Here is a 47,873-nt window from a genome sequence, read left to right on the forward strand (position 1 = left end):
CCGGCCTAACCAAATCCATGCAGCCCCGTTCTCTCCCACCCCCGGAACCGCCCCCGGACCCACCCACCCTCCCGAAAGCCCACCCCCACACCCCAGCCCCGCGCAGCGGACCCCCCACCCCCCTACCCCGCCGGCGGCGAAGCCCCTCCCGCCACCGCCACCGCCACCAACCCCCTCATCGCACAAGCCACCTGCCCCAACGGCAACGTCGCATCATCCGCGAACAGCTCCACCAACCACCCACCCGCCGGATTCTGACCCCCCGCCGCAACCATCCCCCGGTACCCGGAGACCACGAGCATCGCCTCCTCCGCCGGATCGTTCCCCGCCGCCCCCGCCCGCAGCGCGAACGCGCCACCCCGCACCGCCCGCCTGGTCATCGGGTAGTGACGGAGGTCGAAAACGGCATCCGGCGCCTCGATCTGCGCCCGCTGGGTCTCGGCCCGGGTGCTGCTGGGCCCGCTGGTCATCCGGTAGACCGCGTGCCGCGCGGTCCGCATCAGCTGCGAGCCGGGCGGCACGTACGACACCCACCAGCCGACCGCGTCGAGCAGCCGGGCGGAGGTCTCGGCGACGACCGCGAGCTTGCCGAGGGTGTCGGCCGGGTGGACGGCCCGGGCGGCCGCGGCGTGGTCGAGGGCGGAGAGGACGGCGGTGAGCAGCTGCCCGGGGTCGGCGCTGTGGGCGGCTCCGCGGAACCGGCGCCGGTCGGCGGTGCCGGTCCGGCCGCCGGGCCCGCGGCGTCCGTCGGCGCGGTGGTGGGGGTCGGCGGCGTCGGCGAGCAGCACGGTGGGGTCGGGCGAGAAGCCGGGGCCGTGGCTGCGTCCGGCGACGACGGGGTGGGCGGCGCGGGCGGCCTTGGCGCGGTACTGGGCGGCGTCGGCGAGCCGGAAGAGCCGGTCGGGCGTGGTGACCGGCCCGATGGAGTCCCCGGTGGAGGCAACGCCGCAGGCGACTCCCTCGCCCTCGGACAGCGCGAGGGCCCGGGCGCACAGTTCTTCGGCGACGGCGACCACCTCGTCGGCCTTCTGCCCTTCGGCGAGCAGGCAGAACTCGTCCCCGCCGAGCCGGGCGGCGAGGCTGCCGGGCAGTTTGGCGGCGGCCAGGGAGAGCTGGTGGGCGAAGCGTTCCAGCAGCCGGTCGCCCATCTCGTGGCCGAGCTGGTCGTTGACCCGCTTCAGTCCGTTGACGTCGCAGACCACCAGCGAGACCACGGTGTTGTCCCGGTTGTGGGCCTCCAGCGCGCTCTCCAGCCGGGCGTCGACGGCACGCCGGTTGGCGAGGCCGGTGAGCGGGTCGGAGAAGGCGAGTCGGCGCAGGTCGGCGAGGCGCTCGGTCTGGGCGAGGCCGGCCGAGATCTGGGCGGCGAGCAGGGTCGCGTAGTCGGCGTCGGCCTGGGTGAAGGTCGGCTGGCCGACGGCCCGGGCGAGGTAGAGCTCGCCCCAGGCCTGCCCGTGCAGCACGATCGGCGCGACCACGCAGCAGCCCCGGCCGCGCCGGCGCAGCGCGGCGGCGCGTTCCTGGCAGTACGCGCCGGCGGTCGGGTGGGTGTGCCCGGCGTGCGGCTCGACGTTCTCGGCGGTCTGCAGCCAGGCGCGCGGCAGCCGACCGGTGGTCCAGCGCTCCTCCAGGTAGGTGACGATCTCCGGGAAGTCCGCGACCGGGTACGACTCGTCCTCCGGGAGTTCCTCCTCGCCGGGCGCGAGTGCGCCGTGGTTGACCAGCACCCGCAGCCGGCCGGATTCGCGGTCCCAGACCGACACGGCGGCCATGGTCGCGCCGAGCGCCTCGGTGGCCCGGGCGGCGGCGGCCCGGACGGCCTCCAGCGGGGTGAGCGCCCCGGCCATGTCCTGGGCGAGTTCGACCACCGATTGCAGCCGCAGGTCGGGCAGCGGGTCGGCGCGGTGCGGACTCTCGCAGCCGCGGTCCGTCGTGATCGCCTCACTGCTCACCGGCTCGCCTCGCTCCCTGTGCCAGGTCCTGCCGGACCCCCACCGGTCGGCCGTACCCGTCGGCCGCTTGCACCAAGACTATGGCGATTTCGTTCGGTTTTGCCCCGTTTGCCCGGAGAGACCCACAACCGACCGTACGACCTTCAACCATTCGGGAGCGCTACCCGCGAACGGTCGGGCTACTCCGCCTTCATCCGCCGCGTCAGCAGCCACGGCTCCACCAGCCCCAGCCCCCGCACCGGCCGCCGCCACATCGGCTGGAGGTGGAACCGCGCCCCCGCGTCCGGCCCCGGCACCGGCAGCCCGGAGGCGGGCATCCCGGCCGCCACCGACAGTGCCTCCGCCAGGCCGGGCCCTTCCGAGTCGGCGGGGGCGACGCTGCCGTTCAGCTCCAGGGCGGCGGCGAACTCCCCGTCGATCAGCACCGCGTCCTTGGGCGCGATCGAGGTGAGTCGGCTGGCCAGGTTCACGGTGGTGCCGAACACGTCGCCCATCCGCTGGGTGACGGTGCCGAAGGCCATGCCGACCCGCAGCGCCGGGATGGTCTCGTCCTCGGCGAGGGCGTCGATCAGGCTGAGCGCGATCTCGGCGGCGGTGGCCGGGTCCTCGGAGACGTAGAGGATCTCGTCGCCGAGGGTCTTGATCACCCGGCCGCCCTGCCCGGCGATCAGGTCGGAGCAGGTGTTCTCGAAGGTCTCGACCAGTTCGCCGAGCTCCTCCTCCTCCAGCCGCCGGGACAGCCGGGTGAAGCCGACCAGGTCCGCGAAGCCGACCGCGAGCCGTCCGCTGGTCATCTCGTGGTCCTCGGCGGCCTGCACGACCCGGCCGGTGACGGCGGCCAGCTGGCGCCGCCAGACGTACACCAGGAACTGCTCCAGCTCCGGCAGCAGCAGCTCGACCAGCGGGTACGCGACGTCGGCGCGGGTCAGTCCGGGCTCGACGGCCTGGGTGAGGTTCTCCAGGAAGGTGTCCATCTGCCAGCCGGCCAGCCGGGCCGTGGTCTGGCCGGTGGAGCGGGCCACCTGGATCGCCATCGACTCGCTGAGCAGTCCGGACTCGACCAGGCCGGCCAGCCGCCGCAGCGCGATCACGTCGCCGTCGGTGAGTGCCCGGGACTGGCCGATGTCGGGGAAGCCCATGGCCCGCCAGAAGCGGGTGGCCAGCTCCATCGGGACGTCGGCGGCGCGCGCGGCCTGGTACGGGGTGTAGCGGCGTGGTGCGTCCAGGATCAGGCGTTCCAGTTCGAGCGCGACCGTGGGGTCGTGGCTGCCCGCCGTCCCGCTGTTGCCGTCCTCTGCCACCGGTCCGTCCCCGTGCGGTTGCCGCACTTGCCTCGTTTCCTACCTGTCCCGGCACCCCGCCCGCCACCCGTGCGGACAGTGGCGCGCCTCACACCGCTGCCAGGTGGAATGTTCGCACGGAATCACGTGATCCGGAGCATCCGCCCGGGTCAAGGAGAGGTGAAGACTGCCGTTCAGCGCGGTTCGGGGCGCGGTTCGGGGCGGACGTGGACCACGTCCCCCGCGCCGACCGCCCGGCGTGCGCCGTCGGCGGTGCGGACCACCAGACGGCCGTCCCCGTCGATCGCCACCGCCTCGCCGACCAGCTCGCGGTCGCCCGGCAGGTGCACCTTCACCTGGCGGCCCAGGGTGCTGCAGCGGTCCGCGTACGCACGCAGCAGGTCGCTGGCGTGCGGATCCCCGGCGGCCGCCGTCCACTCCCGGTAGAGCCCGGCGAACTCGCGCAGCAGGGCGCGCAGCAGGACCGAGCGGTCGGTGGTGGCGGCGCCGGCCAGCGCGAGCGAGGCGGCAGTGGGGACGGGCAGTTCCGCGGTGCGCAGCGAGACGTTGAGGCCCATCCCGACCACCACCGCGCCGCCGCTCAGCTCGGTGAGGATGCCGCCGAGCTTGCGCTCCGCGCCGTCGATCCCGGTCTGCAGGTCGTTGGGCCACTTCAGCCCGACCTCGATCCCGGCCACCCGGTCGAGGGTGCTGGCGGCGGCCACGCCGACCAGGATCGGCAGCCAGCCGTACCGCTCGACCGGCACCTCCTCGGGGCGCAGCAGGAAGGACAGGAACAGTCCGGAGCGCGCCGGGGCGGTCCACTGCCGGTCGAGTCGGCCGCGCGCGGCACTCTGCGCCTCGGCGACCAGCACCGCGCCCTGCGGGGCGCCGGAGCGGGCCAGCGCGGCGAGGTCGCTGTTGGTCGAACCGGTCTCGGCGACGACGTCCAGCGAGGTCCAGAGCCCGCCCGGGACGACCAGGTCGCGGCGCAGCGCCTCCTGGTCCAGCGGCGGCCGGTCCAGGTCGGTCCAGGGGGACGGTCCGGTGCGGCCGAAGCCGCGCAGTCCGCTGCGGCGGGGGGTCTCGGGTGCGGTCATGAGCAGCACACTAGAGGCACTACGCCGCCCCATCGTCCCGCAGAACGCTCGTTAACACACTGTGTCGATGGCCATAACGCCAGGACATGCCGCATCGCCCTGCGCGCTGGTTACGCTACGCAGCGGTAGTTCGCAGCGCCGCCCTGCCCTCGTGCGCGAGCCCCCGATCCCGGCCCGCGCGATCGAACAGGTCGCGGCCCATGATCAGGGAGAGCCACCGGATGACCGAGGCGCCGTACGACCCCCACACCACCGCCGGGAAGCTGGCCGACCTGCGGCGCAGGCTGGACGAGGCGGTGCACTCCGGCTCGTCCAAGGCCGTGGAGAAGCAGCACGCCAAGGGCAAGCAGACGGCCCGTGAGCGGGTCCTGGAGCTGCTGGACGAGGACTCCTTCGTCGAGTTCGACGAGTTCGCCCGGCACCGCTCGACCAACTTCGGCCAGGAGAAGAACCGGCCGTACGGCGACGGCGTGGTGACCGGCTACGGCACCGTCGACGGCCGCCAGGTCGCCGTCTTCGCCCAGGACTTCACCGTCTTCGGCGGTTCGCTCGGCGAGGTCTTCGGCGAGAAGATCGTCAAGGTGATGGACTTCGCACTGAAGACCGGCTGCCCGGTCATCGGCATCAACGACTCCGGCGGCGCCCGGATCCAGGAGGGCGTGGTCTCGCTCGGCCTGTACGGCGAGATCTTCCGCCGCAACGTGCACGCCTCGGGCGTCATCCCGCAGATCTCGCTGATCATGGGCCCCTGCGCGGGCGGCGCGGTCTACTCCCCCGCGATCACCGACTTCGTGGTGATGGCCGACCAGACCTCGCACATGTTCATCACCGGCCCGGACGTGATCAAGACGGTGACCGGCGAGGACGTCGGCATGGAGGAGCTGGGCGGCGCCCGCACCCACAACACCAAGTCCGGCAACGCCCACTACCTGGCCACGGACGAGAAGGAGGCGATCGAGTACGTCAAGAGCCTGCTGTCGTACCTGCCCTCCAACAACCTGAGCGACCCGCCGTCCTACCCGGAGCAGGCGGACCTCTCGGTCACCGACGAGGACCTCGAACTCGACGCCATCGTGCCGGACTCGGCGAACCAGCCGTACGACATGCGCAAGGTGATCGAGCACATCGTCGACGACGCCGAGTTCCTGGAGACCCAGCCGCTGTACGCGGGCAACATCATCACCGGCTTCGGCCGGGTCGAGGGCCACCCGGTCGGCATCGTCGGCAACCAGCCGATGGACCTGGCCGGCTGCCTGGACATCAACGCCAGCGAGAAGGCCGCGCGGTTCATCCGCACCTGCGACTCCTTCAACATCCCGGTGCTGACCTTCGTGGACGTGCCCGGCTTCCTGCCCGGCACCGAGCAGGAGTGGGACGGCATCATCCGCCGCGGCGCCAAGCTGATCTACGCCTACGCCGAGGCGACCGTCCCGCTGATCACCGTGATCACCCGCAAGGCCTTCGGCGGCGCGTACGACGTGATGGGCTCCAAGCACCTGGGCGCCGACCTCAACCTGGCCTGGCCGACCGCGCAGATCGCGGTGATGGGCGCCCAGGGCGCGGTCAACATCCTGCACCGCCGGGAGATCGCCGAGGCCGAGGCGACCGGCACCGTCGAGGAGAAGCGGGCCGAGCTGATCGCCTCCTACGAGGACACCCTGCTGAACCCGTACCTGGCCGCCGAGCGCGGCTACGTCGACGCGGTGATCGCCCCCAGCGAGACCCGCCGGCACATCGTCCGGGGCCTGCGGGCGCTGCGCGGCAAGCGCGAGGTGCTGCCGCCCAAGAAGCACGGCAACATCCCCCTGTAGGCACCACCCCACTCGGGAGAGAACCAGCCATGTCCCCGATCCACGTGCTGCACGGGCAGCCGACCCCCGAGGAGCTCGCCACCGTCCTGGCGGTGGTCCAGGCCCGGGCCGCCGCCGCGCAGGCCGCCGCCGAGGCGGCGCGCCTGGCCGGTGTCGGCCCGGCCTCCCCCTGGAACGACCGCTCCCGGATGCTCCGCCCCGCCGTCCGCCCGGGCGCCAACGCCTGGCGGACCTCGGGCTGGGCGCACTGAGTTGACCGCCCGGAGCAGGAAGTCGGCCCGCCCGACTTCCTGCTCCGTAACTCGCCCGCTCGCCTCCGGGGCGGGGGTCGCCCGCTTTGCCCGAAACCTGAGTACGGATACTCAGGCGCCCGCCCCCACCCGCACCGCACTCTGGACGGGTGCTCTGGTCAGACCCCGAGGACGGGCCCTCGCCCGAGGCCCGTCGCATGCAGCAGCGGATGCAGCGGTCCGGCAAGGTGCTCGCCGCGATCGTGCTGGTGGGCGCCGTCCTGATCATGGTCAGCCGGTACTTCACCTGACCCGTTCACCCGAACGGCTGAACCCCGCACCCCCTACTCTGGTGGGCATGACCGACCAGCGCGCCCTCGTCCTCGCTTCCGCCTCCCCCGCCCGCCTCGGGCTGCTGCGCCAGGCGGGGCTCGACCCGCGCGTGGTGGTCAGCGGCGTCGACGAGGACGCGATCAGCGCCGCCACCCCCGGCGAGCTCGCCCTCGTCCTGGCCGAGGCCAAGGCGAAGGCCGTCGCCGCCGAACTGACCGGCGGCGAGCTGGTGATCGGCTGCGACTCCGTCCTGGAGCTGGACGGCCTGGCCCTCGGCAAGCCCGCCGACGCCACCGAGGCGCTGGCCCGCTGGCAGTCCATGCGCGGTCGCGACGGGGTGCTCCGCACCGGCCACTGCGTGATCGACACCGCGACCGGCCGGCAGTCCTCGGCGACCGCCTCCACCACCGTCCGCTTCGGCACCCCGGACGACGCCGAGGTGGCCGCCTACGTCGCCTCCGGCGAACCCCTGTACGTGGCCGGGGCGTTCACCCTGGACGGCCGCTCGGCGCCGTTCATCGACGGCATCGACGGCGACCCGGGCAACGTCATCGGCCTGTCCCTGCCGCTGCTGCGCCGGCTGCTCGCCGACCTGGACGTCCGCATCACCGATCTGTGGGCCAACTGACGTTGCTCAACTGACTCCGTGGACCAACTGACCTGCCGCATCCGCCCGGTGCCCGTCTAAGCTGACCGGCGTTCGAACGGGGAGGGAACGCGGCGATGACCGACAACGTGCTCAACGTGGTGCTCGGCCTGGTGGCCAGTGCCATCAGCGCCGGGCTCGGCTGGCTGGCCCAGGCCCTGCGGCGGCGCCGGAAGGTCGAGCGGGTCCGGGAGTTCTTCGGGCTGCCGGCCGGCAGCGAGTGCCTGATCGTGGTGCCCCGCAGCGTCGGGACGGGCTCGCACGCCAACACCGTGACCCGCCGGGACGCCTACGCCCTGATGTGGCTGGCCGGGCTGGTCGAGGAGTGCGGCGCCCGGCCCGAACTGGTCGCCCACGACGCCGCGAACCGCGGCCTGGGCGCCAAGACCGAGCTGTGCCTGGGCGGTCCGGTCAGCAACGAGCGGATGGCCGCCCACCTGGCCTGGGGCCTGCCGGGCGTGCTGATCACCTCCGGCCCGGGCCCGGGCAGCAACGTGATCGTGGTGGGCGGCCGGGAGTTCACCGCCGAGCCCGACCGGACCCACGTCCTGCTGGCCCGGATCGCCACCCCGGACGGCGGCCGCCCGGTGTTCCTGATCTCCGGCCAGACCGGCACGGCCAACCAGGCCGGCGTCCGCTACCTGGTCGCGCACCACCGCCAACTGGCCCGCGAGCACGGCCGCAACGGCACCTTCGCGCTGCTCCTGCGGGTGGTCAACCCGGAGGCGTACGGGCCGGACATGGTCGAGCCGGTCGCCGACGTGACGGCCGAGGCGCTCCGACGCCCCGCGGCCCCGGCGCCGGCCGGCACCGGCGCGGGGTGAGAGCGGGCCGGGGAAGGTGTGTTCCATCCCACCGACCCGCCACGCCGCCCCCCGGTCACCCACCGTCGACCCCGCCCGCCCGACCGCACCGGGCGCGACCTGCGAACTCGCCCACGGCCCGGCCGCGGAGGCCGGAATTCCCATCACCGAGCGTGTGGGATAGTTCACAACCCGGGGCTACTCGCCGGTACTGCCCAGGAATCCATAAACTCATCGAGGTTCAAGAAGGGAGCCACAGTGCGCAAGGTGCTCATCGCCAACCGCGGGGAAATCGCCGTCCGCGTCGCCAGGGCCTGCTCGGACGCCGGTATCGCCAGCGTCGCCGTCTACGCCGAGCCGGACCGGGATGCGCTGCACGTCCGCGCGGCCGACGAGGCTTACGCGCTGGGCGGTGACACCCCCGGCACCAGTTACCTGGACATCGCCAAGGTGCTCAAGGCCGCCGAGGACTCCGGGGCCGACGCCGTCCACCCCGGCTACGGGTTCCTGTCGGAGAACGCCGACTTCGCCCAGGCCGTCCTCGACGCGGGCCTGACCTGGATCGGCCCGCCGCCGCAGGCCATCCGCGACCTCGGTGACAAGGTCACCGCCCGTCACGTCGCCCAGCGCGCCGGCGCCCCGCTGGTGGCCGGCACGCCGGACCCGGTCTCGGGCGCCGACGAGGTCGTCGCGTTCGCCCGGGAGCACGGCCTGCCGGTCGCCATCAAGGCGGCGTTCGGCGGCGGCGGTCGCGGCCTCAAGGTCGCCCGCAACCTGGAGGAGATCCCGGAGCTGTACGAGTCCGCGGTGCGCGAGGCGGTCGCCGCCTTCGGTCGCGGCGAGTGCTTCGTGGAGCGCTACCTGGACAACCCGCGGCACGTGGAGACCCAGTGCCTCGCGGACAAGCACGGCAACGTGGTGGTCGTCTCCACCCGTGACTGCTCGCTGCAGCGCCGGCACCAGAAGCTGGTCGAGGAGGCGCCCGCGCCGTTCCTGACCGAGGCGCAGAACGCCGAGCTGTACCGCGCCTCCAAGGCCATCCTCAAGGAGGCCGGCTACGAGGGCGCCGGGACCTGCGAGTTCCTGGTCGCGCTGGACGGCACGATCTCCTTCCTGGAGGTCAACACCCGTCTGCAGGTGGAGCACCCGGTCACCGAGGAGGTCACCGGGATCGACCTGGTCCGCGAGATGTTCCGGATCGCCGACGGCGAGGAGCTCGGCTACGGCGACCCCGAGGTGCGCGGCCACTCCTTCGAGTTCCGCATCAACGGCGAGGACCCGGGCCGCAACTTCCTGCCCGCGCCCGGCACCGTGACGCTGTTCTCCCCGCCGTCCGGCCCGGGCGTACGCCTGGACTCCGGCGTGGAGTCCGGCTCGGTCATCGGCCCCGCCTGGGACTCGCTGCTGGCCAAGCTGATCGTCTCCGGCCGCGACCGCAAGCAGGCCCTGGAGCGGGCCAAGCGCGCGCTGAGCGAGTTCAAGGTCGAGGGCATGGCCACCGCCATCCCGTTCCACCAGGCGGTCGTCACCGACCCGGCGTTCGCGCCGGAGGTGCACGGCGGCGACGGGCCGTTCACGATCTACACCCGCTGGATCGAGACCGAGTTCGACAACACCATCCCGGCGTTCACCGGCGGCGCCGGCGAGGCCGAGGAGACGGAGACCCGGGAGACCGTGGTCGTCGAGGTCGGCGGCAAGCGGATCGAGGTCTCGCTGCCGTCCTCGCTGGGCGTCGCGGCGGCCCCAGCCGCCGGGGCGACGGGTGCCGCCAAGGCCAAGCGCCGGGTGGGCGCCAAGAAGGCCGGTTCGGCCGTCAGCGGTGACACCCTGGCCTCGCCGATGCAGGGCACCATCGTCAAGGTCGCCGTCGAGGAGGGCCAGGTCGTCGCCGAGGGCGAGCTGATCGTGGTCCTGGAGGCGATGAAGATGGAGCAGCCGCTGAACGCCCACAAGGCGGGCACCGTCGTCGGCCTCAAGGCCGAGGTGGGCGCGAGCGTCAGCAGCGGCGCCGCGCTGTGCGAGATCAAGGACTGACGCAGCACTCGTCAATCCTCCGACCGGTCCGTACTCCCTTCGGGGGGTGCGGACCGGTCGCTTTTACCCTGTGACTCGCCCGCTCGCCTCCGGGCGCTCCTGACCCGGCGCCGACGGTCGGCGCTCCGGCGCTCGTGCCTCGCTTGTCGCTTCTCTCTTTCGGCACCGGCGCGCCCCTTCGGCTCGGGGCGGGTAGGCGCGCCGCGGCACGGCCTGCCTCAGCGCCCGCGCGGCAGGCCCATCTCGGCCAGCCGGACCGGCAGGCCGCCGGGGCCGACCGGGCCGCCGTGCGCCCCGGGGCGGCGCTGGCCGGGCAGCGGGGCGCCGCCGGGCGGCGGGACGGGCCGGCGGCCCAGCGGGCCGGGCTGGGTCTGGTGCACCGGGCCGCTGCCGGTGCCGTGCACGGGGGCGTCGGCGCCCGGCCCGGCCCCGAACGGCGCCAGGTCGATCTGCACCCCGCAGTCGGCGAGCGCGTCCAGCTCGCGGGCGGTGGCGTCGTCGGCGGTGGCCTGCTCGTCGGTGACCAGCCGGGTGATGGTCTCGGTGGCGACGGTCTGGAACATGCCGGCCGCGCCGAGCTTGGTGTGGTCGGCGAGGACGATGACCTCGGCGGCCGCCAGCACCATGGCCCGGTCCACGCTCGCGGACAGCATGTTCGCGGTCGACAGCCCCCGCTCGGCGGTCAGCCCGCTGCCGGAGATGAAGGCCTTGGTGACCCGCAGCCCCTGCAGCGACTGCTCGGCGCCACTGCCCACCAGGGCGTAGTTGGAGCCGCGCAGGGTGCCGCCGGTCATCACCACCTCGACCCGGTTGGCGTGTGCCAGCGCCTGGGCGACCAGCAGCGAGTTGGTGACCACCGTCAGCCCGGGCACCCGGGCCAGCCGGCGGGCCAGCTCCTGGGTGGTGGTGCCGGCGCCGACCACCACCGCGTCGCCCTCCTCCACCAGCCCGGCGGCGAGGTCCGCGATGGCGCTCTTCTCCGCCGCGGACAGGTGGGTCTTCTGCGGGTAGCCGGGTTCGCGGCTGAAGCCGCCGGGGAGCACCGCGCCGCCGTGCCGGCGGTCGAGGAGCCCTTCTGCCTCCAGCGCCCGCACGTCACGGCGCACGGTCACTTCGGAGGTCTGGACGACGCGGGCCAACTCCCGGAGCGAGACAGCTCCGTTGGCGCGCACCATTTCGAGGATCAACTGGCGACGTTCTGCTGCAAACACAGAACCGACGGTAACCCGCGTGACCGTCTGCTTTCAGGCGTTTGCAGCTGGTAGCGGGAATTGCTCACGCAAGAGCGGCGCGTGACCGTACAATACGCGCCGTCAACAACCCGGAACTGCGCCCGCCGTCCGGGTGACGATCATGCCTGCGCGAAGGGCGGCCGCCGATCGGCAGCCGCCCTCAACTGTGCGCCTTGAGCTCAGGATTCGCCGTCGGCCCGCTTGCGGACGTGCAGCTGCCGGGCGGCCTCGGCGGTCGAGCCGGAGACGGACGGGTAGACGGTGAAGGCGCTGGCCACCTGTTCGACCGTCAGATTGGCGTCCACCGCCAGCGCGATCGGGTGGATCAGCTCGCTGGCCCGCGGGGCGACGACCACGCCGCCGACCACGATGCCGGTGCCCGGGCGGCAGAACAGCTTCACGAAGCCGTCCCGGATGCCCTGCATCTTCGCCCGCGGGTTGCCGCGCAACGGCAGCTTCACCTCGACGGCGTCCATCTTGCCGCACTGCACGTCGGCGGCGGTGTAGCCGACGGTGGCGATCTCCGGGTCGGTGAAGACGTTGGAGGCCACGGTCTTGAGGTTCAGCGGCTGCACCGCGTCGCCCAGCGCGTGGTACATCGCGATCCGGCCCTGCATGGCCGCCACCGAGGCGAGCATGAAGACGCCGGTGCAGTCGCCGGCCGCGTACACGCCCGGGGCGCTGGTGCGGGAGACCCGGTCGACCTGGATCTGGCCCCAGTCGTTGAGCTTGACCCCGGCCTCCTCCAGGCCCATCTCGGCGGTGTTGGGGATCGAGCCGACCGCCATCAGGCAGTGGGTGCCCTCGATCACCTTGCCGTCGGAGAGGGTCACCTCGACCCGGTCGCCGATCCGCTTGGCGCTCTCGGCGCGCGAACGGCTCATCACGTTCATGCCGCGGCGGCGGAAGACCTCCTCCAGCACCTCGGCGGCGTCCGGGTCCTCGCCCGGCAGCACCCGGTCGCGGCTGGAGACCAGGGTCACCTTGGAGCCGAGCGCCTGGTACGCGCCGGCGAACTCGGCGCCGGTCACACCGGAACCGACCACGATCAGCTCGCGGGGCAGCTCCTCCAGGTCGTAGACCTGGGTCCAGGTGAGGATCCGCTCGCCGTCCGGCTTGGCGTCCGGCACCTCGCGCGGGTGGGCGCCGGTGGCGATCAGCACCGCGTCGGCGCGCACCGACTGCACGCTGCCGTCGGGGCCGTCCACCAGCACCTCGCGGGAGCCGTCCACGGCCTGCCCGCCGGCGCCGAGCCGGCCGCGGCCGCGCAGCACGGTGACCCCGGCGCGGGTGACGGACTGGGTGATGTCGTGGGACTGGGCGATCGCCAGCCGCTTCACACGGCGGTTGACCTTGCCCAGGTCCACGCCGATGACCTTGGTCTCCCGGTCGGCGGCCGCGCCCTGGTCGACCGTGATGCCCAGCTCCTCGTACGAGCTGTCGAAGGTGGTCATCACCTCCGCGGTCGCGATCAGGGTCTTCGACGGCACGCAGTCCGTGAGCACCGCCGATCCGCCCAGACCGTCGCGGTCGACGACGGTCACCTCCGCGCCGAGCTGAGAGGCCACCAGGGCCGCCTCGTAGCCGCCGGGTCCGCCACCGATGATCACGATCCGAGTCACGTACCCCATTGTCCCGCACGCCGGGAGCGGCGCCACAACGGGGTCCGCGCTCGGTACCTTCATCCACTGGCCCCGTCCCGTGCACCGGCCGGGCTACGCTGCACCCATGCCCCTTTACGCCGCGTATGCCACCAACCTCGATGCCCGGCAGATGACCCGCCGAGCCCCGCACTCCCCGCTCCGCGGCACGGGGTGGCTGGACGGCTGGCGGCTCACCTTCGGCGGCGAGCAGCTCGGCTGGGAGGGCTCGCTGGCGACCGTCGTGGAGGACGAGAAGGACCAGGTCTTCGTCTCCCTCTACGACATCGCGCCGATGGACGAGGAGGGCCTGGACCGCTGGGAGGGCGTCCAGCTCGGCATCTACCGCAAGATCAAGCTGCGGGCGCAGACCCTGGACGGCGACATCCCGGTCTGGACGTACGTGCTGAACGACTACGAGGGCGGCCTGCCCGCGGCCCGCTACCTCGGCCTGATCGCCGACGCCGCGGAGAGCGCGGGGGCCCCGCACGACTACGTGATGGAGCTGCGCCGGCGGCCGTGCTGATCGCCGGTCTTCTTTCCGTACGAATCGACGAACCCGGTCACCCGAAAGCGCCACCGAGCTGTGTTTTCGGGCCAACCGGGTAACGATCCGGCAAGCCGCGGCGGAATTTCTACGCGCGTAGTCGAAAGCCGTCTATCCTCGGACCCGTGAACGCTTCTCCTCAGTCGGTCGTCTCCGCCGACCCCTACGCCGCCGCCCAGGCCGCCGCCGAGCGCCTGCGCGAGCTGACCGGTGCCGAGCGGCACGACGTCGCCCTGGTGATGGGCTCCGGCTGGGTGCCGGCCGCCGACGCCCTGGGCGAGACCGTGGCCGAGTTCCCGGTCACCGACCTCCCGGGCTTCCCCGCCCCCGCCGTCGCCGGCCACGCCGGCAAGATCCGCTCGGTGAAGATCGGCGACAAGCGCGCCCTGATCTTCCTCGGCCGCAACCACTACTACGAGGGCCACGGCGTGGCCACCGTCGTCCACGGCGTGCGCACCGCCGCCGCGGCCGGCTGCGGCATCATCGTCCTGACCAACGGCTGCGGCGGTCTGCGCGACGGCTGGACCCCGGGCCAGCCGGTCCTGATCAGCGACCACATCAACCTGACCGCGGACTCCCCGATCGTCGGCGCCAACTTCGTCGACCTCACCGACCTGTACTCCAAGCGCCTGCGCGCGCTGTGCCGCGAGGTCGACCCGAGCCTGGACGAGGCCGTCTACGTCCAGTTCCGCGGCCCGCACTACGAGACCCCGGCCGAGGTCAACATGGCCCGGGTGATCGGCGGCGAGCTGGTCGGCATGTCCACCACCCTGGAGGCCATCGCCGCCCGCGAGGCCGGCTCCGAGGTGCTCGGCATCTCCCTGGTCACCAACCTGGCCGCCGGCATCACCGGCGAGCCGCTCAACCACGAAGAGGTCCTGGAGGCCGGCAAGGCCTCGGCCGAGCGCATGGGCGAGCTGCTGGCGAAGGTCCTGGAGCGGATCTGACGCCTGCCGGGCGCAGAATCATGAACGACGGGGCCCACGGGCGGCGTGATCCGCTGATCACGCCATCCCGGGGGCCCCGTCCGCATGTGCACACCTCCTCTTCCCCTTGCGTGGAACCCTCCGGTCGACACCCGACGCACTTCCCGATGGAGCAGGCAAGAACATGACGCAGGCACCTACCACCGACCTCCTCGCCCGGGCCCGCACCTGGCTGACCGAGGACCCCGACCCGCAGACCCGCGAGGAGCTCGCCGCCCTGCTGGCCCGCGCCGAGGGCCCGGAAGCCCAGGAGGAGTGCACGCTCGCCTGGGCCGAGCTCGCCGAGCGCTTCTCCGACCGCCTCCAGTTCGGCACCGCCGGCCTGCGCGGCGAGCTCGGCGCCGGCCCGATGCGGATGAACCGCGCCGTGGTGATCCGGGCCGCCGCCGGCCTGGTCGGGTACGTGAAGAAGCAGGGCCTCGGCGACCTCGTGGTGATCGGCTACGACGCCCGCCACAAGTCGTACGACTTCGCCCGGGACACCGCCGCCGTGGTGGTCGGGGCCGGTCTGCGCGCCGCGCTGCTGCCGCGCCCGCTGCCGACCCCGGTGCTCGCCTTCGCCGTCCGCCACCTGGGCGCGGCCGCCGGCGTGACCGTCACCGCCAGCCACAACCCGCCGCAGGACAACGGCTACAAGGTCTACCTGGGCGACGGCTCGCAGATCGTCCCGCCGGCCGACGCCGGGATCGCCGCCGAGATCGACGCGATCGGCTCGCTGGACGACGTCCCGCGCGCCGAGCAGGGCTGGGAGGTGCTCGGCGAGGACGTCGTCGAGGCCTACCTGACCCGGGCCGTCTCGATCGTCGACGAGCACAGCCCGCGCGAGCTGGACGTGGTCTACACCCCGATGCACGGCGTCGGCCGCGACACCCTGGTCGCCGCCTTCCGCCGGGCCGGCTTCCCCGAGCCGACCGTGGTCGCCGAGCAGGCCGAGCCCGACCCGGACTTCCCGACCGTGGCCTTCCCCAACCCGGAGGAGCCGGGGGCGATGGACCTCGCCTTCCGCACCGCCGCGGCGGCCGGCCCGGACATCGTGATCGCCAACGACCCGGACGCCGACCGCTGCGCGGTGGCCGTCCCGGTCCACGCCAACGCGGTGGGCAGCGGCAACGGCACCTCCGGCTGGCGGATGCTGCGCGGCGACGAGGTCGGCGCGCTGCTGGGCTCCGCGCTGGTCGCGAAGAAGGCCGAGGGCACCTTCGCCACCACCATCGTCTCCGCCACCCTGCTCGGCCGGATCGCCGAGGCCGCGGGCCTGGGCTACGCCGAGACGCTGACCGGCTTCAAGTGGATCTCCCGCGCCGAGGGCCTGCGCTACGGCTACGAGGAGGCGCTCGGCTACTGCGTCGACCCCGAGGGCGTCCGGGACAAGGACGGCATCACCGCCGCCCTGCTGGTCGCCGAGCTGGCCGCGACGCTCAAGAAGTCCGGCCGCACCCTGACCGACCTGCTGGACGACCTGGCGCTGGAGCACGGCCTGCACGCCACCGACCAGCTGTCCGTCCGGGTCCAGGACCTCTCGCTGATCGCCGACGCCATGCGCCGGCTGCGCGAGCAGCCGCCGACCGTCCTGGCCGGGCTGAGCGTCACCCGCGCCGACGACCTCTCGGCCGGCTCCGCCGAGCTGCCGCCCACCGACGGCCTGCGCTACTACCTGGCCGGCGAGGCCGTGCGCTCGGCCCGGATCGTGGTCCGCCCCTCCGGCACCGAGCCCAAGCTCAAGTGCTACCTGGAGGTCGTCCTCCCGGTCGCGAGCGCCGCCGACCTGGCCGCCGCCCGGGAGCGCGCCGCCGGGCTGCTCGCCGACATCAAGCGCGACCTCGGCGCCGCCGCGGGCATCTGACCCGCCGCAGCACGTGGAAGGGCCCGCCGGTCGGTGACCGGCGGGCCCTTCCTACGCATGGGGACTCAGACCGCGATCACCGTGATCAGGGCGGCCAGGCCGAGCAGCGCCGGGGCGATCAGCCACCAGCACCAGCGGACGACCACCGGGCCGGCCGCGTCGGGGTCGCGGCCGTTGCGCTCGGCCATCTCCTGGAGGACGTCGGTCACCTGGTCGGACCAGGCACGGGAGGGGTCCGGGGAGCCCTGGACGACCGGGTTGGTCTGCCGACCGAAGACCATCCCCATCCGGGAGGCGTGCTCGGCGGCGTCCTGGGTCCGGACCCGGTTGGCCCGCTTGCGCTGGCGCAGCGACACCGGGACGGCCCACACCTGGTACTTCTTCCCGTCGGACAGCAGCTCGACCGAGTACCCGGCGCGCAGCGCGTCGACCGAGGCCCAGGGGACGGTGATGGTGCGCCACGGGTTGCGGACGACCAGGCGCCTGCGGTCGGCGAACACCGCCGGGCGCAGCGTGTAGGCGATCACCGGGAGGGCGAACACCGGCAGCGCCGCGAGCGCGACGTACGGGGTCTTCCCGGTGCCGGTCACCGCCGCGTCGCCGATCAGCCAGGCGGCGACGGCGAGCAGGAACACGCCGGAGATCACGCCGGGGACGGAGCGGTACACGCGGTCCGCGTACTCGGGTTCCCCGCCGGGGGCGGCCGGGCCCTGGTGGGGCTTGCCGTCGGAATCGGTCATGGCGTCGATTCTGCCCCATGCACCCCTCACCAGCGGGTCTCGGTCCGGCCACGAATGACGGCCCGTGAACGGCGTCCAGCCCCGGCCGGACGGTCCCGCGCGGCCGAGGTCTCGGTCCGGCCACGAAAGACCGCCGATTAGTGGCCGCCCTAGCGGTCGGCTACGCGCGTAGATATGCTGGTCTGGTGACTATGTCCACTGTTGCAGCCAATGCCCCCGGCGTTGCGGGCAGCGGCCTCGCGGACGTTGCGGCGTCCGAGGCCTCGCTCCGTCGCTTCCTGCACGGCCTGCCCGGCGTCGACCAGGTCGGCCTCGAAGCCCGCGCCGCGTCCCTCGGGACCCGCTCGATCAAGACCACGGCGAAGGCCTACGCCATCGACCTGGCGATCTCCATGATCGACCTGACCACGCTGGAGGGCGCGGACACGGTCGGCAAGGTGCGCGCACTGTGCGCCAAGGGCAGGACCCCCGACCCGACCGACCCGACCACCCCGCGCGTCGCCGCGATCTGTGTCTACCCGGACATGGTCGCCACCGCGAAGGACGCCCTGCGGGGCACCGACATCCAGGTCGCCTCGGTGGCCACGGCCTTCCCGGCCGGCCGCGCCGCCCTCCCGGTCAAGCTCGCCGACACCGCCGACGCGGTGGCCGCGGGCGCCGACGAGATCGACATGGTGATCGACCGGGGCGCCTTCCTCTCCGGCCGCTACTTCGACGTCTTCAACGAGATCGTCGCCGTCAAGGAGGCGTGCAAGCGCGCCGACGGCAGCTACGCCCACCTCAAGGTGATCTTCGAGACCGGCGAGCTGCAGACCTACGACAACGTCCGCCGGGTCTCCTGGCTGGCGATGCTGGCCGGCGCCGACTTCATCAAGACCTCCACCGGCAAGGTCGCCGTCAACGCGACCCCGCCGGTCACCCTGCTGATGCTGGAGGCGGTCCGCGACTTCCGCGCCGCCACCGGCGTCCAGGTCGGCGTGAAGCCGGCCGGTGGCATCAAGACCACCAAGGACGCCATGAAGTACCTGGTGATGGTCAACGAGACCCTCGGCGACGACTGGCTGAGCCCGCACTGGTTCCGCTTCGGCGCCTCCAGCCTGCTCAACGACCTGCTGATGCAGCGCCAGAAGCTCGCCACCGGCCGCTACTCCGGCCCCGACTACGTGACGGTGGACTGATCACCATGGCCAAGAAGAAGAACATCGAGGAGCCCGCGGCCAAGCCGGCCGGAGGCCTCTTCAGCTACGCCCCGGCCCCGGAGTCCCCCGCCGCCGCGGGCGACATCGCCACCTCGTACGGCCACTTCATCGGCGGCGAGTTCGTCGACTCCTCCGGCAGCGAGGCCCTCAAGACGGTCAACCCGGCCACCGAGCAGGTGCTCGCCGAGTTCGCCCAGGGCACCGACGAGGACGTGGACCGCGCCGTCGCCGCCGCCCGCAAGGCCTTCGCCGACTGGTCGGCGCTGCCGGGCAGCGAGCGCGCCAAGTACCTGTTCCGGATCGCCCGGATCATCCAGGAGCGCGGCCGCGAGCTGGCCGTCCTGGAGTCGATGGACAACGGCAAGCCGATCCGCGAGACCCGCGACTTCGACATCCCGACCGTCGCCGCGTGGTTCTTCTACTACGCGGGCTGGGCGGACAAGCTGGACTACGCCGGCTACGGCGCCAACCCGCGCCCGCTGGGCGTGGCCGGCCAGGTCATCCCGTGGAACTTCCCGCTGATGATGCTGGCGTGGAAGATCGCGCCCGCGCTGGCGACCGGCAACACGGTCGTCCTCAAGCCGGCCGAGACCACCCCGCTGACCGCGCTGCGCTTCGCCGAGATCTGCCGCCAGGCCGGTCTGCCGAAGGGCGTCGTCAACATCGTCACCGGCGACGGCCGCACCGGTGCCGCGCTCACCGCGCACCCGGACGTCAACAAGGTCGCCTTCACCGGCTCCACCCCGGTCGGCCGGGCGATCGCCAAGCAGCTGGCCGGCAGCCGCAAGAAGCTGTCGCTGGAGCTGGGCGGTAAGGCCGCCAACATCGTCTTCGACGACGCGCCGATCGACCAGGCGGTCGAGGGCATCGTCAACGGCATCTTCTTCAACCAGGGCCACGTCTGCTGCGCCGGCTCCCGCCTGCTGGTCCAGGAGTCGGTCCAGGACGAGCTGCTGGACGCCCTCAAGCGCCGGATGGGCACCCTGCGGGTCGGCGACCCGCTGGACAAGAACACCGACATCGGCGCGATCAACTCGGCCGCCCAGCTGGCCCGGATCACCGAGCTGACCGACGCCGGCGAGGCCGAGGGCGCGGACCGCTGGTCCCCCGAGTGCGAACTCCCGGGCACCGGCTTCTGGTTCAAGCCGACCCTGTTCACCGGCGTCAGCCAGGCCCACCGGATCGCCCAGGAGGAGATCTTCGGCCCGGTGCTGTCGGTGCTGACCTTCCGCACCCCCGAGGAGGCGGTGCAGAAGGCCAACAACACCCCGTACGGCCTCTCCGCCGGCATCTGGACGGAGAAGGGCTCGCGCATCCTCTGGACGGCCAACCGGCTCAAGGCCGGCGTGGTCTGGGCCAACACCTTCAACAAGTTCGACCCGACCTCGCCGTTCGGCGGTTTCAAGGAGTCGGGTTACGGCCGCGAGGGTGGCCGCCACGGTCTGGAGGCCTACCTCGATGTCTGACACGACCTTCGCGCGTCTTGACGTCCTCAAGACCTACAAGCTGTACGTCGGCGGGAAGTTCCCGCGCTCCGAGAGCGGGCGGGTGTACGAGGTGACCGACGCAAAGGGCGAGTGGCTCGCCAACGCCCCGCTGGGTACCCGCAAGGACACCCGCGACGCCGTCCTGGCCGCCCGCGCGGCGGTCAAGGGCTGGGCCGGCACCACCGCGTACAACCGCGGCCAGGTGCTCTACCGGGTGGCCGAGATGCTGCAGGGCCGGCGCGAGCAGTTCGCCGCCGAGGTGTCCCTCTCCGAGGGCATCGGCCCGAAGAAGGCCGCCGCGCTGGTGGACGCCGCGATCGACCGCTGGGTCTGGTACGCGGGCTGGACGGACAAGGTCGCCCAGATCGCGGGCGGCGCCAACCCGGTGGCCGGGCCGTACTTCAACCTCTCCACCCCGGAGCCGACCGGCGTGGTCGGGATCGTCGCCCCGCAGGCCGGGTACGGGCACTCGCTGCTCGGCCTGGTCTCGGTGATCGCCCCGGCGATCGCCACCGGCAACACGGTCGTGGTCGCGGCCGCCGCGGACGCCCCGCTGCCCGCGCTGTCGCTGGGCGAGGTGCTGGCCACCTCGGACCTCCCGGGCGGCGTGGTCAACATCATCTCGGGCCGGACCGCGGACATCGCCCCGACCCTGGCCTCGCACCAGGACGTCAACGCGCTGGACCTCACCGGCGCCATCGCCGCCGACGGCCCCGGCGCGCCGACCGCCCTGGAAGCCGCCGCCGCGGATACCCTGAAGCGGGTGGTCCGTCCGGAGCTGGACCCGTTCGCCCAGGACTGGACGGATGCGCCCGGTACCGACCGGCTACTCTCCTTCCTGGAGACGAAGACGGTCTGGCACCCGATGGGGATCTGACCCCCCGTCGCCACTGAGTAACAACTCCACAGACTGGCCGTCCCCAGTGCCCTCTCCCCCCCAGGGCCCGGACGGTCATTGGACGGACCCGCACCTCTCCCCCCCTGGTGCGGGTCCGTCGATTTTCCGAGGTCGATTCTCCGAGGTCGATTTTTCCGAAGGTGTGAGCAGGACGGTTTCGGCAACGGGCCGGGATGCGTCAGACTGGTGTCCCGTGAGTGACTCCCCCATGAACCCCGCGCCGACGGCCCACGCCCGGGTGATCCTGCTCTCCGGGCCCTCCGGATCCGGGAAGTCCTCGCTGGCCGAACGCAGCGGCCTGCCGGTCCTCCAGCTGGACGACTTCTACAAGGACGGGGACGACCCCACCCTCCCCCGGCTGCCGGACGGCGCCGTGGACTGGGACTCCCCGCTCGCCTGGCACCGCGACCAGGCCGTCGCCGCCATCCGCGCGCTGTACGAGCACGGGCGCACCGAGGTGCCGGTCTACTCGATCCCGGACAACGGCCGGATCTCCACCCGCGCCCTGGACCTGGACGGCGCCACCGCGTTCATCGCCGAGGGCATCTTCGCCGCCGAGATCGTCGCCGAGTGCGCGGCCGAGGGCCTGCTCGGCGACGCCCTGTGCCTGCGCAACGGCGCGCTCACCACGGCCTGGCGCCGGCTGCGCCGGGACGTCCGCGAGGGCCGCAAGTCGCTCCCGGTGCTGCTGCGCCGGGGCTTCCGGCTGATGCGGGCCGAGCGGGCCATCGTCGGACGGCAGGTCGAGCTCGGCTCCCACCCCTGCGCCGGGGCGGAGGCCGAGCGGCGGGTCCGCGCGGCGGCCGGGCCGCGGGAGCTGTCCGCGGTCTGAGCCGATCGACTCCCCACGCGTACGAACACGACGACGGGCCCGGTGCGTCTCCCCCGCACCGGGCCCGTCGCCTGCCGAACGGCTTCGGCTCCCCACGAGCACCGCTCCCCCGAGCCGGCGCCCCCGAACCGCAACCGTCCGCTACCCGTCCCCCGACGGGAGTCCTGTTCCCCTGTTCCCCTGCTCCCGCGCTCCCCCGGCCCTACGCGACCAGCTCGCCGAACGCCCGGACGGTGTCGCCCGACTTGTTCAGGTGCTCGTCGTCGCGCAGCCGGCGCAGCGCGCGCCAGATGCTGCTCTTGACCGTACCGACGCTGATCCCCAGCACGTCGGCGATCTCCGGGTCGGTCTTGCCCTCGTAGTACCGCAGCACCAGCATGGTCCGCTGGTTCTCCGGCAGCTTCGCCAGCGCCTGCCAGAGCACGGTGCGCAGCTCGGTGCCGCCCATCGCGTCGGTGTCGCCGGCCGTCTCCGGCAGCTCCTCGGTCGGGTACTCGTTGACCTTGCGGCGCCGCCAGGCGGAGATGTGCAGGTTGGTCATGGTGCGGCGGAGGTAGCCCCCGACCGCGGCCTTGTCGGTGATCCGGCCCCAGGCCCGGTAGGTGCTGAAGAGCGCGCTCTGCAGCAGGTCCTCGGCCTCGTAGCGGTCACCGGTGAGGTGGTACGCCGTGGCGTACAGGGAGGCGCGGCGCTCGCGCACGTACGCGGTGAACTCCGTGATGTGGTCCTCCGCGACGGCCGGGTGCTCCCCCTGCGCGTCTCCCTGTCCCGCCTCGGTGGTGCGGGCCGGTGCGGGGTTCAGCCGCAGCAGCGTCGCACCGGCGGCCTCGCGGCCGGCCGGCTCCCCCGAGCCGACCGTCCGCAGACCGTTCTTCCTCTGGTCGCCCCCCCGGGCGTCCGTGCCCTCGACGCGGACGGGGAGGATCCCCCGCAGCGTGAGGGTGTTGGCGGAGTCGACCGCACTCCCCAGTCGGCCGATCCCGTACAGCTCCCCCGTCCTGCCGCCGCCGCTCACCCGGCGGGCGACAGGGTTTCCACCGGTGCTGTGCGCGCACCCCCGTACGGTCACGGCACCGGAGTTCTCGTCGGTCCTGATCTCGTACCGGGTCCGGTGGGTGGTCGCTGACGAACGCGCGGTGCGGACAGCCGGGTTGGTCCGGGTCTGAAGCATGGCGTTCATCGTGCGCCCCCTTGGATCGGTACGAGCGGTTCCTGTTGCCGCCCTCCAGCCGGCCCTTGCGGCCCGCTGTCCTGCGGCGACATGGAAAATCCTGCCCGCCGGTTGTGATGGCGCTGTCCGCCGACTGTCACAGGGGTGTCACAGGGGTGGGCCTATCGTCCCGTTCCTTCTCCCTCCGTTCCGGACGCCGGGCGCCGTCCTTCCGGTTCCCGTACGGGAGGTGACCGGTCCGGGGGGTGATTCGGCGCTCCCGGTGGGCCAAAATGGGGCCGTGCCTTTCCTCCTACTGATCGAGGACGACGACGCCATCCGGACCGGCCTCGAACTCGCCCTCACCCGCCAGGGCCACCGTGTGGCCACCGCCGCCTCCGGCGAGGACGGTCTGAGGCTCTTCAAGGAGCAGCGGCCCGACCTGATCGTGCTGGACGTCATGCTGCCCGGAATCGACGGCTTCGAGGTCTGCCGCCGGATCCGGCGCACCGACCAGCTGCCGATCATCCTGCTCACCGCCCGCTCCGACGACATCGACGTGGTCGTGGGTCTGGAGTCCGGCGCGGACGACTACGTCGTGAAACCGGTCCAGCCGCGCGTGCTGGACGCCCGGATCCGTGCCGTGCTGCGGCGCGGCGAGCGGGAGAGCTCCGACTCCTCCGCGTACGGCACCGTGGTGATCGACCGGGCCGCGATGACCGTCACCAAGGACGGGCAGGACCTCCAGCTCACCCCGACCGAGCTGCGGCTGCTCCTGGAGCTCAGCCGCCGCCCCGGGCAGGCGCTCTCCCGCCAGCAGCTGCTGCGGCTGGTCTGGGAGCACGACTACCTCGGCGACTCCCGCCTGGTGGACGCCTGCGTCCAGCGGCTGCGGGCCAAGGTCGAGGACGTGCCGTCCGCGCCGACCCTGATCCGCACCGTGCGCGGGGTGGGCTACCGGCTGGACCCGCCTGCCTGAGACCCTCGCCCCCTTCCTGAACTCCCGTACGACGACAGGCTCTTGTGACTGACCATCAGCAGACTGCCCGACGGTTCTCGTCCGGCCCGTGGCGACGGCTGCGCTCCCTGCGGGTGCGGCTGATCGCGGTGTTCGCGGCCGTCGCGCTGCTCGCCGCCGTCTCGGCGTCCGGCATCGCGTACTGGCTGAACCGCGACGCGGTGCTCAAGCGCGCCCAGGACACCGCGCTGAACGACTTCCGGGTCTCGCTCAGCCGCAACGTCTCCGACCTGCCGCTGAACGCCAGTTGCCCGGACCTCGCCACGCTGGCCTCCAACGTGGCGAGCTCCGGCCTGTCCTACGACGTGGTCGTGGTCGACCCGGCACACCCCGAGTGCCCGGCGGCCTCCTCCGCCCCGACGAAGTTCACCCTGGCCGACGTCCCGGCGGCGCTGCAGTCCACCGTCGCCAAGCCGCGCGAGGTCACCGAGAGCAACCCGTACCCGTACCACCTGTACTGGCAGCGGCAGAACCTGGACGGCCGCCCGTTCGTGATCGGCGGCACCAAGGTGCTGCCGAACGGCCCGACGGCGTACATGTTCAAGTCGCTGGAGAACGAACGGGCCGACCTCAACACCCTGGGCTGGTCGCTGGCCATCGCGACCCTGCTCGCGCTGATCGGCTCGGCGCTGCTCGCCCAGGCCGCCTCCTCGACCGTGCTGCGGCCGGTCAAGCGCCTCGGGGAGGCCGCCAAGCGGCTCGGCGAGGGCCACCTGGACACCCGGCTGGAGGTCGAGGGCTCCGACGAACTCGCCGACCTGGCGCGGACCTTCAACCGGGCCGCGGAGTCCCTGCACGAGCAGGTCGAGGAGCTGAGCGCGCGCGAGGCGCAGAGCCGGCGGTTCGTCGCCGACATGTCGCACGAGCTGCGCACCCCGCTGACCGCGATGACCGCGGTGACCGACATCCTGGAGGACGAGGCCGAGTCGCTGGACCCGATGATCGAGCCCGCCGTCCGGCTCGTGGTGAGCGAGACCCGGCGGCTGTCCGACCTGGTCGAGAACCTGATGGAGGTCACCCGCTTCGACGCGGGCACCGCCAAGCTGGTCGCCGACGAGGTGGACATCGCCGACCTGATCATGTCCTGCATCGACGGGCGGGCCTGGTACGACGCGGTCGAACTGGACGCCCCGCGCGGCATCCTGGCCGTGGTCGACCCGCGCCGGCTCGACGTGGTCTTCGCCAACCTGATCGGCAACGCGCTCAAGCACGGCGGCTCGCCGGTGCGGGTCAAGGTCCGGCAGTCCGCGGACTCGGTCGTGGTCGAGGTCTCCGACAGCGGCCCCGGCATCCCCGAGGACGTGCTGCCGCACGTCTTCGACCGCTTCTACAAGGCCGACCGCGGCCGGGCCCGCTCCGAGGGCAGCGGCCTGGGGCTGTCCATCGCGATGGCCAACGCCCAGATCCACGGGGGGACGATCACGGCGGCGAACGGGGAGGTCGGCGCGGTGTTCACCCTGACGCTGCCGCTGACCCCACCACCGCCGCCGTCCGCGGGCGGGACCGATCTCGGCCCCGCCGGCGACGCCGAGCACAAGGACGCCACGTGACCTCCCCCAGCCGCACCACCCTGCGCCGCACCGCCGGCGTCCTGCTCCTGCTCGCGCTGGCCTCCGGCTGCGGCATCCGGCCGACCGCCGTACCGGTCGACGCCGGCGCGCCCGCCAGCCGGACGGCCTGCCCGAGCACCCCGCACATACCGACCGCGCTGGCCACCCCCACCGGACCGGCCCCCGCCGTCACCCCGGCCCGCGGCGCGGCCAAGGCGAGCGCCAGTCCCAGCCCCTCGCCCACCCCGGTGGCACCGGGCTCGCCGCCGCCCGACAACGTGTTCAGCGCGGTGCCCACGGCCGCGCCCTGCCGGTAACCGGGCGCGCCCGTCCGACCCCCGGTGGGGGGAAACGGGGGCGCGTCCCGGATTGTTCACGCCGAGGGTGGAACCGCCGCGCCACCGGCTCACGTCCTTCCCCCCGTGCAGCGAGATGGCACCAGGACACGCGACCAGCGTTCCGGCGCACGGACCGAGAACAGGCCGGCGGCGGGCGTCAACCGTCCCCTCCGGCTCGCCGGACTGGCGGGCCTGGCCCTCCACCTGACCCTGGTGCTCTGGCTGGTGCTCAGACCCCTGCCGGTGGCCTGGGTGTACGACGCCAACCTGACGCCGCTGGCCTCGCTCCGCTCCTCCACCACCTGGCAGGTGGTCGGCGAGTTCCTGCTGCTCGCCCCGCTCGGCGTCCTGCTGCCGCTGGCCGGCGGCCGGGTCCGGGCCCCCTGGCTGCCGTCCTTCCTGCGCACCACCGGCGTGTCCGCCCTGCTGGCGACCGGCCTGGAGTTCCTCTCCTCCTGGACGCCCGGGCACGTGCTCAACGTGGACCACATACTGTTCGCCGTGCTCGGCGTGATGATCGCCCACCTCGCCCTCGTCCCCGGCCTGCGCCGCCTGCTGCGCGACCACCGGACCGCGGCGCGGGCCCGGCGGGTCGCCGTCCTGGCCGTCCCGCCGGTGGCCGCCGCCGTCACCCCGGCGGTGACCGTCGCACCCGCGGCCCGCCCCCGGGCCTACGCCGGACCCACCCCGCCGGCCGGCTGACCCGCCTCCCGCAGCACGCGGCCGCCGACCTCCACCAGCCCGCCCGGACGCGGGCCGGCCAGCAGCTGCGAACCCCGGCCCTGGGTGACGGTCAACGCCCGCCCGAGCCGGGCCGCCAGCAGGAGGGCCGCCGCGCCGGTCGCCTCGTCCTCGTCGATCCCGTCGCCCCGGCCCGGGAAGGCCCGCGCCCGGACCGTACCGGCCGACTCGTCCTGCCAGGCCCAGGCGTACACCCACTCCCCCGGCGGCGGCACCTCCAGCGCCTCCACCTCGGCCGCCGAGCCGTACTGCCGCAGGGTGCGCCCCGGGGCCCACTCCGGCCGGGCCTCGATCCGGGTCAGCCCGCCCTCGCGGCGCACCGCCACCACCCCGGCGGCGGTCACCAGCCGGTCCACGCCGAGCAGCCAGGCGGCGCCCACGCACGGGTGGCCGGCGAAGGGCAGCCGCACGCTCGGGGTGTAGATGTCGATCTCCCCGCGCTCCGGGTCGTCGACGAACACCGTCTCGCTGAAACCCAGTTCACGGGCGAAGGCCTGCCGCGCCGCCCGGTCCGGCACGGCGGCGCCGTCGCGCACCACGCCGAGTTCGTTGCCGTGCCGCCCGTCCGGCCCGCAAAAGACCCGCAGCACCTCATAGACAGTCATTTCCCACCTCGTCAATTACCGTTCCGGTGCGGCTCCGACCGAGCGCAACGACACCGTGATGAAAAGGCGACGACGGATGTCGGTCGCCTCCAGTACTGTGCGCTCTCGTCCCCGGACGGTTCCCGTCGTTTTTCTCCTCCCACAGGAAACCCCTTGAACAATCTCGACTTCAGCGCCAACCCGCTCCTTTCCTGGTACATCGTCCTGCTCGCGCTCAGCGGTGCGATCATGCTGGTCCTCGGAGTCGTAGGCGGCGGGCAGAAGGCCGGCCTGCGGATCCTCAGCGTCCTGTTCGGCGTCGGATTCCTCGGATACGCCTACTACCTCGCATTCGTCTTCGAGGGCGGCGAGGTCATCATCTTCTTCAAGGTGTTCATCCTCCCGGTCGGAATGATCGTCGCCTCGGTGAAGGCCATCGTCGAGCGCAGCAACGCCAAGAACGCGCCGACCCCGCCGGTCGGGGCGTACAACCCCAACGCGCCGTACAACCCGAACGCGCCGTACAACCCGAACGCCGCCGCCCCGCAGGCCGCGTTCAACCCGAACGCCCCGCAGGCCCCGCAGGCCCCGCAGGCCGGTCAGCCGGTGCCGCCGCAGGGCGCGGCGCCGTACCAGCCGGGCACGCCGGCCCAGCCGGTGGCGGACAACCCGTACGCCCAGCCGCAGCCGCCGCAGCAGCCGGCCGGCTGAGTTCCGGAACGCCGGAAGGCCCGTCCGTCCCCGCTCGAAGGCGGGGACGGACGGGCCTCGTGCTGTCCGGGGTCAGTTCCCGGCGCCCTGGGCGCCCTTGCGGCGGCGGGCCACGACCAGGGTCCCGATGCCGAGGGCGATCGCGGTCGCGCCGGTGATCGCCATCGGGGCGGCCGAGGAGCCGCCGCCGGTGGAGGCCAGCCGGGTCTCCGTGACGACGGCCGGAGCCGGGGCGACGGCGGCCGCCTGCACGGGCCCGGCCGCAGGGCTCGGGGCGCCGGTGGTGACCTGCGCGGCCGGGACGGCGGCGTCCGTGGTCGGGTCGGTGGCGGCCGGGGTGGTGCCCGGCGAGGTGGGGGCCGGGGTGCCGGTGGGGACCGCGGCGGGCACGATCCTGAAGGCCACCGCAGGGCTGGAGGTCCCACGCTCGGTCCCGCCCGGGCCGGCCAGGCTGTAGCCGTTGGCGAACACCGATTCGGCCGCCGGCGGGGCGTCCTTGGTCCAGGCGAGCCGCAGGTTGACCGTTCGGGTCTCACCGTTCGGCAGCGCGATGACGTCGGCGTCCTTGTTGCCGCTGCGCAGTTCCACGTACTGCTGGGTGCCGGGAAGGTCGTGCCACTCCGGGCTGCCGACGATCCACTCGCCCGTCTGGGTCTGGAATTCGAGCTTGACCATGTCCGGGCTGAGCATGCCCTCGCCCTGGAACACGATCGCCGGGACGATGCGGAGGTCCTTGCCGGTGTGGTTGCTGTAGACCGCCTTGAAGGGCTTCGCCTCACCGCCGGCGGTGAAGGATGCGGGGACACCCTCGACCTTCACGTCCGGGAGTCCGACCGGGGCCGGGGTGGTCGGGCCACCCACCGGAACGACGGTGAAGTTCGGAGTACCGCCCGAGGCCACCATGGGGCGCTGTTCCGGGCCAGGCAGGGTCGGGTCCATGGCCACCGCGGTGAGGGCGGCGGAGGCCGGGCCCGGGGCGGCGTCGGCGGTGAAGGTCAGCCGCAGCCGGTAGGTGAAGTCGGCGCCGGCCGCCAGGTGCAGCTCGGTGGCGAACTGGTCCAGCATCCAGAATCCGCCGGCGTCGTTGCCCTGCGCCTTGGCGTCATGCCATTGGGTGTCGCCGGGGCGCTGGTACTCCAGCTTGAGCTGGCTCTGCCGGGGGCCGCTGCCGCGGACCGTCGCGACGACGAATTCGGTCTGCACGTCCATCTGGTGGTCGGCGGTGTTCTTGAGGGTCGAGGTGAACTCGACCGAGGTGCCCGCCTCGACCGTGGTCGGGAACGCGCTCGTGGTGACCACGATGGGCGAGGCCAGGCCTTGCGGCGCTGAGGCGGGAGCCGTCGGGCCGGCAGTCGGGGCCGCGACGGCGGCCGGGGCCGAGGCCAGGGCGGCGCCGGAGACCAGGGCGGCGGTGGCGGCCACGGCGAGGATTCTGCGGGACTGATTGCGCAAGGGGACCTCACGGGATAATTCGGGCGCAACCCGATAAAAGTGCGAAATCGCAGGCGTGAGGGGCCTCTTGGCCGTGAAGGCGCCGCCGGAATTCCCCCCACCATCAGCGACCGCGGAATCATATCCCTCCGGTCCGACTGCTCCGCGAACGGGTTTTCCGCATCCCACTCTCGGGGGCATCCCTGAGCGGACCCCGATCCGGGTCTACGCCTTCCCGGTGACCCGTCGGGGTCGAGGATCGCCTGGTGGGTGGACGTTTCCGGGCCCGCGGCGGCGGAGCATGGAAGTACGCCCGCCGGACCGCCCGGCACCGGCGGCCAGCCAAGGAGTCCCGCATGAGTGAGCGGAGCGAACGAATCATCGAGAGGCGCGTGTGGGCGAATGCCCCCGCCGAGCGCAGCGAGGTGGACGCATGAGCGCCCGTCTCGCCCGTCCCCGCCACAACCGCGTCATCGCCGGCGTCTGCGCCGGGATCGCCGAGCGCTTCGGCCTCACCCCGTGGACCGTCCGGCTGATCTTCCTGCTGTCCTGTCTGCTGCCCGGCCCGCAGTTCCTGGTCTACCTCGCGCTCTGGGTGCTGCTCCCCCAGGAGCCGTGAGGCCGTACCGGCGGGCACGGCGACGGGCCGCCCGCTCCCGGAGGGATCCGGGGGCGGGCGGCCCGTCGTCGTACGGTGCGGGCCGGATCAGCCGCCCAGGCCGCCCAGCGCGCCGGCCACCCCGCCGATCGGGGTCTTGTCCAGGCCGGGGACGTTCGGCAGGCCGCCGACGCGCTGCTGGGTGACACCGGCGACCGGGGCGGCGTCGGCGGCGGGCGCGGCAGCCGGGGCGGCCGGCTGGCCGGCGGTCGGGGTCAGGGTGCCGAGCGTGCCGGCGACCTTGTCGCCGCCGGGCAGCTTCGCCGCGGTGTCGGTGACCGCACCGGTCACCGCGGGGTTCGTCACCGCGCCGGTGGGCAGCCCGAGGCCGCCGGCCGCCTGGCCGGCCGCCGCGGAGGCGGTGCCGGCGCCGACCGCCGCGATGGCGATGCCGAGCGCCGCGGTACCGGCGGCCTTGAGAGCCTGCTTCATGGTTCGTCCCCTTGGGTCCTCGTCGGTGGCCGACATCGCGCGGGGCGGCGGACGGGCGAGTGCCGCCACGGCCTGTCAGCAATGACTGGCACACCGTAGTGACAGGGTCGCGCGAGAACCAAAGGGCGTTCACTCACCAGAGTGAGTAGTCGGATGAACGCCAACTTCCGCACCCGGAAGCCGCGTTCATCCGACCGCGGGGGCCGTCGGCTCAGTTGCCGCCGGTACCCGCGCTGAACAGCCACTCCGCCTTGAGCTCGGCGTAGCCCGGCTTGATCACGTCGTTGATCATCGCCAGCCGCTCGTCGAAGGGCAGGAACGCGGACTTCATCGCGTTCACCGTGAACCACTCCATGTCGCCCAGGGTGTACCCGAAGGCCTCCACCAGGTGGCCGAACTCCGCACTCATGCTGGTGCCGCTCATCAGCCGGTTGTCGGTGTTCACGGTGACCCGGAACTTCAGCCGGCTGAGCAGCCCGATCGGGTGCTCGGCGTACGAAGTGGCCGCCGCCGTCTGGAGGTTGGAGGTGGGGCACATCTCCAGCGGGATGCGCTTGTCGCGCACGTACGCGGCCAGCCGGCCCAGCTCGACGCTGCCGTCCTCGTTCACCGTGATGTCGTCGACGATCCGCACGCCGTGGCCGAGCCGGTCGGCGCCGCAGCACTGCAGGGCCTCCCAGATCGACGGCAGGCCGAAGGCCTCGCCCGCGTGGATGGTGAAGTGGTTGTTCTCGCCCTTGAGGTAGTCGAAGGCGGCCTGGTGGCGGGTGGGGGGGTAGCCCGCCTCCGCGCCGGCGATGTCGAAGCCGACGACGCCCGAGTCCCGGTGGCGGTTGGCCAGTTCGGCGATCTCCTGCGAGCGGGCGGCGTGCCGCATCGCGGTGATCAGGGTGCCGACGCGGATCCGGTGGCCGGCCGCGCGGGCGTTGGCCTCACCGAGGCGGAAGCCCTCCTGGACGGCCTCGACGACCTCGTCCAGGCTCAGGCCGCCCTCCAGGTGCTGCTCGGGGGCGTAGCGCACCTCGGCGTACACGACGCCGTCGGCGGCCAGGTCCTCGGCGCAGTCGGCGGCGACCTTGATCAGGGCCTCGCGGGTCTGCATGACGGCGCAGGTGTGCGCGAAGGTCTCCAGGTAGCGGACCAGCGAGCCGGAGTCGGCGGCCTCGCGGAACCACTCGCCGAGTTCCTTGGCGTCGGTGGTCGGGAGGCCCTCGTAGCCGGTCGCGGCGGCGAGCTCGACGACGGTCTCCGGGCGCAGCCCACCGTCGAGGTGGTCGTGCAGCAGGACCTTCGGCGCGCGGCGGATCTGCTCGGGGGTGGGAATGCGCGGGCCCGTGCCCGCGGTGGTGACGGGGATCTGCTTCTCCATTGCGGAAATATAGCCCCTACGCGCGTAGACCCACCACCGGGAATACCACCGGATGGTCCAAAGTGCACCGGGAATTCCTCCTCCCGGTCCATACGATCCACCAAAAGGCCGCACCCCCCTCCGCACCCCCTCCGCACCCACCGCCGGGCCCCCTCCGGGACTCCGCCGCGGCGCTTCAGTCGTGGTGCAGCAGCCGCCCCCGCCGGGACAGCACGAAGTCCCGGAACGCCGCCACCGGCGGCGTCAGCGGCCGCCCCGCCGCCCAGGCCAGGCCGATCGCCCGCCGGGTCCGCGGCGCCGTCACCTCCAGCTCCACCACCCCGGGCCGCGGCACCAGCGCCGGCGGCAGCAGCGCCACCCCCAGCCCGGCCGCCACCAGCCCCCGCAGGGTCTCGGTCTCCTCCCCCTCGAAGGCCAGCCGGGGCACGAAGCCGGCCTGTTCGCAGAAGCCGTCCGTGATCATGCGCAGCCCGTACCCCTGCTCCAACCCGACGAACGTCTCCTCGGCCACCTCCGCCAGCCGGATCCGCCGCCGCCCCGCCAGCCGGTGGTCCGCCGGGACGACCAGGTGCAGCCGCTGCTCGTCCAGCAGGCGGGCCGTGAAGGCCGGGTCGTCCGGCAGCGGCGCGACCAGGCACAGGTCCAACTCGCCCGCCCGCAGCCGCTCCAGCATCGCCATCCCGTAGTCCTGCACCAGCTGGAACCGCACCTGCGGGTGCGCCGCCCGGAAGCCCCGCAGCAGGGCCGGGACGGCGTCCGGGCCCATCGTGTGCAGGAAGCCGAAGGTCACCCGCCCCACCGCCGGATCCGCCTCCGCCCGGGCCGCCTCCGCGCCGCGCTCCAGCTCCGCCAGCGCCCGCTCCACCGAGGCCAGCAGCAGCCGGCCCGCCCCGGTCAGCCGGACCGTCCGGCCCTGGCGGGCCAGCAGGTCCACCCCCAGCTCCGCCTCCAGCCGGGCCACCGCTCGCGACAGCGTCGGCTGCGGCACCCCGAGCAGTGCCGCCGCCTGGGTCACGTGCTCCAGCCGGGCCACCGCGGCGAACTGCGCCAGCCTGGGCGCCAGCAGCACGGCCGGCTCCTCCGGCCCCAACTCGGCCGCCCGGTACGGCTGATCCGTCCCGTCCGACACATCCGCCACGGCCATCCCCGTCCCACCTCGACCCATACGCCAGCGCATCGATCATCCACTCTTCATGCATTGGACGCATCAAGCGCGCCGGGCCTACCGTCGATGCCATGCAGCCCGCCGATACCAGGGCATCCGCGGCCACCCCGGATGCCTCCACCGCCCGCACCCCCGACACACCCGACACACCCGACCGGGACGACCGGCACCGCCCGGGCGGGCGCGGCTTCCGCCGCGCCAACCTCGCCCTGTTCGCCGCCGGGATCGCGACCTTCGTCCTGCTCTACTCCACCCAGGGCCTGCTGCCGGTCCTCTCCGCCGACCTCGACCTCACCCCCGGCCAGGCCAGCTGGACGGCCTCCGCCGCCACCCTCGGTCTCGCCCTCGGGCTGCTCCCGGCCAGCGCACTCTCCGACAAGTACGGCCGCACCGCGGTGATGACGGCCTCCGTCCTCACCGCCTCCGCCCTCGCCGTCGCCCTGCCCTTCGCGCCCGACCTCACCACCCTCGTCGTGCTGCGCGTCCTCCAGGGCGCCGCCCTCGCCGGGCTCCCCGCCACCGCCATGGCCTACCTCGCCGAGGAGGTCCACCCCAGCGCGCTGGCCACCGCGATGGGCCTGTACGTGGCCGGCAACAGCATCGGCGGCATGGGAGGCCGACTGGTCTCCGGCTGGACCGCCGCCGCCCTCGGCTGGCGCTGGGGCCTCGCCGCCTCCGCCGCCCTCGCCCTGCTCGCCGCGCTCGCCTTCCGGCTGCTGATCCCCGCCGCCCGGCACTTCACCCCGGCCCCGGTGGACCCCCGCGCCCTCGCCCGCACCGTCGGCCGGCACCTGCGCAACCCGCTGCTGGTGCGGCTGTACGCGCTCGGCCTGCTGTTCATGGCGGTGTTCGGCGCGGTCTACAACACCGTCGGCTACCGGCTGATCGCCGCGCCCTTCCACCTGCCGGAGTCGGTCGCCGCCTCGATCTTCGTGGTCTACCTGGTCGGCACCGGCACCTCCGCCGCGGCCGGCCGCCTCTCCGGCCGCCTCGGCCGCCGCGGCGCCCTGTACGTCGCCATCGGCGTCACCGCCGCCGGCCTGCTGCTCTCGCTCGCCGACTCGCTGGTCTGCGCGCTGCTCGGCCTGGTGCTGATCACCGCCGGCTTCTTCGCCGGCCACGCCACCGCCTCCTCCGCCGTCGGCCGCACCGCCACCGAGGGCCGCGCCCAGGCCTCCGCCCTCTACCTGATCGCCTACTACCTCGGCAACAGCCTCGGCGGCACCCTCGGCGCCGACGCCTACCACTCCACCGGCTGGCCCGGCGCCGCCACCGTCGGCCTCACCGCCATGACCCTCGCCGCCGCCGTCACCCTCTACGCCACCCGCCAGGCCCACACGGCCCGGCGGATGACGTCGGTACGCTCGGGGACATGAGCATCAGTCAGGCCGAGTACTCCCGGCTGCGTACGGCCGTCGAGACTCTGACGAAGAGCCCCGGAGTCGGGACTGTTGAGATCGCGGACGGACAGATCATCCTGGCCCTGCCACCGCTCCGACGACACGAGCACGCTTCGCAACAGATCGCCGGACAGATCGACGCCCAGCTCCTCCGAACCCACCCCGGGTACAGGGCCCATCACGGCGCCGAGCTGGCGTCCATCGGTCTGGGCAGACTGCTCAGGCCCGACCTGATCGTCTCCCCCGAGAACCTCTGCAGGGATGTACCTCCCCATGAGGCGCTGCTGGTCGTAGAGGTGGTCTCCAAGTCCAACCCTCGGCGTGACTACCGCGACAAGGTCCACGACTACTCGGCCATGGGCATCCCGATCTATCTACTCGTCGATCCCCGGACGGGCACCGGCATCGTGCACTCCGAACCGGGCTACGAGTGCCGCGAGAAGTTCGTCTTCGGCGACACGATCACCGTCGGCCCGTGGACCCTCGACACCAGCGGCCTGCTCACGTACGCCTGAGCACACGGAAGGAGCCCGCACCCCGGGCCGGGGTACGGGCTCGTCGACGGTGTTCAGGCAGCCAGCGCCTGGAAACGGACGGTGGCTTCGGTGTCGGGCGTGACGTGGATGTCGAGCTCCGCCTCCAGCGCCCCCGCCAGCCGCTGCAGCAACGGGAGCGTGGGCACGGTGCCGGCCTCCTCGATGCACTCGATCTCGTCAACCGTCATCCCCGCCCGTCGAGCGACCTCGGCGTGGGAGAGGCCGAGGGCCGTGCGGCGGTCGTAGAGAGCCTGCCCGAACGCCAGCGAATACCGGATCTCCAACCGATATGCCGCCATCTCGGGACTGTCCTCCACCTGCTCGCCCAGCAGCTCGCGCGTGCGGCGGGTCTTCCACTGTGTGTGGTTCACCACTGCTCTCCTTACCTGACGATCCGGCTGAACTCTTCGTGTGCCGGAGGATGTTCCGACTCGCAGATCTTTTGCGCCCACAACGCTCGGGTGACTTCAGCAGTCTCCCTCATCCGTCTCTTGGCGAACACCGTCAGCAGGATGACCCGCTGACCAGACGCGAGCCAGTAGGTGATTCGCGTGGCCGCGCCGTCGAGACGGAACCGGAGCTCCCTCAGCGGTCCGTCCAGGTGCCGCGAATGGGGCTCGTCGAGCGTGGTCGGGTACTCGGCCAGGTGGTCGACGCGCTCCTCGACCAAGGCATAGTGCCGTGCCGGAAGCGCAATGAGCCAGTCGCGGACTTCCGGTTCGATCTCGACCGTGAAGCGGTCAACTCCCATGTGCGGCAGCGTAAACCACGCTGCCGCACATGGAGTAATCGTATGACTACGCGATGCGGTCGAGGACGATCGGGTTCGGGGTGAACGCCGTACCCGCCGGGGAGACCCCGATGCCGCCGGCCAGCGCCTCGATGGCGTACTCGTAGCGCTCCGGGGTGTCGGTGTGCAGGGTCAGCAGGGGCTGGCCGGCCACCACGGTGTCACCGGGCTTGGCGTGCATCTCGACGCCGGCGCCGGCCTGCACCGGGTCCTCCTTGCGGGCGCGGCCGGCGCCCAGGCGCCAGGCGCAGACGCCGATCGCGTAGGCGTCCAGCTCGGTGAGCACGCCGGAGGCGGGCGCGGGGATGACGTGCTGCTCGCGGGCGACCGGGAGCGGGGCGTCGACGTCGCCGCCCTGGGCGGAGATCATGCGGCGCCAGTGGTCCATCGCCGAGCCGTCGCGCAGCGCGTCGGCCGGGTCCTTGCCGTGCACGCCGGCCGCGGCGAGCATCTCGCGGGCCAGGGCGAGGGTCAGCTCGACGACGTCGGCGGGGCCGCCGCCGGCCAGCACCTCGACGGACTCGCGGACCTCCAGCGCGTTGCCCGCGGTGAGGCCGAGCGGGGTGGACATGTCGGTGAGCAGGGCGACGGTGTTGACCCCGGCGGTGGTGCCCAGGCCGACCATGGTGCGGGCGAGCTCGCGGGCGTCGTCCAGGTTCTTCATGAAGGCGCCGGAGCCGACCTTGACGTCCAGGACGAGCGCGCCGGTGCCCTCGGCGATCTTCTTCGACATGATCGAGGAGGCGATCAGCGGGATGGCCTCGACGGTGCCGGTGACGTCGCGCAGCGCGTACAGCTTCTTGTCGGCGGGCGCGAGGCCGTCGCCGGCCGCGCAGATGACCGCGCCCGCGTCGCGCAGGACGTCCATCATCTCGTCGTTGGAGAGCAGGGCGCGCCAGCCGGGGATGGACTCCAGCTTGTCCAGGGTGCCGCCGGTGTGGCCGAGGCCGCGGCCGGACAGCTGCGGGACGGCGGCACCGCAGGCGGCGACCAGCGGGGCGAGCGGGAGGGTGATCTTGTCGCCGACGCCGCCGGTGGAGTGCTTGTCGCTGGTGGGCAGCGGCAGCGAGGAGAAGTCCATCCGGACGCCGGAACGGATCATGGCCTCGGTCCAGCGGCTGATCTCGTGCGGCTTCATGCCGTTCAGCAGGATCGCCATGGCCAGCGCGGACATCTGCTCGTCGGCGACCTCGCCACGGGTGTAGGCGTCGATGACCCAGTCGATCTGAGCGTCGCTCAGCTCTCCGCGGTCGCGCTTGGTCCTGATGACGGAGATGGCGTCCATGCGTGCTCCAAGAGGGGTTTCAGATGCGTCGTACACGTGCGTCGTACAAATGCGTCGAGAAGATGCGTGGAAAGCGAAGAGTGCCGCGAGATGACCGGGTTCCGGCCCACTCGCGACACTCTACGCGCGTAACAAATACAGAGGCTAGAGCCGCTCCGGACCGAACGCGTCGGGCAGGACCTCGCTCATCGGCTTCACGCCGGAGGCCAGGTCGACCAGCAGCTCGGGCCCGCCGTGCTCGTACAGCAGCTGGCGGCAGCGCCCGCACGGCATCAGCAGTTCGCCCGCGCCGTCGACGCAGGTGAAGGCGACCAGCCGGCCGCCGCCGGAGGCGTGCAGCGCGGACACCAGCCCGCACTCGGCGCACAGCCCGAGCCCGTACGAGGCGTTCTCCACGTTGCAGCCGCTGACCAGCCGACCGTCGTCGACCAGCGCCGCCGCACCGACCGGGAACTTGCTGTACGGGGCGTACGCGTGGCCCATCGCCTCGCGCGCCGCCTCGCGCAGCCGCTCCCAGTCGACCACGGGGGCCGTCACTTGCCCTGGCCCTTGCGGTAGATCTGACCGTCCGCCTTGGGCATCCGCAGGCGCTGCGAGGCCAGCGAGAGCACCACCAGGGTGATCAGGTACGGCGTGGCGACGATCAGCGGACGCTGGACCTCGTCGGTCAGCGCGTACCAGGCACCCAGGCCGCCGGCCACCACGAAGGCCACCACGGTCGCGGTGTACTTGCGGCGGTACAGCTGCCAGAGGGCGAACAGTGCCATCGCGATCGAGACGACCAGGATCAGCACGTGCACCGACTCCGGGTCGCGCAGCTGGAGGCTGTCGGTGAAGCCGAACAGGCCGGCGCCCATGGCGAGACCGCCGGGCATCCAGTTGCCGAAGATCATCGCCGCGAGGCCGATGAAGCCGCGGCCCAGGGTCTGGCCGTCCTTGTAGAAATGCGCGGCGACCAGGGAGAGGTACGCACCGCCGAGGCCCGCGAAGGCGCCCGAGGCGATGACCGCCAGGTACTTGTACTTGTAGACGTTGACGCCCAGCGACTCGGCGGCGGTCGGGTTCTCACCGCAGGAGCGCAGCCGCAGGCCGAACACCGTGCGCCAGAGCAGGAAGTAGCTCGCCACGATCAGCACGCCGGCCAGCACCACGACCACCGACAGGTTGGTGACCAGACCGCCCAGCACACCGGCGACGTCGGAGACCAGGAACCAGTGGTGGTTCTCGATGCTCTTCAGGCCCGAGGACAGCCCCGGAACGGTGATGTACGGCAGCGGATCGGCCGGCGGGGACTGGTTCGCCCCGGCACCGGCCGAGATGTAGTCCTTGTAGTAGATCCGGTTGACGTACGCGCAGATGCCCGGGATCAGCAGGTTGATGCCGACGCCGGAGACGATGTGGTCGACGCCGAAGGTGACGGTGATGACCGCGTGCAGCAGACCGCCGAGCGCGCCGCCGAGCATGCCGGCCAGCAGACCGACCCACGGGTTGACCAGGTAGCCCGCCCAGGCACCGCAGAAGGTGCCGGCGACCATCATGCCTTCGAGGCCGATGTTGACCACACCGGCCCGCTCGGACCAGAGACCGCCCAGACCGGCCAGGCCGATCGGCACGGCCGAGCCGAGCGCCGCGGTGATCTGACCGGAGGAGGTCAGCGAGTGGTTGCCGGTGGCCATGCCCACGGCCGAGAACAGCAGCAGGGCGCCCGCGATCAGGAGCAGGACGACCGGCCAGGACAGCTTGCGCTTCTTCGCGGGTGCGCCCGGCGCCTTGGGACGGGCAGCAGTAGCGGTGCTCACGCGGACACCTCCTTCTTCTCAGTGGCCGCGGCCTGGGCGGCGAGCTGGGCGCCGACCTTCTGCTGCTGACGCTTCAGGCCGTAGCGGCGCACCAGCTCGTACGCGACGACGACACAGATGACGATGGTGCCCTGCATGACCGTGACGATCTCGGACGGGAAGCCGCCCTGGAGCGGCAGCTGGGCACCGGTGGCGTCCAGGAAGGCGAACAGCACGGCCGCGAAGGCCATGCCGATCGGGCTGTTCCGGCCGAGCAGGGCGATCGAGATCCCGAGGAAGCCGAGGCCGGGCTGGAAGCTCTGGCCGTAGTAGTACGAGTTCTGCAGCAGCTCGGGCAGGCCGATCAGACCGGCGATGGCGCCTGAGGCCGCCATCGAGATGATCACCATGCGCTTGACGTTCACGCCGGACGCGGTCGCGGCGGACTCCGAGCGGCCGGTGGCGCGCAGGTCGAAGCCGAAGCGGGTGCGGGTCAGCAGGAGCTGGAAGGCCAGGCCGACCAGGACGGCGATGAAGATGAAGCCCCAGAGCGGGCCGCCGGCCGTGTCCAGGCTGAAGAAGTGGCTGGACTGGGAGACCGGGTCGGTCTGGATCGAGTTGCTGGTGGAGCTGGCCTTCGGGGCGAAGATGCCGGGGACGAGCAGCAGACCGACGATCGCGACCGCGATCGAGTTCAGCATGATGGTCGAGATGACCTCGCTGACGCCGCGGTAGACCTTCAGCAGACCGGCGATGCTCGCGTACAGACCGCCGACCAGCATGGCGGTGACCAGCAGCAGCGGGATCTGGATGAACGACGGCAGGTCGACCTGGGCGCCGACGTAGGCCGCGAACAGCGCGGCGACCTTGTACTGGCCCTCGACGCCGATGTTGAACAGGTTCATCCGGAACCCGAACGCGGCGGCAGCGGCGGCCAGGTAGTAGGTGGTGCTCCGGTTGAGGATGCTCACCTGACCGTCCGACTTGGTGGCGAACGTGATCATCACGTTCCACGCGTCGAACGGGTTCTTGCCCGAGGTCGCCAGCAGGACGGAGCAGATCGCCACGGACAGCACGACCGCGAGCACCGGCGCGGCCAGTGCGAACACGATCCGCTCACCGCTGATCCGCTGCGCCAGGCTGCGCTTGGCGGCGGGGTTGGGACTGGTCATGGGTTACTCCCCCGCCTGCGGGTCGTCGGCGGTGTCGGTGTGCGGGTGCTCGACCGCGGCCTCGGTGCCCTCGGCGGCGAGGGCCTGCGCCTCGGCGACGGCCTCCGGCTCGGACTCCAGGTGGCCGGCGGCGGCACCGGTCATCGCGGTGCCGAGGTCCTCGGCGGTGACGGTGGCCGGGTCGGCGTCGGCGACCAGGCGGCCGCGGTAGATGACCCGGATGGTGTCGGAGAGGCCGATCAGCTCGTCCAGGTCGGCCGAGATCAGCAGGACGGCGAGGCCCTCCCGCTGGGCGACCCGGATGTGCTCCCAGATCTGCGCCTGCGCGCCGACGTCCACGCCGCGGGTGGGGTGCGCGGCGATCAGCAGCTTGGGCTGGTGGCTCATCTCGCGGCCGATGATCAGCTTCTGCTGGTTGCCACCGGAGAGCGAGGCCGCGGTGACCTCGATGCCGGGGGTGCGGACGTCGTACTCCTGGACGATCCGCTGGGTGTCCTCGCGGGCGGCGGTCGGCTTGAGCAGCACACCGCTGGAGTTGGGCGCCTCGGTCACGTGGCCGAGGATGCGGTTCTCCCAGAGCGGGGCCTCCAGCAGCAGGCCGTGCTTGTGGCGGTCCTCGGGGATGTAGCCGATGCCGGCCTCGCGGCGGGCCCGGGTGAGGGTGCCGGAGAGGTCCTTGCCGTCCAGGGTGACGGTGCCGCCGTCCAGCGGCAGCATGCCCATGATGGCCTCGACCAGTTCGGCCTGGCCGTTGCCCTCGACACCGGCGATGCCGAGGATCTCACCCTTGTGGATGCGCAGCGAGATGTCGTCCAGGACGACGCGCTCGATGCCCTCGGCGTCGGTCTTGGCGATCCGCAGGCCCTTGACGTCGAGCATCTCGGTGGTGGTGACGGTCGACTCGCGGCTCTCCGGGGAGGGCAGCTCGGCGCCGACCATCAGCTCGGCCAGCTGGCGGGCCGTGACGGCCTTCGGGTCGGCGTCGCCGACCGTGGTGCCGCGCCGGATGACGCTGATCGCGTCGGCCACCGCGAGCACCTCGTGCAGCTTGTGCGAGATGAAGATGACGGTGACGCCCTCGGCCTTGAGCTCGCGCAGGTTGTCGAACAGCGCGTCGACCTCCTGCGGGACGAGCACGGCCGTCGGCTCGTCGAGGATCAGGATCTTGGCGCCGCGGTACAGCACCTTGAGGATCTCGACGCGCTGGCGGTCGGCGACGCCGAGGTCCTCGACCAGGGCGTCCGGGCGCACGCCCAGGCCGTACTGGTCGGAGATCTCCTTGATCTTCGCCTTCGCCTTGGCGCCGATGCCGTGGAGCTTCTCGCCGCCGAGGACGACGTTCTCCAGCACCGTGAGGTTGTCGGCCAGCATGAAGTGCTGGTGCACCATGCCGATGCCGCGCGCGATGGCGTCGCCGGGGGTGTGGAACTCGCACTGCTCGCCGTTGATCGCGATGGTGCCCTCGTCCGGCTTCTGCATGCCGTAGAGGATCTTCATCAGCGTCGACTTGCCGGCGCCGTTCTCACCCATGAGGGCGTGCACGGTGCCGGTGCGGACGGTGAGGTTGATGTCGTGGTTGGCCACGACACCGGGGAAGCGCTTGGTGATGCCGCGCAGTTCGACGGCCGGGGTCGCCGTCCCCGCGCTGGGGGTTCCGTCCTTGCGCAGGGGGACGGGGTCTGATGCGGTGATGGCGGTCTCCTGGTGGTCTGGAGGCGCGTCGTTGCGCTCGGAGGGCCAAGGGGGGGACTGGGGGGAAACGTGGAGACGGAACGGGGCCCGGGGGTGCGCGTCGAGCGCACCCTGCCGGGCCCCTCCCGTTCGATCGTGTCGATCATCGCGCTGCCGGGCAGGCGGCAGCGTCAGGTCGCGTCCGGGACGCGCTGACCTCAGGAGGTCGGCGCGGTCGGGATGGTGGTGGCGCCGCTGGTGATGGCGTCCGAGGCGGCCTTCAGCTTGTCCTGGATGTCGTCGATCTTGCCGCCCGTGGTGGCGAGCGAGACACCGCCGGCCTTCAGGTCGAAGAGCTTGATGCCGGTGAACGGCGTGCCCTTCTTGACCGAGTCGATGTACGAGTACACCGCGGTGTCGACGTTCTTGACCATCGAGGTCAGGATGCTGCCCTTGAACTTCGCCAGGGCCGGCTGGTTGGCCTGGTCGGAGTCGACGCCGATGGCGTAGGCACCCGGCTTGTTGGAGACGGCCTCGATGGCGCCGTTGCCGGAGGAGCCGGCGGCGGAGTAGATGACGTCCGCGCCCTTGTCGAGCTGGCCCTGCGCGGCCTCCTTGCCCTTGTCGGGCGAGTTGAAGCCGGTGAAGTCCGGGGGGGTGGTCAGGTAGGTGGTCTCGACCTGGATGTTCGGGTCGACGGACTTGGCACCCGCCTTGTAGCCAGCCTCGAACTTCTTGATCAGCTCGGTCTGCACACCGCCGATGAAGCCGATGTGGTGGGCCTTCGACTTGGTCGCGGCGGCGACGCCGGCGAGGTACGAACCCTCCTGCTCGGCGAAGACCAGCGACGTGACGTTGGACGGCTGGTCCTTGTCGTTCGAGTCGATGATCGCGAACTTGACGTTCGGGTTGTCCTTGGCGACCTTGTCGACCGCCGGCTGGTAGACGAAGCCGACCGCGATGATGGTCTTGTAGCCGGCGTCGACCAGGTTCTTGAGGCGGGTCTCCTTGTCGGCCTCCGCCTCACCGGTCTTGGCCTCGGCCTCGGTGACGGAGACGCCCAGGTCGGCCTTGGCCTTGTCGAGACCGCGCGCGGCGGAGTCGTTGAAGGACTGGTCGCCACGGCCGCCGATGTCGTAGGCCATGCCGACCTTGAGGGCATCGGACGAGCCGGAGGACGCGGAGTTGTCAGTGCTCTTTGCGCCGCAAGCGGCGAGCGAGGCCATGCCCAGGGAACCCGAGAGCACAACCGCGGCGAGCTTCATTGAACGGCGCAAGGGAGTATCTCCTTCTCACACGCACCTGATTAGCGTGGTCGGACGCCACCGTAACGCGCGTAGAACACGGTTGTGTTACGGGCTGCCGGAGCATTCGGGTTGTTATCAAACCGTGGTCTGACGGCCCTCCGAAGGCCCTTTTCCCCGCGCACGGACGGTGGTCCGGGATTGGTTCGGCCCAGTTTACGGAACCGTTCCGGAACCCCGGATCTCGACAACCCTTCACCGACCGACCACATACCCCCAGGAAACGGTCAGATCCGGTCGTCCTCCAGGGCCAGCGCCGCGAACAGTTCCACACCCACGCCGATCGCCCGCTCGTCCACGTCGAACCGGCCCTGGTGCAGGTCACGGACGGTGGTGTCGCCCGGGGCCCGGACGCCCAGCCGGGCCAGCGCGCCCGGGGCGTGCTCCAGGTACCAGGAGAAGTCCTCGCCGCCCAGGCTCTGTTCGGTGCCCTCCACCACCTCGGCGCCGCCCCCGCCGAAGCGGGCGGTCATCGCCTCCTCCAGCCGCGCGACCGAGACCGCCTCGTTGACCACCGGCGGGACCCCGCGGTGGTAGTCCAGGGTCCACTTGGCCCGGTAGGTCTCGGCGAGCTTGGCGATCAACTCGTGCAGCAGGTCCGGCGCCTCGCGCCAGCCGTCCAGCTCCAGGCAGCGGACCGTCCCCTCCAGTTCGGCGTGCTGCGGGATGACGTTGGGCGCGGAGCCGGAGGCGATCCGGCCCCAGACCAGGCTGACGCCCCAGCGCGGGTCCATCCGGCGGGCCAGCCCGGCCGGGAGGTCCGCGGCCATCCGGGCGATCGCGGTCACCAGATCGGTGGTCAGGTGCGGGCGGGCGGTGTGCCCGCCGGGGCCGTCCAGGTGCAGCACCAGGCGGTCGCACGCCGAGGTGATCGCCCCGACCCGCAGGGCGATCCGGCCGACCTCCACCTTCGGGTCGCAGTGCACCGCGAAGATCCGGCCGACACCGTCCATCCCGCCGGCGTTGATGACGTCCAGCGCCCCGCCCGGCATGACCTCCTCGGCCGGCTGGAACACCAGCCGGACCGGGCGGCGCAGCTCGCCGGACCGGACGGCGTCGGCCAGCACCAGGCCGGTGCCGAGCACCACCGAGGTGTGCACGTCGTGGCCGCAGGCGTGGGCCCGGCCGGGGACCGTCGAGCGGTACGGCACGTCGGTCTTGGCGTCGTCGATCGGCAGCGCGTCGATGTCGGCGCGGAAGGCCAGGAACCCGGTCCCCGGGGCGGTACCGGGCGGGACGACGTCGACCAGCAGCCCGGTGCCGCCGGGCAGCACCCTCGGCTCCAGGCCCGCCGCCACCAGCCGGTCGCGCAGCAGGTTGGTGGTGCGGAACTCCTGGCGGCCCAGCTCCGGGTGCCGGTGCAGATCACGGCGGAAAGCGATCAGCTCGGGCTCCAGCCTCCGGACCCGGGCGCGCAGTTCGGCGGCGGGGCGTGCGACGGCGAGAGTGCCCGGCTGAGCGGGCTCAGGACGGTTCATCTCCCCAAGAGTAGGCCCGTTGGGGGGATTTGGCCCGACTTCTCGAAAAGAAGTCCCCGGATGGGCGCATACCGGCCTGACAGGTGGGTATGACATCTCGTTTCGGCCGCCTTCCCCGGGTTGCTTGCCCTGTGCAACGATCACCCGGGCCGGTGGTCACGGCTGCCATCGGATTGACGGATCCGCCGCCCTGACGACCACTCAGTTGCCCCGACCCGGAAGCCGCGCGGGAGGGGCCGGCGGCGGCACCGGGCGCTCCTCGTGCTCCGGATCCCGCCTGGGCGGCGGGGCCGCGGACGCGGTTGAGATGATCGGGTGAACGACCGGATGAGCCCCAGGGAGTGGCAATGACCGAGCAGAAGGTGGCCGTGGTCACCGGTGCCAGCAGCGGAATCGGCGCGGCGACCGCGCGCCGGCTGGCCGCCGAGGGCTTCGAGGTGGTGCTGACCGCGCGCCGGACCGAGCGGATCGAGGCGCTGGCCAAGGAGATCGGTGGGCGGGGCGGTTCAGCAAGAGCGGTCACGGTCGACGTCACCGACCGGGCCGCCGTGGACGCGTTCGCGGCCGAGGTCGGCCGGGTGGACGTCCTGGTGAACAACGCCGGCGGCGCGATCGGCGCGGAGAGCGTCGAGCACGGCGACCCGGCCGACTGGCGGGCCATGTACGAGGTGAACGTGCTCGGGGTGCTGCACGTGACCCAGGCGCTGCTGCCCGCGCTGCGCGCCACCGGCGACGGCACCGTACTGGTGCTCTCCTCGACCGCCGCGCTGGCCGCGTACGAGGGCGGCGGCGGGTACGTCGCGGCCAAGCACGCCGCGCACACCATCGCGGCGACGCTGCGGCTGGAGCTGTGCGGGGAGCCGATCCGGGTGATCGAGATCGCGCCCGGGATGGTGAAGTCCGAGGGCTTCGCGATCACCCGCTTCCGCGGTGACGAGTCCAAGGCCGCCGCCGTGTACGCGGGCGTGGCCGAGCCGCTGACCTCCGAGGACGTCGCGGACACCGTGGCCTGGGCGGTCACCCGGCCCCCGCACGTGAACATCGACCTGCTGGTGGTCCGCCCGCGGGCGCAGGCCGCCAACCACAAGGTCCACCGCGGCTGACCGGGCCCCTCCCGGGCGGGCGGCCCGGGGGTCGGAGACAGCCCCCGACACCCCGATCGAACACGCGTCGTACACGAGTGGTACACACGTGCGATGACGATCTTCCGGGCCGCCCGCCCACGGGTACTGCTGACCGCCGTGGCGGCAGGCACCCTGCTGCTCACCGCAGCCTGCAACGACACCGCCCCGACGGCCCAGGACAAGGCCTCCGGCACCACCGCGCCCACCGCCGCCACCACCGCCACCCCGACGGCCAGCCCGACGCCCACCCCGAAGCCCAAGGGCGAGGCGGACCCGGCGCTCAAGGCCTTCTACGGCCAGCAGATCACCTGGGCGGACTGCCCGGCCGACCCCAAGGCCGACCTGGCGAAGATCGACACCTCCGGCATGCAGTGCGGCAAGCTGCACGTCCCGCTGGACTACGCCGCCCCCGGCGCCGACGCGATCGACCTCGCGCTGATCAACTACCGGGCGTCCGACCAGGCGAAGCGGATCGGCTCGCTGATGGTCAACCCCGGCGGCCCCGGCGCCTCCGGCGTCGAGATGGTCAAGTACGGCGCCAAGGACTTCGACGGCACGCTGCACAGGCGCTTCGACGTGATCGGCTTCGACCCGCGCGGCACCGGCGACAGCGCACCGGTGGTCTGCTACGACGACAAGCAGCTCGACGCCGTCAACCAGGCGGACACGCCGGACGACCGCGCCGAGCGCAAGGCCGCCCACATCCAGCAGTCCACCGAGCACGCCGCCGCCTGCCAGGCCAAGTCCGGCAAGCTGCTGCCCTTCGTCGGCACCCGCAACACCGCCCGCGACCTGGACGTGCTGCGCGCGGTCGTCGGCGACAAGAAGCTCAACTACCTCGGCATCTCCTACGGCACCTACCTCGGCGCCCTGTACGCCGAGGAGTTCCCGCAGAACACCGGTCGGCTGATCCTGGACGGCGCCGTCGACCCGGCCCAGGACACCCTGGACCACAGCGTCGACCAGCAGGTCGGCTTCGAGAAGTCCTTCGAGCGCTTCGCCGTCGACTGCGTGGAGAACCACGCCGACGAGTGCCCGCTGGGCAAGGACGAGGACAAGGCCGCCAAGAAGGCCGCCGACTTCCTGGACGGCCTCCACGACCACCCGCTGACCACCAAGGACGGCCGCAAGCTCGGCCGCGACATGGCCTGGACCGGCGTCATCTCGCTGCTCTACGGCGACGAGAAGACCTCCTGGCAGTACCTGCGGGCCAGCCTCGGCTGGGCGATGGTCCGCGACAAGGGCGACTACCTGATGGCCTTCGCCGACGACTACAACGGTCGCGACAAGGATGGCCACTACAGCCCGATGGACGAGGCCAACGGCGCGATCAGCTGCGCCGACGCGGCCCGCCCCGCGCCGACCGCCGAGCACGCCCAGCAGGCCGTCGCCCGGCTGCTCGCCGAGGCGCCGCTGCTGTCCCGGGGCGTGACGGTGGACGACTACACCGAGCCCGGCTGCGCCTACTGGCCGTTCAAGACCCAGGAGAAGCCGCACACCATCCGCGCCGAGGGCGCCGCCCCGATCCTGGTGGTCGGCACCACCGGCGACCCGGCGACCCCGTACTCCTCCGCCGAGAAGCTGGCCCAGGGCTTCGCCAAGGCCACCCTGCTCACCCGGGTGGGCGAGGGCCACGGCGCCTTCGGCAAGGGCAACACCTGCATCGACGAGGCCATGGCCGCCTACCTGACCGACGGCACGATGCCGGCCGAGGGCACCCGCTGCAGCTGAGCCGGTAGCAGACGCAGACGGGGAGGGCGATGACGCGAAGGTGTCAACGTCACAACTTGATAGCTCGTCCGGATGAATTCCGCGCGCGCCCTCCCCAACTGATGAGCGCTCAACTACCGTTGAGGAGCTGCCGGACCAGCGCCGCGCGCCCCTCCGCGGCCCCGTACTCCATCTGCTCCACCACCCCACCGGCACCTTCCCGCCCTCACGAGGAGGACCCGCTGGCCAGCGACATCCCGTCACAGCGGCCCGACGCCAGCACCGAGCCGACCCTCCTCGGCCTGCACCGCTTCAACGAAGCGGACGCCGGCGCCGCGGAGGAGGCCCTGCTCGCCTGCTGCGGCAGCCACCGCTGGGCCCTGCGGCTCACCGCCCACCGCCCCTACCCCGACATAGAGTCCCTGCTGGCCGCCGCCAGCGAGGCCTCCTACGACCTGCGCCCGGCGGACCTCGCCGAGGCGCTGGCCGACGAGAGCTGGATGCCGCAGCCCCTGCTCGGCATGCGCGCCCCCGGCAGCCAGGCCGCGCACACCGCGCTGCGGGCCGCCCACGCCGCCTACGAGGCCCGGTTCGGCCACGTCTTCGTGGTCTGCCTGGACGGCGTCGACCCGGAGGAGATGCTCGACACCGTGCTCTCCTCCATCCGCACCCGGCTGGCCAACGACCCGGACGAGGAGCGGCTGATCTCGGCGGACGAGCTCCGGCGGATCGCCCTCACCCGACTGGAGCACCTGGTCGCCACCCACTCCGAGGCCGGCGCGCGCTGAGCCCCGGCACCCCCGCGCGGGCCCGGGGGGCCGGCCGCCCCCGGCGGCCGGGCGGCCCGGCCCCCGGGGGGGGGCCCCCCCCCCAAAAACCCCCCCC

At 72.5% G+C, this 47,873-nt stretch carries 44 protein-coding genes and 1 pseudogene; 24 read left to right on the forward strand and 21 right to left on the reverse strand.

Annotated elements, in window-relative coordinates; genetic code table 11:
- Positions 1 to 716: 716 nt before the first annotated feature.
- The 3 genes and pseudogenes from ACFVXG_RS43690 to ACFVXG_RS43700 form a co-directional block, all read right to left on the reverse strand.
- A pseudogene (locus ACFVXG_RS43690) lies at positions 717 to 1,847 on the reverse strand (diguanylate cyclase domain-containing protein); the annotation flags it as partial.
- A gap of 284 nt (positions 1,848 to 2,131) precedes the next feature.
- On the reverse strand, positions 2,132 to 3,253 hold the full coding sequence (locus ACFVXG_RS43695) for an adenylate/guanylate cyclase domain-containing protein (RefSeq protein WP_387936085.1): 1,122 nt from the start codon (positions 3,251 to 3,253) through the stop codon (positions 2,132 to 2,134).
- 173 nt (positions 3,254 to 3,426) lie between these two features.
- Positions 3,427 to 4,332 carry a biotin--[acetyl-CoA-carboxylase] ligase gene (locus tag ACFVXG_RS43700; RefSeq protein WP_387936086.1) on the reverse strand — a complete coding sequence of 302 codons (906 nt, stop codon included), beginning with the start codon at positions 4,330 to 4,332 and terminating at the stop codon, positions 3,427 to 3,429.
- A gap of 200 nt (positions 4,333 to 4,532) precedes the next feature.
- On the opposite strand from ACFVXG_RS43700, the gene ACFVXG_RS43705 reads away from it, so the two are divergent.
- The 6 genes from ACFVXG_RS43705 (at position 4,533) to ACFVXG_RS43730 (ending at position 10,189) form a co-directional block, all read left to right on the forward strand.
- Positions 4,533 to 6,143: an acyl-CoA carboxylase subunit beta gene (locus ACFVXG_RS43705; protein WP_387936087.1), complete on the forward strand. Its 1,611-nt coding sequence runs from the start codon at positions 4,533 to 4,535 to the stop codon at positions 6,141 to 6,143.
- 29 nt (positions 6,144 to 6,172) lie between these two features.
- On the forward strand, positions 6,173 to 6,394 hold the full coding sequence (locus tag ACFVXG_RS43710) for an acyl-CoA carboxylase epsilon subunit (RefSeq protein WP_387936088.1): 222 nt from the start codon (positions 6,173 to 6,175) through the stop codon (positions 6,392 to 6,394).
- Positions 6,395 to 6,543: 149 nt separating this feature from the next.
- Positions 6,544 to 6,684 (forward strand): morphogenic membrane protein MmpB, encoded by a 141-nt coding sequence (gene mmpB / locus ACFVXG_RS43715; RefSeq protein ID WP_350503458.1) that lies wholly within the window; start codon positions 6,544 to 6,546, stop codon positions 6,682 to 6,684.
- Positions 6,685 to 6,731: 47 nt separating this feature from the next.
- A complete protein-coding gene (locus ACFVXG_RS43720; protein WP_387936089.1) occupies positions 6,732 to 7,334 on the forward strand; it encodes a nucleoside triphosphate pyrophosphatase in 603 nt (200 codons plus the stop codon).
- A gap of 95 nt (positions 7,335 to 7,429) precedes the next feature.
- Complete coding sequence (locus ACFVXG_RS43725) at positions 7,430 to 8,176, forward strand: hypothetical protein (RefSeq protein WP_387936090.1); 747 nt, start codon at positions 7,430 to 7,432, stop codon at positions 8,174 to 8,176.
- A 237-nt stretch (positions 8,177 to 8,413) separates the two neighbouring features.
- Positions 8,414 to 10,189 (forward strand): acetyl/propionyl/methylcrotonyl-CoA carboxylase subunit alpha, encoded by a 1,776-nt coding sequence (locus ACFVXG_RS43730; protein ID WP_387936091.1) that lies wholly within the window; start codon positions 8,414 to 8,416, stop codon positions 10,187 to 10,189.
- A gap of 218 nt (positions 10,190 to 10,407) precedes the next feature.
- Here the strand turns inward: ACFVXG_RS43730 and ACFVXG_RS43735 are convergent, their stop codons facing one another.
- Together ACFVXG_RS43735 and ACFVXG_RS43740 are read right to left on the reverse strand one after the other, a co-directional pair.
- Positions 10,408 to 11,364, reverse strand: a complete 957-nt coding sequence (locus tag ACFVXG_RS43735; protein WP_387936122.1) for a DeoR/GlpR family DNA-binding transcription regulator — start codon at positions 11,362 to 11,364, stop codon at positions 10,408 to 10,410.
- A gap of 236 nt (positions 11,365 to 11,600) precedes the next feature.
- The gene (locus ACFVXG_RS43740) at positions 11,601 to 13,052 is read right to left on the reverse strand and encodes an NAD(P)H-quinone dehydrogenase (RefSeq protein WP_387936092.1); all 1,452 of its coding nucleotides are present in this window, start codon (positions 13,050 to 13,052) and stop codon (positions 11,601 to 11,603) included.
- A gap of 97 nt (positions 13,053 to 13,149) precedes the next feature.
- Here ACFVXG_RS43740 and ACFVXG_RS43745 point away from each other — a divergent pair, with 97 nt between their 5' ends.
- The 3 genes from ACFVXG_RS43745 to ACFVXG_RS43755 all read left to right on the forward strand — a co-directional run bounded on the left by ACFVXG_RS43745 (position 13,150) and on the right by ACFVXG_RS43755 (position 16,437).
- On the forward strand, positions 13,150 to 13,587 hold the full coding sequence (locus ACFVXG_RS43745) for a gamma-glutamylcyclotransferase (RefSeq protein WP_350503464.1): 438 nt from the start codon (positions 13,150 to 13,152) through the stop codon (positions 13,585 to 13,587).
- A gap of 146 nt (positions 13,588 to 13,733) precedes the next feature.
- Complete coding sequence (locus tag ACFVXG_RS43750; protein WP_387936093.1) at positions 13,734 to 14,555, forward strand: purine-nucleoside phosphorylase; 822 nt, start codon at positions 13,734 to 13,736, stop codon at positions 14,553 to 14,555.
- Between the two features lie 163 nt (positions 14,556 to 14,718).
- Complete coding sequence (locus ACFVXG_RS43755; RefSeq protein WP_387936094.1) at positions 14,719 to 16,437, forward strand: phospho-sugar mutase; 1,719 nt, start codon at positions 14,719 to 14,721, stop codon at positions 16,435 to 16,437.
- A 65-nt stretch (positions 16,438 to 16,502) separates the two neighbouring features.
- On the opposite strand, the gene ACFVXG_RS43760 is transcribed toward ACFVXG_RS43755, so the two are convergent.
- The gene (locus ACFVXG_RS43760; RefSeq protein ID WP_387936095.1) at positions 16,503 to 17,177 is read right to left on the reverse strand and encodes a PH domain-containing protein; all 675 of its coding nucleotides are present in this window, start codon (positions 17,175 to 17,177) and stop codon (positions 16,503 to 16,505) included.
- Between the two features lie 191 nt (positions 17,178 to 17,368).
- Between ACFVXG_RS43760 and deoC the strand changes: the two genes are divergently transcribed.
- The 4 genes from deoC to ACFVXG_RS43780 all read left to right on the forward strand — a co-directional run bounded on the left by deoC (position 17,369) and on the right by ACFVXG_RS43780 (position 21,593).
- A complete protein-coding gene (gene deoC, locus ACFVXG_RS43765; RefSeq protein WP_387936096.1) occupies positions 17,369 to 18,355 on the forward strand; it encodes a deoxyribose-phosphate aldolase in 987 nt (328 codons plus the stop codon).
- Between the two features lie 5 nt (positions 18,356 to 18,360).
- Positions 18,361 to 19,842 (forward strand): aldehyde dehydrogenase family protein, encoded by a 1,482-nt coding sequence (locus ACFVXG_RS43770; protein ID WP_387936097.1) that lies wholly within the window; start codon positions 18,361 to 18,363, stop codon positions 19,840 to 19,842.
- The gene (locus ACFVXG_RS43775; RefSeq protein WP_387936098.1) at positions 19,835 to 20,740 is read left to right on the forward strand and encodes an aldehyde dehydrogenase family protein; all 906 of its coding nucleotides are present in this window, start codon (positions 19,835 to 19,837) and stop codon (positions 20,738 to 20,740) included. The genes ACFVXG_RS43770 and ACFVXG_RS43775 overlap by 8 nt, the downstream gene beginning before the upstream one ends.
- Positions 20,741 to 20,954: 214 nt before the next feature.
- Positions 20,955 to 21,593 (forward strand): ATP-binding protein, encoded by a 639-nt coding sequence (locus tag ACFVXG_RS43780; RefSeq protein WP_387936099.1) that lies wholly within the window; start codon positions 20,955 to 20,957, stop codon positions 21,591 to 21,593.
- A gap of 202 nt (positions 21,594 to 21,795) precedes the next feature.
- Here the strand turns inward: ACFVXG_RS43780 and ACFVXG_RS43785 are convergent, their stop codons facing one another.
- Entirely contained in the window at positions 21,796 to 22,764 is a 969-nt protein-coding gene (locus tag ACFVXG_RS43785; RefSeq protein WP_387936123.1) for a SigE family RNA polymerase sigma factor, read from the reverse strand.
- Between the two features lie 280 nt (positions 22,765 to 23,044).
- Between ACFVXG_RS43785 and ACFVXG_RS43790 the strand changes: the two genes are divergently transcribed.
- The 4 genes from ACFVXG_RS43790 (at position 23,045) to ACFVXG_RS43805 (ending at position 26,351) form a co-directional block, all read left to right on the forward strand.
- Positions 23,045 to 23,722, forward strand: coding sequence for a response regulator transcription factor (locus tag ACFVXG_RS43790; protein ID WP_063349065.1), 678 nt, complete (start codon positions 23,045 to 23,047; stop codon positions 23,720 to 23,722).
- Positions 23,723 to 23,766: 44 nt separating this feature from the next.
- Positions 23,767 to 25,311: an ATP-binding protein gene (locus ACFVXG_RS43795; RefSeq protein ID WP_387936100.1), complete on the forward strand. Its 1,545-nt coding sequence runs from the start codon at positions 23,767 to 23,769 to the stop codon at positions 25,309 to 25,311.
- Positions 25,308 to 25,628 carry a hypothetical protein gene (locus ACFVXG_RS43800; protein ID WP_387936101.1) on the forward strand — a complete coding sequence of 107 codons (321 nt, stop codon included), beginning with the start codon at positions 25,308 to 25,310 and terminating at the stop codon, positions 25,626 to 25,628. The genes ACFVXG_RS43795 and ACFVXG_RS43800 overlap by 4 nt, the downstream gene beginning before the upstream one ends.
- A gap of 105 nt (positions 25,629 to 25,733) precedes the next feature.
- Positions 25,734 to 26,351: a VanZ family protein gene (locus ACFVXG_RS43805; RefSeq protein ID WP_387936102.1), complete on the forward strand. Its 618-nt coding sequence runs from the start codon at positions 25,734 to 25,736 to the stop codon at positions 26,349 to 26,351.
- Here ACFVXG_RS43805 and ACFVXG_RS43810 read toward each other — a convergent pair.
- The gene (locus ACFVXG_RS43810) at positions 26,321 to 26,995 is read right to left on the reverse strand and encodes a PhzF family phenazine biosynthesis protein (protein ID WP_387936103.1); all 675 of its coding nucleotides are present in this window, start codon (positions 26,993 to 26,995) and stop codon (positions 26,321 to 26,323) included. The two genes, ACFVXG_RS43805 and ACFVXG_RS43810, sit on opposite strands and share 31 nt — an antisense overlap.
- Positions 26,996 to 27,148: 153 nt before the next feature.
- Here ACFVXG_RS43810 and ACFVXG_RS43815 point away from each other — a divergent pair, with 153 nt between their 5' ends.
- The gene (locus ACFVXG_RS43815) at positions 27,149 to 27,685 is read left to right on the forward strand and encodes a hypothetical protein (RefSeq protein WP_387936104.1); all 537 of its coding nucleotides are present in this window, start codon (positions 27,149 to 27,151) and stop codon (positions 27,683 to 27,685) included.
- Positions 27,686 to 27,757: 72 nt separating this feature from the next.
- Here ACFVXG_RS43815 and ACFVXG_RS43820 read toward each other — a convergent pair whose 3' ends face one another.
- Positions 27,758 to 29,107 (reverse strand): hypothetical protein, encoded by a 1,350-nt coding sequence (locus tag ACFVXG_RS43820; protein WP_387936105.1) that lies wholly within the window; start codon positions 29,105 to 29,107, stop codon positions 27,758 to 27,760.
- 442 nt (positions 29,108 to 29,549) lie between these two features.
- Between ACFVXG_RS43820 and ACFVXG_RS43825 the strand changes: the two genes are divergently transcribed.
- Positions 29,550 to 29,735, forward strand: a complete 186-nt coding sequence (locus ACFVXG_RS43825) for a PspC domain-containing protein (RefSeq protein WP_188308551.1) — start codon at positions 29,550 to 29,552, stop codon at positions 29,733 to 29,735.
- A gap of 87 nt (positions 29,736 to 29,822) precedes the next feature.
- Here ACFVXG_RS43825 and ACFVXG_RS43830 read toward each other — a convergent pair whose 3' ends face one another.
- The 3 genes from ACFVXG_RS43830 to ACFVXG_RS43840 all read right to left on the reverse strand — a co-directional run bounded on the left by ACFVXG_RS43830 (position 29,823) and on the right by ACFVXG_RS43840 (position 32,719).
- Positions 29,823 to 30,206 carry an ATP-binding protein gene (locus tag ACFVXG_RS43830; protein WP_387936106.1) on the reverse strand — a complete coding sequence of 128 codons (384 nt, stop codon included), beginning with the start codon at positions 30,204 to 30,206 and terminating at the stop codon, positions 29,823 to 29,825.
- 211 nt (positions 30,207 to 30,417) lie between these two features.
- A complete protein-coding gene (locus tag ACFVXG_RS43835; RefSeq protein ID WP_387936107.1) occupies positions 30,418 to 31,575 on the reverse strand; it encodes an adenosine deaminase in 1,158 nt (385 codons plus the stop codon).
- A gap of 175 nt (positions 31,576 to 31,750) precedes the next feature.
- Entirely contained in the window at positions 31,751 to 32,719 is a 969-nt protein-coding gene (locus ACFVXG_RS43840) for a LysR family transcriptional regulator (RefSeq protein WP_387936108.1), read from the reverse strand.
- Positions 32,720 to 32,811: 92 nt separating this feature from the next.
- Between ACFVXG_RS43840 and ACFVXG_RS43845 the strand changes: the two genes are divergently transcribed.
- Both ACFVXG_RS43845 and ACFVXG_RS43850 read left to right on the forward strand, forming a co-directional pair.
- Positions 32,812 to 34,116: an MFS transporter gene (locus tag ACFVXG_RS43845; protein ID WP_387936109.1), complete on the forward strand. Its 1,305-nt coding sequence runs from the start codon at positions 32,812 to 32,814 to the stop codon at positions 34,114 to 34,116.
- A complete protein-coding gene (locus ACFVXG_RS43850) occupies positions 34,113 to 34,655 on the forward strand; it encodes a Uma2 family endonuclease (protein ID WP_387936110.1) in 543 nt (180 codons plus the stop codon). Before ACFVXG_RS43845 ends, ACFVXG_RS43850 begins: the two co-directional genes overlap by 4 nt.
- A 53-nt stretch (positions 34,656 to 34,708) precedes the next feature.
- Here the strand turns inward: ACFVXG_RS43850 and ACFVXG_RS43855 are convergent, their stop codons facing one another.
- The 9 genes from ACFVXG_RS43855 to ACFVXG_RS43895 form a co-directional block, all read right to left on the reverse strand.
- Positions 34,709 to 35,047: a helix-turn-helix domain-containing protein gene (locus ACFVXG_RS43855; RefSeq protein WP_387936111.1), complete on the reverse strand. Its 339-nt coding sequence runs from the start codon at positions 35,045 to 35,047 to the stop codon at positions 34,709 to 34,711.
- 11 nt (positions 35,048 to 35,058) lie between these two features.
- Positions 35,059 to 35,427 (reverse strand): type II toxin-antitoxin system RelE/ParE family toxin, encoded by a 369-nt coding sequence (locus tag ACFVXG_RS43860; RefSeq protein WP_387936112.1) that lies wholly within the window; start codon positions 35,425 to 35,427, stop codon positions 35,059 to 35,061.
- A gap of 46 nt (positions 35,428 to 35,473) precedes the next feature.
- On the reverse strand, positions 35,474 to 36,751 hold the full coding sequence (locus ACFVXG_RS43865; protein WP_350503483.1) for a thymidine phosphorylase: 1,278 nt from the start codon (positions 36,749 to 36,751) through the stop codon (positions 35,474 to 35,476).
- Between the two features lie 144 nt (positions 36,752 to 36,895).
- Entirely contained in the window at positions 36,896 to 37,288 is a 393-nt protein-coding gene (locus tag ACFVXG_RS43870) for a cytidine deaminase (RefSeq protein WP_387936113.1), read from the reverse strand.
- Positions 37,285 to 38,550 carry an ABC transporter permease gene (locus ACFVXG_RS43875; protein ID WP_387936114.1) on the reverse strand — a complete coding sequence of 422 codons (1,266 nt, stop codon included), beginning with the start codon at positions 38,548 to 38,550 and terminating at the stop codon, positions 37,285 to 37,287. Before ACFVXG_RS43875 ends, ACFVXG_RS43870 begins: the two co-directional genes overlap by 4 nt.
- Positions 38,547 to 39,701, reverse strand: coding sequence for an ABC transporter permease (locus ACFVXG_RS43880; RefSeq protein ID WP_387936115.1), 1,155 nt, complete (start codon positions 39,699 to 39,701; stop codon positions 38,547 to 38,549). The genes ACFVXG_RS43875 and ACFVXG_RS43880 overlap by 4 nt, the downstream gene beginning before the upstream one ends.
- 3 nt (positions 39,702 to 39,704) lie before the next feature.
- A complete protein-coding gene (locus ACFVXG_RS43885) occupies positions 39,705 to 41,285 on the reverse strand; it encodes an ABC transporter ATP-binding protein (protein WP_387936116.1) in 1,581 nt (526 codons plus the stop codon).
- A gap of 305 nt (positions 41,286 to 41,590) precedes the next feature.
- The gene (locus ACFVXG_RS43890; protein ID WP_387936117.1) at positions 41,591 to 42,649 is read right to left on the reverse strand and encodes a BMP family protein; all 1,059 of its coding nucleotides are present in this window, start codon (positions 42,647 to 42,649) and stop codon (positions 41,591 to 41,593) included.
- 254 nt (positions 42,650 to 42,903) lie between these two features.
- Positions 42,904 to 44,154 carry an amidohydrolase gene (locus tag ACFVXG_RS43895; RefSeq protein WP_387936118.1) on the reverse strand — a complete coding sequence of 417 codons (1,251 nt, stop codon included), beginning with the start codon at positions 44,152 to 44,154 and terminating at the stop codon, positions 42,904 to 42,906.
- Between the two features lie 347 nt (positions 44,155 to 44,501).
- On the opposite strand from ACFVXG_RS43895, the gene ACFVXG_RS43900 reads away from it, so the two are divergent.
- From ACFVXG_RS43900 to ACFVXG_RS43910, 3 genes are all read left to right on the forward strand, one after another.
- The gene (locus ACFVXG_RS43900) at positions 44,502 to 45,257 is read left to right on the forward strand and encodes an SDR family oxidoreductase (RefSeq protein ID WP_387936119.1); all 756 of its coding nucleotides are present in this window, start codon (positions 44,502 to 44,504) and stop codon (positions 45,255 to 45,257) included.
- A 93-nt stretch (positions 45,258 to 45,350) separates the two neighbouring features.
- Positions 45,351 to 47,009: an alpha/beta hydrolase gene (locus tag ACFVXG_RS43905; RefSeq protein ID WP_387936120.1), complete on the forward strand. Its 1,659-nt coding sequence runs from the start codon at positions 45,351 to 45,353 to the stop codon at positions 47,007 to 47,009.
- 101 nt (positions 47,010 to 47,110) lie between these two features.
- Entirely contained in the window at positions 47,111 to 47,776 is a 666-nt protein-coding gene (locus tag ACFVXG_RS43910) for a 2-oxo-4-hydroxy-4-carboxy-5-ureidoimidazoline decarboxylase (protein ID WP_387936121.1), read from the forward strand.
- Positions 47,777 to 47,873 lie beyond the last annotated feature (97 nt).

This window comes from Kitasatospora sp. NPDC058162 (genome assembly GCF_042884005.1).
Taxonomy (GTDB): domain Bacteria; phylum Actinomycetota; class Actinomycetes; order Streptomycetales; family Streptomycetaceae; genus Kitasatospora.

Excerpts from the sequence above, each read along its gene's own strand:
- ACFVXG_RS43880 (WP_387936115.1), bottom strand. The coding sequence starts at position 39,701 with ATGACCAGTCCCAACCCCGCCGCCAAGCGCAGCCTGGCGCAGCGGATC.
- ACFVXG_RS43895 (WP_387936118.1), bottom strand. The coding sequence starts at position 44,154 with ATGAACCGTCCTGAGCCCGCTCAGCCGGGCACTCTCGCCGTCGCACGC.
- ACFVXG_RS43785 (WP_387936123.1), bottom strand. The coding sequence starts at position 22,764 with ATGCTTCAGACCCGGACCAACCCGGCTGTCCGCACCGCGCGTTCGTCA.
- ACFVXG_RS43860 (WP_387936112.1), bottom strand. The coding sequence starts at position 35,427 with ATGGGAGTTGACCGCTTCACGGTCGAGATCGAACCGGAAGTCCGCGAC.
- ACFVXG_RS43740 (WP_387936092.1), bottom strand. The coding sequence starts at position 13,052 with ATGGGGTACGTGACTCGGATCGTGATCATCGGTGGCGGACCCGGCGGC.
- ACFVXG_RS43810 (WP_387936103.1), bottom strand. The coding sequence starts at position 26,995 with ATGACTGTCTATGAGGTGCTGCGGGTCTTTTGCGGGCCGGACGGGCGG.
- ACFVXG_RS43850 (WP_387936110.1), top strand. The coding sequence starts at position 34,113 with ATGAGCATCAGTCAGGCCGAGTACTCCCGGCTGCGTACGGCCGTCGAG.
- ACFVXG_RS43900 (WP_387936119.1), top strand. The coding sequence starts at position 44,502 with ATGACCGAGCAGAAGGTGGCCGTGGTCACCGGTGCCAGCAGCGGAATC.
- ACFVXG_RS43865 (WP_350503483.1), bottom strand. The coding sequence starts at position 36,751 with ATGGACGCCATCTCCGTCATCAGGACCAAGCGCGACCGCGGAGAGCTG.
- ACFVXG_RS43845 (WP_387936109.1), top strand. The coding sequence starts at position 32,812 with ATGCAGCCCGCCGATACCAGGGCATCCGCGGCCACCCCGGATGCCTCC.
- ACFVXG_RS43720 (WP_387936089.1), top strand. The coding sequence starts at position 6,732 with ATGACCGACCAGCGCGCCCTCGTCCTCGCTTCCGCCTCCCCCGCCCGC.
- ACFVXG_RS43710 (WP_387936088.1), top strand. The coding sequence starts at position 6,173 with ATGTCCCCGATCCACGTGCTGCACGGGCAGCCGACCCCCGAGGAGCTC.
- ACFVXG_RS43770 (WP_387936097.1), top strand. The coding sequence starts at position 18,361 with ATGGCCAAGAAGAAGAACATCGAGGAGCCCGCGGCCAAGCCGGCCGGA.
- ACFVXG_RS43725 (WP_387936090.1), top strand. The coding sequence starts at position 7,430 with ATGACCGACAACGTGCTCAACGTGGTGCTCGGCCTGGTGGCCAGTGCC.
- ACFVXG_RS43910 (WP_387936121.1), top strand. The coding sequence starts at position 47,111 with ATGAGCGCTCAACTACCGTTGAGGAGCTGCCGGACCAGCGCCGCGCGC.
- ACFVXG_RS43705 (WP_387936087.1), top strand. The coding sequence starts at position 4,533 with ATGATCAGGGAGAGCCACCGGATGACCGAGGCGCCGTACGACCCCCAC.
- ACFVXG_RS43825 (WP_188308551.1), top strand. The coding sequence starts at position 29,550 with ATGAGCGCCCGTCTCGCCCGTCCCCGCCACAACCGCGTCATCGCCGGC.
- ACFVXG_RS43830 (WP_387936106.1), bottom strand. The coding sequence starts at position 30,206 with ATGAAGCAGGCTCTCAAGGCCGCCGGTACCGCGGCGCTCGGCATCGCC.
- deoC (WP_387936096.1), top strand. The coding sequence starts at position 17,369 with ATGTCCACTGTTGCAGCCAATGCCCCCGGCGTTGCGGGCAGCGGCCTC.
- ACFVXG_RS43760 (WP_387936095.1), bottom strand. The coding sequence starts at position 17,177 with ATGACCGATTCCGACGGCAAGCCCCACCAGGGCCCGGCCGCCCCCGGC.
- ACFVXG_RS43835 (WP_387936107.1), bottom strand. The coding sequence starts at position 31,575 with ATGGAGAAGCAGATCCCCGTCACCACCGCGGGCACGGGCCCGCGCATT.
- ACFVXG_RS43905 (WP_387936120.1), top strand. The coding sequence starts at position 45,351 with ATGACGATCTTCCGGGCCGCCCGCCCACGGGTACTGCTGACCGCCGTG.
- ACFVXG_RS43700 (WP_387936086.1), bottom strand. The coding sequence starts at position 4,332 with ATGACCGCACCCGAGACCCCCCGCCGCAGCGGACTGCGCGGCTTCGGC.
- ACFVXG_RS43775 (WP_387936098.1), top strand. The coding sequence starts at position 19,835 with ATGTCTGACACGACCTTCGCGCGTCTTGACGTCCTCAAGACCTACAAG.
- ACFVXG_RS43840 (WP_387936108.1), bottom strand. The coding sequence starts at position 32,719 with ATGGCCGTGGCGGATGTGTCGGACGGGACGGATCAGCCGTACCGGGCG.
- ACFVXG_RS43755 (WP_387936094.1), top strand. The coding sequence starts at position 14,719 with ATGACGCAGGCACCTACCACCGACCTCCTCGCCCGGGCCCGCACCTGG.
- ACFVXG_RS43735 (WP_387936122.1), bottom strand. The coding sequence starts at position 11,364 with ATGGTGCGCGCCAACGGAGCTGTCTCGCTCCGGGAGTTGGCCCGCGTC.
- ACFVXG_RS43745 (WP_350503464.1), top strand. The coding sequence starts at position 13,150 with ATGCCCCTTTACGCCGCGTATGCCACCAACCTCGATGCCCGGCAGATG.